At 73.7% G+C, this 50,623-nt stretch carries 46 protein-coding genes and 1 pseudogene; 27 read left to right on the top strand and 20 right to left on the bottom strand.

Features of this window, described 5'->3' with window-relative positions:
* Positions 1 to 144: 144 nt before the first annotated feature.
* Positions 145 to 684, bottom strand: a complete 540-nt coding sequence (locus ACGF4C_RS35835) for an ATP-binding protein (RefSeq protein ID WP_393572300.1) — start codon at positions 682 to 684, stop codon at positions 145 to 147.
* Positions 685 to 1,003: 319 nt separating this feature from the next.
* The gene (locus tag ACGF4C_RS35840) at positions 1,004 to 1,957 is read right to left on the bottom strand and encodes a heavy metal transporter (protein WP_393572302.1); all 954 of its coding nucleotides are present in this window, start codon (positions 1,955 to 1,957) and stop codon (positions 1,004 to 1,006) included.
* Between the two features lie 40 nt (positions 1,958 to 1,997).
* Here ACGF4C_RS35840 and dapE point away from each other — a divergent pair, with 40 nt between their 5' ends.
* Both dapE and ACGF4C_RS35850 read left to right on the top strand, forming a co-directional pair.
* Positions 1,998 to 3,098, top strand: a complete 1,101-nt coding sequence (dapE, locus tag ACGF4C_RS35845) for a succinyl-diaminopimelate desuccinylase (RefSeq protein ID WP_393572304.1) — start codon at positions 1,998 to 2,000, stop codon at positions 3,096 to 3,098.
* 123 nt (positions 3,099 to 3,221) lie between these two features.
* Complete coding sequence (locus ACGF4C_RS35850; protein WP_030413937.1) at positions 3,222 to 3,977, top strand: TIGR00730 family Rossman fold protein; 756 nt, start codon at positions 3,222 to 3,224, stop codon at positions 3,975 to 3,977.
* A gap of 36 nt (positions 3,978 to 4,013) precedes the next feature.
* Here ACGF4C_RS35850 and folP read toward each other — a convergent pair whose 3' ends face one another.
* Positions 4,014 to 4,913: a dihydropteroate synthase gene (gene folP / locus ACGF4C_RS35855; RefSeq protein WP_393572306.1), complete on the bottom strand. Its 900-nt coding sequence runs from the start codon at positions 4,911 to 4,913 to the stop codon at positions 4,014 to 4,016.
* 91 nt (positions 4,914 to 5,004) lie between these two features.
* On the opposite strand from folP, the gene ACGF4C_RS35860 reads away from it, so the two are divergent.
* Together ACGF4C_RS35860 and ACGF4C_RS35865 are read left to right on the top strand one after the other, a co-directional pair.
* Positions 5,005 to 5,448 carry a DivIVA domain-containing protein gene (locus ACGF4C_RS35860; RefSeq protein ID WP_393572307.1) on the top strand — a complete coding sequence of 148 codons (444 nt, stop codon included), beginning with the start codon at positions 5,005 to 5,007 and terminating at the stop codon, positions 5,446 to 5,448.
* Entirely contained in the window at positions 5,445 to 6,050 is a 606-nt protein-coding gene (locus tag ACGF4C_RS35865) for a DNA-3-methyladenine glycosylase I (protein WP_393572309.1), read from the top strand. The genes ACGF4C_RS35860 and ACGF4C_RS35865 overlap by 4 nt, the downstream gene beginning before the upstream one ends.
* Positions 6,051 to 6,136: 86 nt before the next feature.
* On the opposite strand, the gene ACGF4C_RS35870 is transcribed toward ACGF4C_RS35865, so the two are convergent.
* On the bottom strand, positions 6,137 to 6,937 hold the full coding sequence (locus ACGF4C_RS35870; protein ID WP_393572311.1) for an enoyl-CoA hydratase/isomerase family protein: 801 nt from the start codon (positions 6,935 to 6,937) through the stop codon (positions 6,137 to 6,139).
* A gap of 325 nt (positions 6,938 to 7,262) precedes the next feature.
* Between ACGF4C_RS35870 and ACGF4C_RS35875 the strand changes: the two genes are divergently transcribed.
* Positions 7,263 to 7,430, top strand: a complete 168-nt coding sequence (locus tag ACGF4C_RS35875; RefSeq protein WP_003985072.1) for a DUF3117 domain-containing protein — start codon at positions 7,263 to 7,265, stop codon at positions 7,428 to 7,430.
* Positions 7,431 to 7,670: 240 nt separating this feature from the next.
* Here ACGF4C_RS35875 and ACGF4C_RS35880 read toward each other — a convergent pair whose 3' ends face one another.
* Positions 7,671 to 8,354 (bottom strand): O-methyltransferase, encoded by a 684-nt coding sequence (locus ACGF4C_RS35880; protein ID WP_393572313.1) that lies wholly within the window; start codon positions 8,352 to 8,354, stop codon positions 7,671 to 7,673.
* A gap of 175 nt (positions 8,355 to 8,529) precedes the next feature.
* Between ACGF4C_RS35880 and sigE the strand changes: the two genes are divergently transcribed.
* The 5 genes from sigE to ACGF4C_RS35905 all read left to right on the top strand — a co-directional run bounded on the left by sigE (position 8,530) and on the right by ACGF4C_RS35905 (position 13,991).
* Complete coding sequence (sigE, locus tag ACGF4C_RS35885) at positions 8,530 to 9,297, top strand: RNA polymerase sigma factor SigE (protein WP_107052760.1); 768 nt, start codon at positions 8,530 to 8,532, stop codon at positions 9,295 to 9,297.
* Positions 9,294 to 10,235, top strand: a complete 942-nt coding sequence (locus tag ACGF4C_RS35890; RefSeq protein ID WP_393572316.1) for a zf-HC2 domain-containing protein — start codon at positions 9,294 to 9,296, stop codon at positions 10,233 to 10,235. The genes sigE and ACGF4C_RS35890 overlap by 4 nt, the downstream gene beginning before the upstream one ends.
* 121 nt (positions 10,236 to 10,356) lie before the next feature.
* Positions 10,357 to 12,627, top strand: coding sequence for a trypsin-like peptidase domain-containing protein (locus ACGF4C_RS35895; RefSeq protein ID WP_393572318.1), 2,271 nt, complete (start codon positions 10,357 to 10,359; stop codon positions 12,625 to 12,627).
* Positions 12,628 to 12,743: 116 nt separating this feature from the next.
* On the top strand, positions 12,744 to 13,226 hold the full coding sequence (locus ACGF4C_RS35900; protein WP_030413928.1) for a sec-independent translocase: 483 nt from the start codon (positions 12,744 to 12,746) through the stop codon (positions 13,224 to 13,226).
* A 120-nt stretch (positions 13,227 to 13,346) separates the two neighbouring features.
* Entirely contained in the window at positions 13,347 to 13,991 is a 645-nt protein-coding gene (locus ACGF4C_RS35905; protein ID WP_030804944.1) for a hypothetical protein, read from the top strand.
* A gap of 104 nt (positions 13,992 to 14,095) precedes the next feature.
* Here ACGF4C_RS35905 and ACGF4C_RS35910 read toward each other — a convergent pair whose 3' ends face one another.
* The 3 genes and pseudogenes from ACGF4C_RS35910 to ACGF4C_RS35920 all read right to left on the bottom strand — a co-directional run bounded on the left by ACGF4C_RS35910 (position 14,096) and on the right by ACGF4C_RS35920 (position 17,181).
* The gene (locus ACGF4C_RS35910) at positions 14,096 to 15,253 is read right to left on the bottom strand and encodes an Mrp/NBP35 family ATP-binding protein (RefSeq protein WP_393572366.1); all 1,158 of its coding nucleotides are present in this window, start codon (positions 15,251 to 15,253) and stop codon (positions 14,096 to 14,098) included.
* A 45-nt stretch (positions 15,254 to 15,298) separates the two neighbouring features.
* Positions 15,299 to 15,878 (bottom strand): annotated as a pseudogene (locus ACGF4C_RS35915) (DUF1003 domain-containing protein); the annotation flags it as partial.
* Complete coding sequence (locus tag ACGF4C_RS35920) at positions 15,868 to 17,181, bottom strand: magnesium transporter MgtE N-terminal domain-containing protein (RefSeq protein ID WP_393572321.1); 1,314 nt, start codon at positions 17,179 to 17,181, stop codon at positions 15,868 to 15,870. The gene ACGF4C_RS35920 and the pseudogene ACGF4C_RS35915, both read right to left, overlap by 11 nt.
* Positions 17,182 to 17,380: 199 nt before the next feature.
* Here ACGF4C_RS35920 and ACGF4C_RS35925 point away from each other — a divergent pair, with 199 nt between their 5' ends.
* Positions 17,381 to 18,151: a hypothetical protein gene (locus ACGF4C_RS35925; protein ID WP_393572323.1), complete on the top strand. Its 771-nt coding sequence runs from the start codon at positions 17,381 to 17,383 to the stop codon at positions 18,149 to 18,151.
* A gap of 36 nt (positions 18,152 to 18,187) precedes the next feature.
* On the opposite strand, the gene ACGF4C_RS35930 is transcribed toward ACGF4C_RS35925, so the two are convergent.
* Together ACGF4C_RS35930 and ACGF4C_RS35935 are read right to left on the bottom strand one after the other, a co-directional pair.
* Positions 18,188 to 18,730: a hypothetical protein gene (locus ACGF4C_RS35930; RefSeq protein WP_362140952.1), complete on the bottom strand. Its 543-nt coding sequence runs from the start codon at positions 18,728 to 18,730 to the stop codon at positions 18,188 to 18,190.
* 129 nt (positions 18,731 to 18,859) lie between these two features.
* The gene (locus ACGF4C_RS35935) at positions 18,860 to 19,987 is read right to left on the bottom strand and encodes a magnesium and cobalt transport protein CorA (RefSeq protein ID WP_393572326.1); all 1,128 of its coding nucleotides are present in this window, start codon (positions 19,985 to 19,987) and stop codon (positions 18,860 to 18,862) included.
* A 536-nt stretch (positions 19,988 to 20,523) separates the two neighbouring features.
* Here ACGF4C_RS35935 and ACGF4C_RS35940 point away from each other — a divergent pair.
* Positions 20,524 to 21,120, top strand: coding sequence for a suppressor of fused domain protein (locus ACGF4C_RS35940; protein WP_393572328.1), 597 nt, complete (start codon positions 20,524 to 20,526; stop codon positions 21,118 to 21,120).
* Between the two features lie 57 nt (positions 21,121 to 21,177).
* Here ACGF4C_RS35940 and ACGF4C_RS35945 read toward each other — a convergent pair whose 3' ends face one another.
* The gene (locus ACGF4C_RS35945; RefSeq protein WP_393572330.1) at positions 21,178 to 22,494 is read right to left on the bottom strand and encodes an MFS transporter; all 1,317 of its coding nucleotides are present in this window, start codon (positions 22,492 to 22,494) and stop codon (positions 21,178 to 21,180) included.
* A 212-nt stretch (positions 22,495 to 22,706) separates the two neighbouring features.
* Here ACGF4C_RS35945 and ACGF4C_RS35950 point away from each other — a divergent pair, with 212 nt between their 5' ends.
* From ACGF4C_RS35950 to ACGF4C_RS35960, 3 genes are all read left to right on the top strand, one after another.
* A complete protein-coding gene (locus tag ACGF4C_RS35950) occupies positions 22,707 to 23,345 on the top strand; it encodes a DUF6758 family protein (RefSeq protein WP_030413919.1) in 639 nt (212 codons plus the stop codon).
* Between the two features lie 115 nt (positions 23,346 to 23,460).
* Complete coding sequence (locus ACGF4C_RS35955) at positions 23,461 to 24,312, top strand: PHP domain-containing protein (protein ID WP_393572333.1); 852 nt, start codon at positions 23,461 to 23,463, stop codon at positions 24,310 to 24,312.
* A gap of 228 nt (positions 24,313 to 24,540) precedes the next feature.
* Positions 24,541 to 25,146, top strand: coding sequence for a MarC family protein (locus ACGF4C_RS35960; RefSeq protein WP_030413917.1), 606 nt, complete (start codon positions 24,541 to 24,543; stop codon positions 25,144 to 25,146).
* A gap of 88 nt (positions 25,147 to 25,234) precedes the next feature.
* On the opposite strand, the gene ACGF4C_RS35965 is transcribed toward ACGF4C_RS35960, so the two are convergent.
* Positions 25,235 to 25,387 carry a hypothetical protein gene (locus ACGF4C_RS35965; protein WP_199816409.1) on the bottom strand — a complete coding sequence of 51 codons (153 nt, stop codon included), beginning with the start codon at positions 25,385 to 25,387 and terminating at the stop codon, positions 25,235 to 25,237.
* 202 nt (positions 25,388 to 25,589) lie between these two features.
* On the opposite strand from ACGF4C_RS35965, the gene ACGF4C_RS35970 reads away from it, so the two are divergent.
* On the top strand, positions 25,590 to 26,516 hold the full coding sequence (locus ACGF4C_RS35970) for an NYN domain-containing protein (protein WP_393572336.1): 927 nt from the start codon (positions 25,590 to 25,592) through the stop codon (positions 26,514 to 26,516).
* Positions 26,517 to 26,541: 25 nt separating this feature from the next.
* On the opposite strand, the gene ACGF4C_RS35975 is transcribed toward ACGF4C_RS35970, so the two are convergent.
* The 3 genes from ACGF4C_RS35975 to ACGF4C_RS35985 all read right to left on the bottom strand — a co-directional run bounded on the left by ACGF4C_RS35975 (position 26,542) and on the right by ACGF4C_RS35985 (position 30,149).
* The gene (locus tag ACGF4C_RS35975) at positions 26,542 to 27,003 is read right to left on the bottom strand and encodes an SRPBCC domain-containing protein (RefSeq protein WP_030804974.1); all 462 of its coding nucleotides are present in this window, start codon (positions 27,001 to 27,003) and stop codon (positions 26,542 to 26,544) included.
* 123 nt (positions 27,004 to 27,126) lie between these two features.
* Positions 27,127 to 27,993, bottom strand: coding sequence for an alpha/beta fold hydrolase (locus ACGF4C_RS35980; protein WP_393572339.1), 867 nt, complete (start codon positions 27,991 to 27,993; stop codon positions 27,127 to 27,129).
* A 107-nt stretch (positions 27,994 to 28,100) separates the two neighbouring features.
* Complete coding sequence (locus ACGF4C_RS35985) at positions 28,101 to 30,149, bottom strand: DEAD/DEAH box helicase (RefSeq protein WP_393572341.1); 2,049 nt, start codon at positions 30,147 to 30,149, stop codon at positions 28,101 to 28,103.
* Positions 30,150 to 30,675: 526 nt separating this feature from the next.
* Here ACGF4C_RS35985 and ACGF4C_RS35990 point away from each other — a divergent pair.
* On the top strand, positions 30,676 to 31,413 hold the full coding sequence (locus ACGF4C_RS35990) for a ferritin-like fold-containing protein (RefSeq protein WP_030804981.1): 738 nt from the start codon (positions 30,676 to 30,678) through the stop codon (positions 31,411 to 31,413).
* A 43-nt stretch (positions 31,414 to 31,456) separates the two neighbouring features.
* Here ACGF4C_RS35990 and ACGF4C_RS35995 read toward each other — a convergent pair whose 3' ends face one another.
* From ACGF4C_RS35995 to ACGF4C_RS36010, 4 genes are all read right to left on the bottom strand, one after another.
* A complete protein-coding gene (locus tag ACGF4C_RS35995) occupies positions 31,457 to 31,747 on the bottom strand; it encodes a hypothetical protein (protein ID WP_030413911.1) in 291 nt (96 codons plus the stop codon).
* A 282-nt stretch (positions 31,748 to 32,029) separates the two neighbouring features.
* Complete coding sequence (locus tag ACGF4C_RS36000; RefSeq protein WP_362140972.1) at positions 32,030 to 32,257, bottom strand: DUF3107 domain-containing protein; 228 nt, start codon at positions 32,255 to 32,257, stop codon at positions 32,030 to 32,032.
* 141 nt (positions 32,258 to 32,398) lie between these two features.
* A complete protein-coding gene (locus ACGF4C_RS36005; RefSeq protein WP_360946957.1) occupies positions 32,399 to 33,040 on the bottom strand; it encodes a TetR/AcrR family transcriptional regulator in 642 nt (213 codons plus the stop codon).
* Between the two features lie 148 nt (positions 33,041 to 33,188).
* Complete coding sequence (locus tag ACGF4C_RS36010) at positions 33,189 to 33,407, bottom strand: hypothetical protein (RefSeq protein ID WP_393572344.1); 219 nt, start codon at positions 33,405 to 33,407, stop codon at positions 33,189 to 33,191.
* Between the two features lie 181 nt (positions 33,408 to 33,588).
* Here ACGF4C_RS36010 and ACGF4C_RS36015 point away from each other — a divergent pair, with 181 nt between their 5' ends.
* From ACGF4C_RS36015 to moeZ, 8 genes are all read left to right on the top strand, one after another.
* Positions 33,589 to 34,608 carry an alpha/beta fold hydrolase gene (locus ACGF4C_RS36015; RefSeq protein ID WP_393572346.1) on the top strand — a complete coding sequence of 340 codons (1,020 nt, stop codon included), beginning with the start codon at positions 33,589 to 33,591 and terminating at the stop codon, positions 34,606 to 34,608.
* A 218-nt stretch (positions 34,609 to 34,826) separates the two neighbouring features.
* Positions 34,827 to 36,080, top strand: a complete 1,254-nt coding sequence (locus tag ACGF4C_RS36020) for a DUF3152 domain-containing protein (protein ID WP_393572368.1) — start codon at positions 34,827 to 34,829, stop codon at positions 36,078 to 36,080.
* A 205-nt stretch (positions 36,081 to 36,285) separates the two neighbouring features.
* A complete protein-coding gene (locus ACGF4C_RS36025) occupies positions 36,286 to 38,004 on the top strand; it encodes a DUF3492 domain-containing protein (RefSeq protein WP_393572348.1) in 1,719 nt (572 codons plus the stop codon).
* 91 nt (positions 38,005 to 38,095) lie between these two features.
* Entirely contained in the window at positions 38,096 to 38,287 is a 192-nt protein-coding gene (locus ACGF4C_RS36030) for a hypothetical protein (protein WP_393572350.1), read from the top strand.
* A complete protein-coding gene (locus tag ACGF4C_RS36035) occupies positions 38,284 to 39,726 on the top strand; it encodes a hypothetical protein (RefSeq protein ID WP_393572352.1) in 1,443 nt (480 codons plus the stop codon). The genes ACGF4C_RS36030 and ACGF4C_RS36035 overlap by 4 nt, the downstream gene beginning before the upstream one ends.
* 274 nt (positions 39,727 to 40,000) lie before the next feature.
* On the top strand, positions 40,001 to 40,957 hold the full coding sequence (locus ACGF4C_RS36040) for an NAD-dependent epimerase/dehydratase family protein (RefSeq protein WP_393572354.1): 957 nt from the start codon (positions 40,001 to 40,003) through the stop codon (positions 40,955 to 40,957).
* A complete protein-coding gene (locus tag ACGF4C_RS36045; RefSeq protein ID WP_393572356.1) occupies positions 40,945 to 41,709 on the top strand; it encodes a spherulation-specific family 4 protein in 765 nt (254 codons plus the stop codon). Before ACGF4C_RS36040 ends, ACGF4C_RS36045 begins: the two co-directional genes overlap by 13 nt.
* Positions 41,710 to 41,782: 73 nt before the next feature.
* Positions 41,783 to 42,961 carry an adenylyltransferase/sulfurtransferase MoeZ gene (gene moeZ / locus ACGF4C_RS36050; RefSeq protein ID WP_393572358.1) on the top strand — a complete coding sequence of 393 codons (1,179 nt, stop codon included), beginning with the start codon at positions 41,783 to 41,785 and terminating at the stop codon, positions 42,959 to 42,961.
* Positions 42,962 to 43,089: 128 nt separating this feature from the next.
* On the opposite strand, the gene ACGF4C_RS36055 is transcribed toward moeZ, so the two are convergent.
* Complete coding sequence (locus ACGF4C_RS36055) at positions 43,090 to 46,107, bottom strand: flippase-like domain-containing protein (protein ID WP_393572360.1); 3,018 nt, start codon at positions 46,105 to 46,107, stop codon at positions 43,090 to 43,092.
* 188 nt (positions 46,108 to 46,295) lie between these two features.
* On the opposite strand from ACGF4C_RS36055, the gene ACGF4C_RS36060 reads away from it, so the two are divergent.
* Positions 46,296 to 46,727, top strand: a complete 432-nt coding sequence (locus ACGF4C_RS36060; protein ID WP_393572362.1) for an MGMT family protein — start codon at positions 46,296 to 46,298, stop codon at positions 46,725 to 46,727.
* 224 nt (positions 46,728 to 46,951) lie between these two features.
* A complete protein-coding gene (locus ACGF4C_RS36065; RefSeq protein WP_393572364.1) occupies positions 46,952 to 50,434 on the top strand; it encodes an ATP-dependent helicase in 3,483 nt (1,160 codons plus the stop codon).
* Positions 50,435 to 50,623: the final 189 nt, after the last annotated feature.

The following is a 50,623-nucleotide window of genomic DNA, read 5'->3' on the forward strand; positions in this document are numbered from 1 at the left end:
CGAGCCCGCACCCGAACCTCCCACCTGGCAGCACTTCGCCCCACTGGACTACCAGCGGGGCGAAGCAGGCAGGGCCCGAATTAACCAACAGCGTCAGACACTCTCCCCGGGCCCCTGCGCGTCCGCGCGTCGCCGGCGCGTCCTTTACGCCTTGCCGCCGACCGGCAGCCCGCCGAGCAGCCCGCCCGGCGCCTGCTTGCCGACCAGCCCGGTGGCCTTGCCGGCCAGCGCGTCCGGCGCGCCCAGCAGCCCGGCGGCCTTGCCGGCCAGCGCGTCCGGCGCGCCGAGCAGACCGCCGGCCGCCTTGAGCGGCAGCGAGTCGGTCGAGAGCCCGTCCTTGGCGACCGGGCGCACCACCTTCTCGGCCTTGTCCGTCGCGCCCTGGGTGAGCGGCATGGCCTTCTTGACGACCGGGCCGGCGGTCTCGACCAGCGCCGGGGCGAGCTTGGTCGCCGCCTTGTTGCCGGCCTCGTTCAGCACGCCGACGCCGTGGTGCGCGGCGCGGTCGAGGGTGTCGCCCGTCTTGTGGGAGTCCAGGGGCGCCGTGAGTCCGCCGACCAGGTCGGGTGCCTTGACAGGCAGGTTCGCTGCGCTCGCGGTACCGGCCGCAGCGACCACGGGAGCGGCGCCTGCTGCGACGAGCAGGGCGGCTCGGGCGATCCGACGCGTAACGGGGAGGGACATGGTGCTCCTTTTACGGAGAAGGACTCGGACTTCTGACAGATGTGCTGTGCCATGTCCGCCGGGCGGACGCCTTGACTACCGCGCCAGACCCCCGAAGGTTGCGGTGAACTCCGGTAAAGAGTTGGTAACGCATCGCATAATCGGGCGTGCCGAAAGAAGGGCGATATGGACACGCATCCGCGGGTGCGGAAACGTCACGGCCCTTGTCCGGCAAGGGAATTGACGGGAAAGGCATTCCCTCGGACGTCAACTCGCGCCAATTCCAAGGGAATTGCCGCCGCCGGTGCTCCCGGGGAACCCTTACGGGCGATGCCGCAAACTATTGCGCGGTGATGATACGAACGTCGCGCCCGTCCGCCGCGGAACCACCCGGCCGGTTCTGCCAGCCCTTCCCCGAATCGGCCGCCGTCCACGTCCGGCCGGCGTAAGAGATCTGTTCGATGCGCAGCTCCGCGGAGTGCGCCATCGCCCAGGTCGCCAGCTCCCAGCCGCGCCGGGCACCCCCGGAACCCGGGACTGCGCCCTGGCCGCCTTGACCGCCTTGACCGCCTTGCCCCACCGGCACCGTCAGCCCGCGGCCCCCGCCCGCACCGCGGCCCCCGGCGGCGTCCGTCCGCGGCAGCACCCCGGCCCCGAACTCCCGCACCAGCTTCTCCCGCACCGTCGCGGCGCCGCCCGCCCGGCTGTCCTCCGGCCGGCTCTCCGTGCAGGTCATCGCGCCCGGGTCGCGCCCGGTCAGCGCGCCGGTCAGCCGCGCGGCGTTCGCCTCGTGCTTCGCGTACGCCTGCGGATAGCCGCTGCGCTGCACCCTCTGCGCGGCGACGGTCAGCGGCAGCCGGGAGTAGCCGGGAACCTTCGCCAGATGCCGGTAGAACTCCCCGGCCGAATAGACCGGGTCCATGATCTGCCGCACCGTGCCCCAGTCCTGGGACGGACGTTGCTGGAAGAGCCCGACCGAGTCCCGGTCGCCGAATTCGATGTTGCGCAGCCCGGACTCCTGCATCGCGGTCGCCAGCGCGATGGTCACCGCGCGCTCCGGCAGGCCCCGCGAGGACGCCACCGCCGAGATCGTCGCGGCGTTCGCGGCCTGCTCCGGCGACAGCTCGTACGCCTCCTCGTCCCCTTCGGCGCGCACCGTGCAGTGCGGCGCCCCGGGGCCGCCGGTGATGTACTGCACCAGGAGGTAGCCGGCCAGCCCGAGCAGTACGGCGAAGGCTGCGGCGAAACGCCACAGACGCGTGCGGCGGACGGCAAAGGCGGGGCGGGCGGACACGAGCCCACCGTACTGGAGTGCTGCCGATAGGGTCGGAACCATGGAGCGCACCACACATCCCCCGGTCCTCGACCTGTCGCTCGACGCCGCCGCGCTCACCGCGCAGCTGGTCGACATCCCCTCCGAGAGCGGCAACGAGAAGGACCTCGCCGACGCGGTCGAGAACGCCCTGCGCGCCCTGCCGCACCTGACCGTCGACCGGTACGGCAACAACGTGGTGGCCCGTACGCAGCTCGGCCGCGACGAGCGGGTGGTGCTCGCCGGACACCTCGACACCGTGCCGATCGCGGACAACCCCCCCAATGTCCCGTCCCGGCTCGACGAGGACGGCGTCCTGTGGGGCTGCGGCACCAGCGACATGAAGTCCGGCGTCGCCCTCCAGCTGCGGATGGCCGCCACGGTCCCCGCGCCCAACCGGGACCTCACCTTCGTCTTCTACGACAACGAAGAGGTCGCCGCGCACCTCAACGGCCTCGGCCATGTCGCCGACGCCCACCCCGAGTGGCTCGCCGGTGACTTCGCCGTCCTCCTGGAGCCCTCCTACGGCCAGGTGGAGGGCGGCTGCCAGGGCACCCTCCGGGTCCTGCTGCGCACCACCGGGGAGCGCGCGCACTCCGCCCGCAGCTGGATGGGCGCCAACGCCCTCCACGCCGCCGCCCCGATCCTCGCGAAGCTCGCAGCCTACGAGCCGCGCCGGCCGGTGATCGACGGCCTCGAATACCGCGAGGGCCTCAACGCCGTCCGTATCGAGGGCGGCGTCGCCGGCAACGTCATCCCCGACGCCTGCACGGTCACCGTCAACTTCCGCTACGCCCCCGACCGGACCCCGGACGAGGCGATCGCCCACGTCCGCGAGGTGTTCGCGGACTGCCCGGTCGACGAGTTCGTGGTCGACGACCACTCCCCGGGCGCGCTGCCCGGGCTGTCGCACCCCGCGGCCAAGGCGTTCATGGCGGCCGTCGGCGGCACGGCGATGCCCAAGTTCGGCTGGACCGACGTCTCCCGTTTCAGCGCCCTCGGCGTCCCGGCCGTCAACTACGGCCCGGGGGACGCGCTGCTCGCGCACAAGAAGGACGAACGGGTCGAGACCGGGCGCATCGCGCACTGCGAGGAGCGGCTGCGCGCCTGGCTCACCGCCTGAGGAGCCGGCAAACGCCCCCGGGACCTATCGCCGACCCCGGGCGGACCAGCCGAATTCCCCTGCGCTTCAGGCCGTCGGATCTACGCTGAAACGGCAAACGATCGTCAGCGGAGGGAGCATGTCATGGCCAGTCCCGAGGGAGCACCGGCCCCCGGTGAGCAGCGGCTGGGTCGCGTTCTGCGCCGCCACGACCAGGTGCAGGCCGGCACCACCGACCAGCGGCTGCTGGACTCCGCAGGCCCCTCCGAGTGGGTGCACACCGACCCCTGGCGCGTGATGCGCATCCAGTCGGAGTTCGTCGAGGGCTTCGGCGCGCTGGCCGAGCTGGGCCCGGCCGTCAGCGTCTTCGGTTCGGCCCGTACGCCGCGCGACTCCAAGGAGTACGAGATCGGCGTGCGGATCGGACGGGCCCTGGTGGAGGCGGGCTTCGCGGTGATCACCGGGGGCGGTCCGGGCGCCATGGAAGCCGCCAACAAGGGCGCCCACGAGGCCGGTGGCACCTCCGTCGGACTGGGCATCGAGCTGCCCTTCGAGCAGGGCATGAACCCGTACGTGAACCTCGGTGTCGACTTCCGGTACTTCTTCGTCCGCAAGACGTGTTTTGTGAAGTACGCCCGGGGATTCGTGGTGCTGCCCGGTGGGCTGGGCACCCTCGACGAGCTCTTCGAGGCGCTCACCCTCGTCCAGACCCGCAAGGTCACCCGCTTCCCGATCGTGCTGTTCGGCACCGACTACTGGTCCGGCCTGGTCGACTGGGTGCGCGACACCCTCATCGCCCAGGGCAAGGCGTCGATGCACGACCTGGAGCTGTTCCACCTCAGCGACGACGTGGACGAGGCGATCACGTTGGTGACCAAGGAGGTCGGCATCCAGCCCTGATCCGGCCCTGAGCAGGCCCGGTCGGTCGGGCGTCCCTCAGGCCAGGCCCCGGCGGGCGACCGCCGGGGGCCGGTGGCCGGCGATCGAGGAGACCATGTCGAGGATCTGTCGGGTCTCGGCGACCTCGTGGACGCGGTAGACCTGGGCGCCCAGCCAGGCCGAGACGGCCGTGGTCGCGAGGGTGCCCAGCAGCCGCTCCTTGACCGGCCGGTCGAGCGTCTCGCCGACGAAGTCCTTGTTGGACAGCGAGACCAGCACCGGCAATGGGGTATCCCCTGCTCGAGCGAAGCCGAGAGCTTGGGGAACGGTGGCGGTCATCTCGTCCAGCCGGCGGGTCGCCTCCAGGCTGTGCCGGGTGTTCTTGCCGAAGTCGTGCCCCGGGTCGATCAGGATCGCGTCCCGCCGTACGCCCAACTCCACGGCCCGCTCCGCCAGTCCGAGGGTGACCCGCAGGATGTCGGCCATCACGTCGTCGTAGCCGACCCGGTGCGGTCGGGTGCGCGGCTCGACCCCGCCGGCGTGGGTGCACACCAGGCCGACGCCGTACCGCGCGGCCACCTCGGCCAGCAGCGGATCGACCCCGCCCCAGGCGTCGTTGAGCAGGTCCGCCCCGGCCTCGCAGACCGCCTCGCCGACCTCGTGCCGCCAGGTGTCGACGCTGATCACCACATCGGGGAACCGCTTGCGCACCTCGGCCACGAAACCGACCGTGCGGCGGGCCTCCTCCTCGGCGCTGACCTCCTCGCCGGGCCCCGCCTTGACGCCGCCGATGTCGATGATCGCGGCGCCCTCGGCCACCGCCTGTTCCACCCGGGCCAGCGCCGGCTCGTCACGGAAGGTGGCGCCCCGGTCGTAGAACGAGTCCGGAGTCCGGTTGACGATCGCCATGATCACCCGCTCGTCCGGTCCGAACTCGCGATTACCCAGCCGCAGCATTCCCTGACTTCCTCTCCGTGGTCCGGGAGCGACCCTAACTGTCACACCCGCATGGCACGATCGGAGCAGGCACAAGTCCGGGGAGTTGGTCGTGTTCTGGTTCTTGCTGATCGCGATGGTCGTGGTGGTCGCCGCGGTCACGCTCGTGGTCGTCGGCGGTGACGGCGGTGGCCTGCGGGACGCGGAGCCGGACCGGCTGTCCGACCCGCTGCCCGTGGACCGCCCGCTGGGCCGTGCCGACGTGGACGCCGTCCGGCTGCCGGTGACCGTGCGGGGCTACCGCATGGACGACGTCGACGGGGTCCTGGACCGGCTGGGTGCCGAGCTGGCCGAGCGGGACTCCCGGATCGCCGAGCTGGAGGCCGCACTGGCCGGGGCGCACGCCGCGGCGATGGGCGGCCCGGGGCTCATACAGGACGGCCCGGCCGCGCCCGGGCCGGTGCCGGAGACCCGACCGGGGGCCGGCGGCGGCCGCTCGGGGGACGCGGACGGGACCGGGGCGCCGCGCGGCCCGGAAGAGGGGGAGGGCCGATGAGCGGTGTGGTGACGGAGCCGGACGGCATCCCGCGCTGCCCGTGGGGCATGGAGTCCGCGCAGATGGCGGACTACCGCGCCTACCACGACACGGAATGGGGCCTGCCGGTCCACGGCGACGACGCGCTCTTCGAGCGGATGAGCCTGGAGGCGTTCCAGTCCGGCCTCTCGTGGATCACGATCCTGCGGCGCCGCCCCGGGTTCCGCGCCGCGTTCGCCGGGTTCCGGATAGCGGCGGTGGCGCGGTTCACCGAGGCGGACGCCGAGCGGCTGCTCGCCGACCCCGGCATCATCCGCAACCGCGCCAAGATCGCCGCGACGATCAACAACGCCAAGGTCGCCGCCGCGCTGGCCCCCGGCGAGCTCGACGAGCTGATCTGGTCCTACGCCCCCGACCGGGCCGGCCGCCCGGTGCCGCACACGGTGGGCGAGGTGCAGCCGGTGACCCCGGAGTCCACGGCGCTCGCCAAGGACCTCAAGAAGCGCGGCTTCCGCTTCGTCGGCCCGACCACGGCGTACGCGATGATGCAGGCCTGCGGCCTGGTCAACGACCATCTGGCGGACTGCCATGTCCGGGCCGCGGTGGAGGCGGCGGCCGGCTGATCCGGTCCGGCCGGCTGACCCGGTCCGGCCGGTGGGCGGGACCGGCCCGCGGGGCGGCCCGTCCGGCCCGGCCGGCCGGCTGGAGGTCAGCGGCCCAGGAAGACCGGCTTCTCCTTCTTCACGAACGCCTCGACCGCGATGTGGTGGTCCTCCGAGGCCCCGGCGCGGCCCTGCAGCTCGTCCTCCTTGCCGAGGGTCTCGGTGAGCGAGTGCCCCGCCCCGTAGGCCAGCGACTCCTTGATCGCGGCGTACGCGGCGGTCGGCCCCTGGGCCAGCCGGCGGGCGACCGCAGCGGCCTCCTCGGCCAGCTCGGCGGCCGGTACGACCTTGTTCGCGATGCCCAGCTCGAACGCCTCCTGGGCGCTGATCGACCGCGGGAAGAGCAGCAGGTCGGCGGCGCGGCTGTGGCCGATCAGCCGGGGCAGGGTCCAGGACACCCCGGAGTCGGCGGTCAGCGCGACGCCGGCGAAGGAGGTGTTGAAGGAGGCGGTGTCGGCGACGACGCGGTAGTCCGCGGCCAGTGCGAAGCCCGCCCCGGCGCCCGCGGCGACCCCGTTGACCCCGGCGACCACCGGCTTGGCCATCCCGGCCAGCGCGGTCACGATCGGGTTGTAGTGCTCACGCACGGTGTTCATGGTGCCGCCGGAGCCGGTGGCCCGGTCCTCGGCCAGCAGCCCGATGTGCTCCTTGAGGTCCTGGCCGACGCAGAACGCCCGCCCGGTGGCGGTCAGCAGCACCGCGCGGACGGCGGGATCGGCCGCGGCCTCCTGGAGCGTGTCCCGCAGGAGCACCTTCGTCTCGACGTTCAGCGCGTTCATCGCGTCGGGGCGGTTGAGCGTGATCGTCGCGAGTCCGTCGGTCACGTCGTAGAGCACGGTGTCGGCCATAGTTGGGAATCCCCTCCGTCGCGGCTCGGCACTGCCCGTGGCGGGCAGTCAGCGCTCAGGATGCCGGAGATCATCGGCCGTTCGCATGTGACGTACATCAAAGATTGCGGGCGCGTCGGGAGTCGGCGGGCGGAGAAGTATCGCAGCCCGCTCCCCGAATTGGGTGGGTTTGCGGGTGCGAGTTGCCGAAGGGATGCTGCCCGATGTTGGTCATCGGGTCGTTCGATGCGGGATAATGGCCTGGAAGCAATGTGTTCGATGCCGGTGACACGTGCCTATTCGGGCCGTCGGCTGAGATGAGCTGGTTTCAGGAAGGGGAACGAGCATGGCGGCCATGAAGCCGCGGACGGGTGACGGCCCGCTCGAGGTGACCAAGGAGGGGCGGGGCATCGTCATGCGCGTTCCGCTCGAAGGCGGCGGGCGGCTCGTCGTCGAGCTGACCCCCGACGAAGCCAAGGCCCTCGGCGAGGCGCTGGAGAAGGTCACCGTCTGACAAGGGCGAGACACCGGCGGATGCCCGGGCCCGAGTGAGCCCGGAACCCCAGCCGAGACCCCGGCCCCGGCAGGCGGCGCGCAGTGACGGCGCGCCGCCTGCCGGGGCCGTTCGCATGCCCCGGCACCGCATACCCGCAGATCGCGTGCCCTAAGACCGCATGCTCGAAGATTGTGTGCCCGAAGATCGCGTGCCCGAGGGCCGCGGCCCGGGGTTACGTGATGCGGGGGCCGGGGGCGCTCAGCCGCGCTTGACCGCGCAGAGCAGGCCGTCGCCGACCGGCAGCAGGGACGGCACCAGCGTGGTGCTCTCCCGCACCGCCCGCAGCAGCTCGCGCAGCCGCAGCACCTCCGCGGGCTGCACCGCCGAGTCCACCGTCCGGCCGTCGGCGAAGACGCCCTCGAAGCACACCAGACCGCCGGGGCGCAGCAGCCGCAACGATTCAGCGAGGTATTCCAGGCACTCCATCAGATCGCCGTCGCAGAAGACGAGGTCGTACCCGCCGTCCGCCAGCCGCGGCAGGACGTCGAGGGCGCGGCCCGGGATGAAGCGGGCGCGGTTGCCGGCGAAACCCGCGGCGCGGAACGCCTGCTTGGCGAAGGCCTGCCGCTCGGGCTCGCAGTCGACGGTGGTCAGCACGCCGTCCGGCCGCATGCCGTGCAGGAGGTAGATGCCCGACACGCCCGTGCCGGTGCCGATCTCGGCGACGGCCTTGGCGTCGACGGTGGCGGCGAGCAGCCGCAGGGCCGCGCCGGTGCCGGTGGTCACCGTGCGGATGCCGGCCTCGCGTGCGCGGTCACGGGACCAGCGCAGGGCGGCCTCGGTGGTGCCGTCGATGGTCCCGGCGCCGTACGCCTCGGCGAATGCCAAGCTCGTCTGCCGGTTGCCGGTAATGGCCCTCTCCTGTCCCCGTAGTTGACGCAACCGTGACTGTATCCGCTGCGTGCGGGAACCCGCAGATGGGACCGGGCGTTAAAGAGGGGGAGGAGGAAGACGGGGGGACGCAGTGGTGAAGACCGCGCGAGACACGAATCAAGGCCAGAAGCAGGACCAAATGCAGGTCAAATCTGCTTATCCGGAGCTAACGGGCGAGGTGGATATGGTAGGGGCCCTACTGGACACCACCAGAGCCACCAGGGGAGGTGCGGCCACGACGGGTGACCGAGGGGTGCTGAGGCGCTTCAAGAGGTCGTCCGCCGAGCCGAAATCCGTGACAAACACTGCTGACCGTTTCCGCGCTGACTCCGCACGTACCGCGACCTTCGCCGCAGACGCGGATGCGGAGGCGTGGACTCCGCCCACCTGGGAGGAGATCGTCAGCACGCACAGCGCACGGGTCTACCGCCTCGCCTACCGCCTCTCCGGCAATCAGCACGACGCCGAGGACCTCACCCAGGAGGTGTTCGTCCGCGTCTTCCGCTCGCTGTCGACGTACACCCCGGGCACCTTCGAGGGCTGGCTGCACCGCATCACGACCAACCTCTTCCTGGACATGGTCCGGCGCCGGCAGCGTATCCGCTTCGACGCGCTCGGTGACGACGCGGCCGAGAAGCTCCCCAGCAAGGAGCCCGCGCCGCAGGAGCACTTCGACGACACCCACTTCGACGCCGACGTCCAGCAGGCGCTGGACACCCTCGCGCCCGAGTTCCGCGCCGCCGTCGTGCTGTGCGACATCGAGGGGCTCTCCTACGAGGAGATCGCCGCGACCCTCGGGGTCAAGCTCGGCACGGTCCGCAGCCGGATCCACCGCGGTCGCTCGCACCTGCGCAAGGCCCTCAAGCACCGCGCGCCCGCGCTGCGTGGTGCGGAGCGCGAGCAGCGGCGGGCGCTGGCCGTGGTTCCCACGGGGGAGGTCGGGATCGCGTGAGCCTCAGTGGCGGTCCGTCCCCCGCCGAGCAGCATCTCGGCGACCGCCTCGCGGCCCTGGTCGACGGGGAGTTGGGGCATGACGCGCGCGAGCGGGTGCTCGCGCATCTCGCGACCTGCGCGAAGTGCAAGGCGGAGGCCGACGCCCAGCGTCGGCTGAAAAGCGTGTTCGCCGAGACGGCGCCGCCCGGTCCCTCCGAGGGACTGCTGGCCCGGCTCGTACAGCTGCCCGGCGGCGACCCCGGTGCTCCCGGCAGCCGGCTGGGCAACGGCGCCCTCGGACGCGCCGAATTCGCCCGCGGCGGCGGCGCGTTCGGCTATGTCCCCGCCGATCACCACTCCCGCCGTGCCATGGCCGCGCTCCCCCCGCAGCCCCGGCCGCGCGGCTTCCGGGTCCAAGAGGACGGGCGGCCCGCGCAGCGCCGCCGGTTCGCCTTCGCGGCGGCCGGTGCGGTGTCGCTCGCGGCGTTCGCGCTCGGCGGTGCCCTCCCGCTGGAGGCGGCCGTCGACCCGGCCGGCGGACGGACCGACGGCGGCGGTACGGCCGTCACCCCGCTCACCGGCAGCCCCGCGGCGGACGGCGCGGCCCTGCTGCGCGGCGCGGAGTTCGTCCCCACCGCCCGGTCCCGGCCGGCCACCTGGCCACCGTCCGGTGCGCCGACCCTGGCCCCGGCGCCCAGCGCGATGAGCCTGGACGGTGTCGGTGGCGCGCCCGCCTCCCCGTCGGTGTCGTGGACGCCGGACCAGCCCGCCGGCCACTTCGGCCTGTCGCCGCTGATCGCCGCGACCGGCCCGGCCCCGGCGTACCGCCTCTCGCCGCTGGCCGCCGCGGCCGGCAGCGGCCCGGTGCGCAAGAACCCGCCGCCGCTTCCCCCGCTGGAGCCGATGCGGCCGCTGCACGGCTCCGCCGCGAACGGCCCCGCCGCCGACCGCCGCTGACCGCCCGCTGCACGGCCCCGGGCGGAACTGGTTGAATCCCCCTGGGGCGGCGCACCCCTGACCGGGCGCGTGCCGCGAGGTGGTGGTGGCCCGCGGGGTCGCGGGCGAAGTAGGGGAGAGCATGGACGACGGTAAGGCCGCCGGGCCGAAGCTGAAGTGGTGGAGCCGCCCGGGAAACCCCCCGAACCCGGAGCGATCCGCCGAGGCCGGCCACCCGGCGGGTCCGTCGGGGGCCGGGGAGCAGTCCGGACGTTCCGGGCTGCCCGGAACGTCCGGCGGCTCCGGTGACACTGCGGTGCAGGAGCCGGAGGACTGGATCGTGCGGCCCCCGGAGCGGCCCGCGGGTGCGCAGGCGACGGGTGCGGGCGCGGGAGGGACCCTTGCCGCCCCGCCGGCCGAACACCCCGACAGCGCCGACGAGTTGACGTCTGCCGCTTCGGCTGCTTCGGCGGCGACCGGCCAGGCTCAGGCCCAGGACCGTACCGGCGCCGAAGCCGCCGGGCCCGCCGGGCTCGCTGTGCCTGCCGAGGCCACCGAAGTCACCGCGCCCGCACCGCCCGCTGGAGCGCCGTCCGGCGCCGCCACCGTGACGCTCGGTCAGGTTCCCCCGGCTGCGGCGCCCGAGCGTGCCCAAGCGCCTGGGGCGCCCGAGAGTGCCCAGGCGCCGACGGGCGCGGCGTCCCACGCGTCCGCACCCGCCCCCGCCGTGCCGTCCGTCTCCGCCGAAACGCCCAGCACACCGCCGCAGCGCCGGCCGCTGCATGCCGAGGACCCGTACGGCACCCCGCCGTACGGCGGTCCGGGGCCCTGGGCGCCCGCGCCGCCCGTGCAGCGCCCGGTGACGACCCCCGCGCACGGCACCGTGCTTCCGCCGTCCGCCGGGCCGATGCCCCCGTACGGCGCCCCGGCTGCCCCGGCCGCCCAAGCCGCCCCCGGTGCGGGCTACCCGGGTACGCCCCCGTCCCCGCACCCCGCCGCACCCCCTGCCGCCGCCCTCGGCGACCAGCCGCACCCCGCCGCACCGGACGGGACCGGACCCGCGCAGCCGGCCCCGTCCGCCGCCCCGTCCGCCGCCCCGTCCGTCGGTCCGGCCGCCGGTCAGGCCGCCCCTCCTGGCGCCGAGACCGGCGCGCCCGTGCAGCCGGATGCCGCCGCCATGCCGCCGGGCCCGGCCCCCGCGCACGAACACCCCGGTGCCCCGCACGGGGCCTGGCAGCAGTACGACCCGTGGCGCGCGCCCCTGCAGGGCGGCGGCCCCCTGCCGCCGCCCGCCGCCCGGCGGACCCCGCGCGGTGTGCTGGTGGCCGGCGCGGTGGCACTGGCGCTGCTCGCGGGCGGCGTCGGCGGGGGGATCGGCGCGTACGTCGAGCGTTACGGCGGGATCAACGACATCAAGCTGCCGCAGGCCGCCGGGGATTCCGGCGGCCGCAAGCCGGACAGCGTCGCCGGGATCGCCCGGGCCGCGCTGCCCGGCGTCGTCACGATCCACGTCCGCGGCAACGCCGAGCAGGGCACCGGCACCGGCTTCGTGCTCGACCGCGAGGGCCACATCCTCACCAACAACCACGTCGTCGAACCGGCCGGGACCGGCGGCGAGATATCGGTCACCTTCAGCGGCGGGCAGACCGCCAAGGCCAAGATCGTCGGCCAGGACGGCGGCTACGACCTCGCGGTGGTGCAGGTCGAGGGCGTCACCGGGCTGCGGCCGCTGCCGCTCGGCAACTCGGACTCGGTGCAGGTCGGCGACCCGGTCGTGGCCATCGGCGCACCGTTCGACCTGGCCAACACGGTCACCGCCGGGATCATCAGCGCCAAGCAGCGCCCGATCACCGCGGGCGGCCAGAAGGGCGACGGCAGCGACATCTCGTACGTCGACGCGCTGCAGACCGACGCCCCCATCAACCCCGGCAACTCCGGTGGTCCGCTGGTGGACGCCCGGGCCCGGGTGATCGGCATCAACAGCGCCATCCGCGCGGCCGACAGCGGCGGCGGATCGGACGGCGGCGGCCAGGGCGGCAGCATAGGGCTGGGCTTCGCCATACCGATCAACCAGGCCAAACGGGTGGCCGAGGAGCTGATCAACACCGGCCGGGCGACCCATCCGGTCATCGGCGTCACCCTGGAGATGGAGTACGCCGGCGACGGGGCGCGGGTCAGTGCGCACAGCAAGGGCGGCAAACCGCCGGTCGTCCCGGGCGGGCCCGGCGCCAAGGCCGGCATCCGGGCCGGTGACGTGATCACCGCGGTGGACGGCGCCCCGGTGCACAGCGGTGAGGAGCTGATCGTCAAGATCCGCAGCCACCGGCCGGGCGACACCCTGGCGCTCACCCTCCAAAGGGACGGCAAGGAGCGGTCCGTTCGGCTCAGGCTCGGTTCCTCCACCGCGGGTTGATCGTTTGCACGGTGTTGGCACGGTCGACTCCCGTCCGACGTGCGGGGCCAGGTACGGTGAGAGGCGGCCTGGCCCATAGGCCGACGAAGGCCGCGGATGACCCAAGGAGCTGCAAGGTGTTCTTCGACATAGGACCCCTAGAGCTGGTAGCGATCGTCGTCCTGGCGGTGCTCGTCTTCGGTCCGGACAAGCTCCCCAAGGTCATCCAGGACGTGATGGGGGTCATCCGCAAGATCCGGGAGTTCTCCGACAGCGCCAAGCAGGACATCCGCAACGAGCTCGGCCCGGACTTCAAGGACTTCGAGTTCGACGACCTCAAGCCCAAGAACTTCGTCCGCAAGCACGTCCTGGAGAAGGACGAGTACGGCCTCAAGGACCTCCAGGAGATCCGTAACGGCTTCGACTTCCGCACGGAGATGGCCGAGGTCACCGACGCCGTGCACAGCCGCGAGAGCGGCTCAGCGGCCGCGCACCCGAACGGCTCAGGGATCTCCCTCGCCAAGGAGTCGCCGGCCTCCGCAGGCGGTCCGGACCTGCTCAAGAAGCCCGTGAACGGGCCGCCGGACGAGCGTCCGCCGTTCGACGCCGACGCCACCTGACACACTCCGGTATGCCCGGGCTGTATTGACCCCTATGGCTATGCTCCGGGTGTCCGGGGTTTGGTCGCCTGAGGGGGGCGGGCCGCCCACGACGCAGGGCAACAAGGAGGCTCCGCTCAGATGGAGACGACGAGTCGGACAGCGGAACAAGAGGCGCCCGCCACGGTCGGCCGGAAGGCCGACGGCTATCTGCTGGCCGCGTTCCCGTGGTACGGCCTCGACGAGGCGTTCACCGGTCCGCGCTGGCTGATGCAGGTCGGCGCGGCCGCGGACGGCACCGTCGAGCACGGCGCGACCGGGCACGGTGAGCAGCCCACGATCAAGGTGGAGTCCCCGCAGGACGAGCGGTTCGCGGTGGTGGTGACCGTCGCCAGCCGCCCCGTCCGGCGCAGCGCCGACGGCACCGGCGTACTGGAGGCCACTTCCGTCTCCACCGCCGCCTGGCTCGCCGGGTCCGGCCTGCTCAACCACACCTGGCCGACCCAGATGGACCGCACGCTGCGCCAGGCCTGGCTGGACCAGCAGACGATGCTGGCCTGGGAGCTGGCCGACGACCTCGGGGGCGGGGCCTGGAGCGAGCTGATGCTCCCGGTCGACGGCGTCCCGACCTCGTTCGCCTACCGCGAGTCCGAGTACGGCTGGGTCCTGGCCGGCTCAGCGGGCGACGGCCCGGAGCCGGTGCACCTGGGCGCCTACGGGCGGGGGATGAGCGCCTACGGCCTCGGGTTCTCTGTCGTCGAGGACATCCGCTCGTACGCCGGCTGAGCGGCGCTGACGGCCGGCACGGGCGACCGGGTCGGCTGAGCGCGCGGGGCAAGGGAAAGGGGGCGGGCCCGCCGGGGCCCGCCCCCTTCCTCGTGAGAACTCGTTCAGAACTTGTTGCGCGGGGTGATCCCCAGGGACATGCCGGACAGGCCGCGCTGGCGGCCGCCGAGCTTGCCGGCGATTGCGCGGATGGCCGCGCCGGCGGGGGAGTCCGGGTCGGTCAGCACGACCGGCTTGCCCTCGTCGCCGCCCTCGCGGAGGCGGACGTCGATCGGGATGGCGCCGAGCACCGGCACCTGCGTACCGGTGGTCTTCGTCAGGCCCTCGGCGACCCGCTCGCCGCCGCCGGTGCCGAAGACGTCGACCATCTCGTCGCAGTGCGGGCAGGGCAGCCCGGACATGTTCTCGACCACGCCGACGATCTTCTGGTGGGTCTGGACGGCGATGGAGCCCGCGCGCTCGGCGACCTCGGCCGCCGCCTGCTGCGGGGTCGTGACGACCAGGATCTCGGCGTTCGGGACGAGCTGGGCGACGGAGATCGCGATGTCACCGGTGCCGGGCGGGAGGTCCAGCAGCAGCACGTCCAGGTCGCCCCAGTACACGTCGGCGAGGAACTGCTGGAGGGCGCGGTGCAGCATCGGGCCGCGCCAGACGACCGGGGCGTTGCCGGGCGTGAACATGCCGATCGAGATGACCTTCACGCCGTTGGCCGACGGGGGCATGATCATGTTCTCGACCTGGGTGGGCCGGCCGTCGGCGCCCAGCATGCGGGGCACGGAGTGGCCGTAGATGTCGGCGTCCACGACGCCGACCTTCAGCCCGTCGGCCGCCATCGCCGCGGCGAGGTTCACCGTCACCGACGACTTGCCGACGCCGCCCTTGCCGGAGGCGACCGCGTAGACCCGGGTGAGGCTGCCGGGCTTGGCGAACGGGACCTCGCGCTCGGCGGTGCCGCCGCGCAGCGACGTCGCCAGCTCCTTGCGCTGCTCGTCGCTCATCACTTCGAGGTCCACCCGGACGCCGGTGACGCCCTCGACCCCGGCGACCGCGTCGCTCACGTTGCGGGTGATGGTCTCGCGCATCGGGCAGCCGGAGACGGTGAGGTAGACCACGACCGCCACCGCGCCGTCCGCCGCGATGTCCACCGATTTGACCATCCCCAGTTCGGTGATGGGGCGGTGGATCTCGGGGTCGTTCACCGTCGCGAGCGCGGCGCGGATCGCGTCCTCGCTCGGGGTGCTGGGGGCAGTTTCGTGAGCCATGACCCGATGGTACGGCGCATGAGGCGGCCTCCGGAAAGGTCGTCGGCGGTCGCGTTCGTCACTCTCCGCGGCGGCCCTCCGGCACCGCCTCCAGATCCCGCAGCAGGTCCTGCAGTTCGGAGCGGATCCAGTCCCGGGTGGCGACCTCGCCCAGCCCCAGCCGTAGCGCCGCGATCTCCCGGGTCAGGTACTCCGTGTCGGCGATCGACCGCTCGTTGCGCTGCCGGTCCTGCTCGTGGGTGACCCGGTCCCGGTCGGCCTGGCGGTTCTGCGCCAGCAGGATCAGCGGCGCCGCGTACGAGGCCTGCAGCGACAGCGCCAGGGTCAGGAAGATGAACGGGTAGCCGTCGAACCGCAGGTGGTCCGGTGCGGTCACGTTCCAGGTGATCCACACGATGATGGCGACGGTCATCCAGACGATGAAGCGGCCGGTCCCCAGGAAGCGGGCGATCTTCTCCGACAGCCGCCCGAACGCCTCCGGGTCGTACTCCGGCAGGAACGTCCGGCGCGGGGTGCGCGGCACGTCCAGCCGCACCCGGGACCGTTCGGCGGCGCCGCGCCGCACCGCCGAGGCGCCGTTCGCCCGGGCGCGTTCGCGTGCGCTGTCCCGCTCCTCAGCGCCCATCCGGTGCCTCCGCCCGGCTCCCGGCGCCGGTCAGCCCGGCCGCCCCGCCGGCGTACAGCTCGGACTCCCGCCAGTCGTCCGGCAGCAGGTGGTCCAGTACGTCGTCGACGGTCACCGCGCCGAGCAGGGCGCCGCTCTCGTCGACGACCGGCGCGGCGACCATGTTGTACGCCGCCAGATAGCCGGTCACCACCGGCAGCGGGGTGTCCGGCGGCAGGGGCGGCAGATCGGTGTCGACGATCGAGCTGACGAGGGTGAACGGCGGATCGCGCAGCAGCCGTTGGAAGTGCACCAGGCCCAGGTACTTGCCGGTCGGGGTCTCGTCGGGCGGCCGGCAGACGTAGACCTGGGCGGCGAGCGCGGGGGAGAGGTCCGGATCGCGGACCCGGGCCAGCGCGTCGGCGACCGTGGCGTCCGGGCGCAGCACGATCGGCTCGGTGGTCATCAGCCCGCCCGCGGTGCGCTCCTCGTACGACATCAGCCGCCGCACGTCGGCGGCCTCCTCCGGCCGCATCAGGTCCAGCAGCCGCTCCTTGTCCTCGTCCGGCAGCTCGGAGAGCAGGTCGGCGGCGTCGTCCGGGTCCATCGCCTCCAGGACGTCGGCGACCCGTTCGTCCTTCAGCTTGCCGATGATCTCCAGCTGGTCGTCCTCCGGCAGCTCCTCCAGGACGTCGGCGAGCCGGGCGTCGTCCAGCGCCGCGGCGACCTCACCGCGCCGTTTGGCGGACAGGTGGTGCAGCACGCCGGCGAGGTCGGCCGGCCGCAGCTGCTCGAAGGTGGCCAGCAGGCTCTCCGCACCCTGGCCGTGCTCCTCCAGCGAGAAGCCGGTCACCGCCGACCACTCCACCGTCAGCGTCTCCCCCTTGCGGCGCAGCGCCCCGCCCCTGGCCTTGCCCTTGCGGACGAAGACCTTCTCGATCTCCCAGTCGCGGCGGGCCGGCAGCCGGGTGATGCCGATGTCGAGGACGGTGGCCTCCTCGTCGGTCTCCACCAGCCGCACCCGCCGGTCCAGCAGCTCGCCGAGCACCAGCGTCTCCGACGTCCGCTGCTCGAACCGCCGCATGTTGATCACTCCGGTGATCACGATCTGCCCGGACTCGATACCGGTCACCCGGGTCATCGGCACGAAGATCCGGCGCCGGCTGATCACCTCGACGACCAGCCCGAGCAGCCGCGGCGGGCGGGCACCGACCCGCAGCAGCGCGACGAGGTCCCGCAGCCGGCCGACCGGGTCGCCGTTGGGGTCGAAGACGGCACTGCCGGAGAGATGGGAGACGAAGACCCGGGGAGTCACCACTGCCATGCAGAGCGCCGCCCTTTCTCTCCCGTTTTCGCCGGAAACGAGGCATCAATTCGGGTTCAGGCTAACGCGCCCGGGCCCGCGCCGCCCCGGTGGAGGACGCCGTAGGGTGACCGCCACACATCCCCCCGACGCACCCGTACGTCCCAGGTACGCTGCCGTACTGCTGTCGAGGTCACCCGCATCAGGAGGCACAGCAGACGTGAGCGCAATCCCCCCGGGGGCCCGCCCCCGACGCCTGCCCGGAGCCCGCCGTACGGGGCGTGCCGCGCTCGCGGGGGCGGTCTGCGCGGCACTGGCCGCGGGGCTGGCCGGCTGCGGCGCCGACGAGGACCCGGACGCCGGCACCAACGGCGTGGCGAAGCTGGCCCCGGCGAAGATCCAGGCCAGGGCCCGGGCGGCCGCCGAGCACGCCGGCACGGTGCACCTCACCGGCAACGTCGTCAGCAAGGGCCGTACGTACAAGCTCGACATGAGCCTGGCCGAGAACGGCGCCAAGGGCGAACTGACCACCAAGGCGGCCGCCTTCCAGCTGCTGCGGGTCGGCAACGCGCTCTACCTCAAGGCGGACCCGTCCTTCTGGGCGGGCGAGAAGAGCGGCGCGTCCGGTGCGGCGCAGAAACTCGGCGGCAAGTACGTCAAGGTGCCCGCCTCCGACCCGGTCTACCGGAAATTCAGCGGCTTCACCGACAAGGACACCCTGCTCGCCAGCCTGCTCGGGCTGCACGGCAAGCTGACGGCCAAGGACCGCTCCACCGTCGGCGGCGTCCGCACCGTCCGGCTGGCCGCCGGGGCCGGCGCCGGCGGCGTCCTGGACGTCTCCCTGGAGGGCACGGCGTACCCGCTGCGGCTGCAGCGCGCGGGGGACGCGGGCGTGGTCCGGTTCGGCGACTGGGACCGGCGGGTGGACCTCGAGGCGCCGGCGAAGGACCAGGTCGTCGACTACGGGTCGCAGATCTCCGGCGCGCACTGAGCGGCCGGGCCCGGGCCGCGGCCCGGTGGCGTCCGGTCAACCCTTGCGGCCGCGGCGCAGCAGCTTCGGCAGCGCCGCCGGGATCGGCCGGCGGGTGATCGCGGGGCTCGCCAGCGGCGGCGCGGCGTGCGAGTCCTCGGGCATCCGGCCGGGCCGCTGCTCGGCCTCGGCGCCCGCCGGCTCCAGCCGCAGCACCCGGCACTCGCGCGCCCAGCGCTCGGTGAGGGTGTCCGCGTCCGGTGCGTTGAGCCGTTTGCCCTTCAGCTCCTCGACGGCGGAGTGCCAGGCATCGCTCTCCGGCGCCGCCTCGACGACCCTGGCCTGCCAGGCGACCAGCCGGCCGCCCTTGTCCTTGCTGCGTACGGTGACCGTCGCCGGGCCGCCGTCGGTCAGCCCGAGGTCCGCCAGCGGCTGCTCGCCGCTGCCGTCGCCCACGAGGCAGGCCGCGCCGTCGTGCCAGACGTGCCACAGCGCCCGGGCCGGGCCCGTCGTACCCCGCACCCAGATGAGGCCGGACTTCTTCGTGGCCTCCTCGATGAGCGCCCGATCCTGCAGGGCCTGCGACACGGTCTCCGTCATACGGCTCAGCCTAATGGGCCGGGCGGAACCCGCCGGGGCCCGCCCAGCTGGTGGAACGCGGCCGCGTCACAGCCACCCGTTCCTCTTGCTGTGTCCTCCGGGGGACGACCCCCGGACCCCCGGCCGCCGTCACAGCCACCCGTTCCTCTTGAAGCCGCGGTGGATGCCGACGCAGATGGCGACGGTGACGACCAGGACCGCCGGATAGCCGTACTTCCACTTCAGCTCCGGCATGTAGGTGAAGTTCATGCCGTAGATGCCGGCGATCATCGTGGGCACCGCGAAGATCGCCGCCCAGGCCGTGATCTTGCGCATGTCCTCGTTCTGCGCCACCGCGGCCTGCGCGAGGTTGGCCTGCAGGATCGAGTTGAGCAGGTCGTCGAAGGACAGCACCTGCTCGTTGACCCGCGCGAGGTGGTCGGCGACGTCCCGGAAGTACTTCTGGATGTCGGAGTCGACCACCCGCATCGGCCGCTCGCTGAGCAGCTGCATCGGCCGCAGCAGCGGCGACACCGCGCGCTTGAACTCCAGTACCTCACGCTTGAGTTGGTAGATCCGCCCGGCGTCGCCGCCCTTCGCGGAGCTCTTGGTGCCGGTGCCCTTGCCGTTGGTGCCCGAGCTGAAGACGTCGATCTCCACCTCGTCGATGTCGTCCTGGACCGCGCCGGCCACCGCCATGTAGCCGTCGACCACCTGGTCGGCGATGGCGTGCAGGACCGCGGACGGCCCCTTGGCCAGCAGCTCCGGGTCGTCCTGCAGCCGGTGCCGCAGCGCCCGCAGCGAGCCCTGGCCGCCGTGCCGCACGGTCACGATGAAGTCCCGGCCGGTGAAGCACATCACCTCGCCGGTCTCCACGACCTCGCTGGTGGCGGTCAGCTCGGCGTGCTCGACGTAGTGGACGGTCTTGAAGACCGTGAACAGCGTGTCGTCGTAGCGCTCCAGCTTGGGCCGCTGGTGGGCGTGCACGGCGTCCTCGACGGCGAGCGGGTGCAGCCCGAACTCCTTGGCGATACCGGCGAATTCGGCCTCGGTGGGCTCGTGCAGCCCGACCCAGATGAAGCCGCCGTCGGCGCGTACGGAGGCCATCGCCTCGGCCGGGGTGACGTGGTCGCTCACCCGGCGGCCCTCGCGGTACACCCCGCAGTCGACGATGGCGCTGTTGGCGCAGGCCGGGGCGTTGCTCTCGGAACGGTACGGGGCGTCGTCGCGGCGCCGGGACGGGCGGACGGCGGCGCGCAGGTCACGGATCATCGACATGGGCGGGCTCCTTCACGGGCCGGCCGTCAGCGCGGGCGCGGGGCGCAACGCTGCCCGGAAGGTGGACGTAGCCCGGGTCACCGGCGGTACGTCCGCAAAGCGGGCGGCGCTCCGTGCGGATGCTGACGGCGATTCGCAGAACACGGAACAAAGAGGCGAAGGCGCTCTTCCGTCATCTACATCCGGCGCAAAGGCGCTTCCCCGGTTTCGCCGCTCGGCGGCGGGGTACGGAAGCTCTCGATCAGGCGAGTGACTGCGCGAGGGGGATGACAGGAGAACTATCGGTACTGCACGGTCGACTCGGATCCACCGCAGCCCCACCTCCTCCGGCCGGTCCCCGCTGGGGGACGAACGTCATTCCCTGACCAGACGGCAAGGCTATCAGCCGCCTGGCGCTGAACGGTGCCGCTTTGCCTGTTCCATACGAACAACGAAGCTGCCGCGCAGCGCAGTCACCACGGGACCAGGGTCCCTTGCTCGAACGGAGCGGCGAGCTCGGCGAGAGCCGGGCGGCGGGGCGGCCATATGCTCGCGGCATGTCTGATGTTCTTGAGCTGGTCGAAGCCCGCCTGCGGACGAGCCTGGGCGAGCCGGACGCGCGCGCCGCCGTCACCTTCCTCGGCACCGACCGTATCGAGGTGCTCCGCTTCACGGACGACCAGGTGGTGCGCTACGCCACGCTCGGGATGTCCGACCGGCCGATGGCCGATCCCACGGCGGTGGTCGCGGATCCGCTGAAGGGGCCGCGCGCCGAGCTCGTGCTCTCGGTGAAGGCGGGCCGCGCCGACACCGACAAGGTGCTCCGTCCGCTCGCCGTGCTCGCCGCGTCCCCGCAGGTGGAGGGCGTGGTGGTGGCCCCCGGCGCCTCTCTCGACGTGGGTGAGCCGCTGTGGCCGGGCGCGCCCTTCACCTCGGTCCTGGTGGGCGAGCCGGGCGGGCTGGTCGAGGATCTGGAGCTGGACGCCCCGATGGATCCCGTGCGGTTCCTGCCGCTGCTGCCGATGACCCCGAACGAGGCCGCCTGGAAGCGGGTGCACGGCGCCCAGGCCCTCCAGGAGCTTTGGCTGGCGAACGGGACGGACCTGAGGGACCCGGCCCGCAAGTCCGTCCCGCTGGACGTCACACCGGAGTGAGCCGGGTGAGCCGGGTGAGCCGAGTGGGCAAGCTCACCAACCCCCGTTCCGCTGCGGTCAGTTGGCGAAGGCCGTGACGCCGTCCTCGGTCGCGTGCTGCGGCTGGTGCTCCGCCGCCTCGTGGGTGAGCGCGCTGCGCCGTACGACGACCACCAGCGCGCCCAGCACCGCGGTGACCGCGGCGACCACGAACGGGATGTGGAGGTTGCTCCACTCCTCGATCTTCGGCGCGAAGTAGGGCGCTGCCGCGGCCGCGAACCAGCGGACGAAGTTGTAGCCGGCGCTCGCCACCGGGCGCGGGGCATCGGACACGCCGAGGGCCAGTTCGGTGTAGACGGTGTTGTTCACGCCGATGAAGGCGCCGGACAGGATCGTGCAGACGACGGCCGCGGTGTGGCTGCCGTAGCCGAGCACGAGCACGTTCACGGCGAGCAGCACCAGCGAGCCACCGAGCACCTTCAGCGAGCCGAACCGCGCCTGCATGCGCGGGGCCACGATCACCGAGAACACCGCGAGCAGCACGCCCCAGGCGAAGAACACCGCGCCCGAGCGGTACGGCGTCATGTTCAGCACGAACGGCGTGAAGGCCAGCACGGTGAAAAATGTGTAGTTGTAGAAGAAGGCGGAGATCGCGGTGGAGGCGAGGCCGCCGTGGCCCAGTGCCTTGACCGGGTCCAGCAGCGAGGTCTTGCGGGCGGGCTTCGGCTGCTCCTTGAGGAACGCCGTGATGCACAGGAAGCCGACCGCCATCAGCGTGGCCGTGCCGAAGAAGGGGTAGCGCCAGCTGGCGTTGCCGAGGGCCGCGCCGAGCAGCGGGCCGCAGGCCATGCCGAGGCCGAGCGCGGACTCGTAGAGCAGGATCGCCGCCGCGCTTCCCGCCCGTCGCCCACCACCACCCTCGCCCGACGCGCTTCGCGCGGCCCCTATGGGATTCGCCGCTCCGACGATGACCGCGAGGGCGGTGGAGACGAAGAGCGCGTTGCCCAGGCCCCAGCCCGCCCGGAAGCCGACCAGTTGGCCGACCGAGTCCGACGTGCCGGCCAGGCCCGCGAAGACGACCACGAAGGCGAGGCCGAGCAGCAGGGTCCTGCGGCCGCCGATCCGGCTGGAGACGAAGCCGGTCAGCAGCATCGCGACGGCGGTGATCAGGAAGTACGAGGTGAACAGCAGGGAGACCTGGCTGTTGGTGGCGTGCAGGCCCTGGGCGATCGAGGGGAGGATCGGGTCGACCAGGCCGATGCCCATGAAGGCCACGACCGAGGCGCCGGCGGTGGCCCAGACGGCCTTCGGCTGGCGCAGCAGGGAGGTGCCGCCCTCGTCGAACGGATCGGCCGCCGTGCCGCCGCCGTGGCCGCTGCTCGTGGTGCCGCTCATGCCGCGGTTCCCCTTCCCGTTGCCGGAGATCGTTGACGTTTACATATATTAAGTTAGAAGCCCTAAAGAGTGCAAGCTGCAACTAGTTCTCCCCGGGTGGGTGGCGCGGGATGCCGGAGCGGTCAAGTGCGGGGCGGGGCAAGTGATTCCGCCCACATCGGTCGGGTGATCGTCCTTGACGCGGCGGCGGCCCTGGAGGACCGTTGGTCCTTATGAGGGGCGAACCCAGTTGTCCGAAGTGCGGAGGCCGGGTGCGGGCGCCCGGTCTCTTCTCCGACACCTGGCAGTGCGCCCTGCACGGCACCGTGCATCCGCTCCAGCCGGTCGTCCCGCCGAGCGTCGAGGCGCTCGGCGTCGTCGTGCACCGCGCACAGGTCCCCGTCTGGATGCCCTGGCCGCTGCCGGTCGGCTGGCTGTTCACCGGCGTGGCCTGCGCGGGCGACGACCGCAGCGGCGGCCGGGCGACCGCGGTGGCCTGCTCGGGCCCCGGACCGCTCGGCGGACCCGGTGAACTCCTCCTGGTCGCAGAGGAACTGGGCGTCGGACTCGGCGCGCGCTACGCCGGCATCGACGGCCCCGACCCCGGCCCCCACATGTCCGACGGCAAACCCGCGCACGGCAAGGTGCTGGCCGCCGGCCGCCCCACCCCGCTCTGGCACGTCGACGGTGCGCCGCCGGACCGCGCGGTCTTCGCCGGCGAGGCGCGCGGGCTGTGGCTGTGGGCGATCGCCTGGCCCGAGCAGTCCGGGCTGCTGATGTACGACGAACTGGTGCTGACGGACCTGCGCGAGGCGGGCGCCGAGGTGGACCTGCTGCCCTGCGGGGCACTCTCCCCGCGCATCCTGAGCTGACCGGGCCGGCCGTCCGGGCAGGGGTGCCGCCCGGCGGCCCGGGCCGTACCGTCCGGCGGCCCGGTTATCCTTCTGAGGTCCCCCGTCCGTCCCGCAGCAGTCTGGAGTCCGCGTCGTGCGCATCGATCTGCACACCCACTCCACGGCTTCCGACGGTACGGACACCCCGGCCGAGCTGGTGCGCGGCGCCGCGGCCGCCGGGCTGGACGTCGTCGCGCTGACCGACCACGACACCGTCGCCGGCCACGCCGAGGCACGGGCCGCGCTGCCCGAGGGGCTGACGCTGGTCACCGGCGCCGAACTCTCCTGCCGGCTCGACGGGGTGAGCCTCCATATGCTCGCCTACCTCTTCGACCCCGAGGAGCCCGAACTCGCCCGCGAGCGGGAGCTGGTCCGCGACGACCGGGTGCCGCGGGCCCGGGCCATCATCGGCAAGCTGCGCGAGCACGACATCCCGGTCACCTGGGAGCAGGTCGCACGGATCGCCGGCGACGGCGCCGTGGGCCGCCCGCACATCGCCACCGCCCTCATGGAGCTGGGCGTCGTCGACTCCGTCAACGACGCCTTCGCGTCCTGGCTCGCCAGCGACGGCCCGGCGTACGTGGAGAAGCACGAGCTCGACCCGTTCGACGCGATCCGGCTGGTCAAGGCCGCGGGCGGGGTCACCGTCTTCGCGCACCCGCTGGCCGTCAAGCGCGGCCGGTGCGTACCGGAGAGCGCGATCGCCGAGCTCGCCGCGGCCGGCCTGGACGGCATCGAGGTCGACCACATGGACCACGACGCGCCGACCCGCGCCCGGCTGCGCGGGCTCGCCGCCGACCTCGGTCTGCTGACCACCGGCTCCAGCGACTACCACGGCAGCCGCAAGACCTGCAGCCTCGGTGACTGCACCACCGACCCCGAGATCTACGGGGAGATCGTGCGCCGCGCCACCGGCGCCTTCCCCGTCCCCGGCGCGGGCGGCTGAGCCCCGCCGCGGGCCGCCGGCCGCCGCGCCGCACCGACCGCGCGTGACGCCGGTCCGCCGGTCCGCCGGTCCGCGGGCCCGCGCCCGCCGCGCGGCCCACCGGCCCCTCCCTCTTCCTCCCCCTCTTTCCGTTTCCACTCCCGGTCGCACTCCCGGGCCCGCGCGCCCCGCGCCGGCCCGTGACCGTCCCGATCCGCTCGTCCGTACCCCTCTCGCAAGGCCAGCACCATGTTCGACGTCGCCGTCTTCAGCACCCTTTTCGTCACGCTTTTCGTGATCATGGACCCGCCGGGGATCACCCCGATCTTCCTCGCCCTCACCTCCGGCCGGCCGGCCAAGGTCCAGCGCCGGATGGCCTGGCAGGCCGCCGCCGTCGCCTTCTGCGTGATCGCCGTCTTCGGGCTCTTCGGCCGGCAGATCCTGGGCCGGCTGCACATCTCGACGCCCGCGCTGATGATCGCGGGCGGGCTGCTGCTCCTGCTGGTGGCGCTGGACCTGCTGACCGGGAAGTCGGAGGAGCCGACCCAGACCAAGGACGTGAATGTGGCGCTGGTGCCGCTGGGCATGCCGCTGCTCGCCGGGCCCGGCGCGATCGTGTCGGTGATCCTCGCCGTGCAGCACGCCCACGGGTTCGCGGCCCAGCTCTCCGTGTGGGCGGCGATCGCGGCGATCCATGTGGTGCTGTATCTGGTGATGCGGTTCTCGCTGGTGATCATCCGGGTCATCAAGGACGGCGGGGTGGTCCTGGTGACCCGGCTGGCGGGCATGATGCTGTCCGCGCTGGCCGTGCAGCAGATCATCAACGGCGTGCTGCAGGTCATCCAGGCGGCCTGAGCGGCAGCCCTCACCTACGGCAGCGCCCCCGTACGGCATGTTCCGTACGGGGGCGGTGCGGCATCGGTGGCCTTGCGGCGGCCAGGGATTAACGGGCGACGGTGTCGGCCGGGCGGATGTAGATGCGCTGGCCGGTTGCGGCGGCCTGCTGCACGATCCGGTTGACGGAGGCGGCGTCCACGACGGTGCTGTCCACGGCCGTGCCGTCGACGTCGTCCAGGCGCATGATCTCGAAGCGCATCAGGCTTCTCCCTTCGTCGGAATCCTCCTGCGGAGAACGTGAGTGGTGCGGATCACCGGGCCTCGTCGCCCGCCGTCCGTACAGGTACAACGACCCGCACCCTGCAATCATTCCCTACGCTAAAGAAATTTTTCGACGGTCTAAATACTCGCAGGTAGAGCGGTTGTGCCCGCCGAGCCGACGCCCGGACAATGGGTCCGGTATGAACGACCTCCAGCCCCCGGGCCCCACCGACCTCGCCGCGCTCGCCGCCGGGATGGCGCGCACCAACGAGCTGCTCGCCCGGGTCCTCACCAAGGTCGGCACGACCCCCTCGGTGCACGCCGCCTTCGTCGACGCCGGCTACGTCTACGCCGCCGCCGGGAAGCTCGTCGCCGGCACCGAGGACCGCAAGGGCTTTGAGCTCGACGCCGAAGGGATCATCGAGTCCTTCATCGAGCGGTCCCGGACGATCTTCCCGGACAGCCGGCTGCTGCGGGTCTACTGGTACGACGGCGCCCGCCGCCGCCTCCACACCCCCGAGCAGCAGCGGATCGCCGAGCTGCCGGACGTGAAGGTCAGGCTCGGCAACCTCAACGCCAACAACCAGCAGAAGGGCGTCGATTCCCTGATCCGCTCGGACCTGGAGTCGCTGGCCCGGCACCGGGCGATCACCGACGCGGTGCTCATCGGCGGCGACGAGGACCTGGTCTCCGCGGTCGAGGCGGCCCAGGGCTACGGCGCCCGGGTCCACCTGTGGGGCATCGAGGCGCCGGTCGGCCGCAACCAGGCCGAACCCCTGCTGTGGGAGGCCGACAGCACCCGCGTCTTCGACCTGGACTTCTGCAAGCCCTACGTCACCCGGCGGACCGGCATCGACGCCGCAGACCAGGCCGGCGGCGAGAGCCCGGCGCCCGGCCGGGAGGAGGTCCGCTTCGTCGGGGCCCGGGTCGCCGCCCAGTGGCTTTCGGAGCGCGGCCGGGAATGGGCGGCCGGACTGCTGCCCGGACATCCCTACCTCCCCGGCCCCGTCGACCAGGAGCTGCTGACCGCCGCCGAGGCGCTGCTGCACCACTCCCTGCGCGGCCACGCCGACCTGCGCCGGGTGCTGCGGGACGGCTTCTGGGAGCACGTACAGGGACAGCTGTAGAGAGCCCCGGGGCGGCCGAGGCGGTTCAGGCCCGGGCGAGGAGTCCCGCCAGCCGGTCGAAGAAGCTCGTCCAGCCCGCCTCCGCCTGCTGGTACTGCTCCGGAGTGAGGTTGCCGCCGAGCTGCCGGAAGGCCATCTCCGTCCGGTCCCCGAGATCGCTCAGCGTCACCCTGATCAGCTCGCCCTCCGAACTGCTCGGCGCATAGGCGTCGTTGAGCGTGAACTCCAGCGCCTCCGGCGGCACGACCTGGCGGTACACCCCGGAGAACGGCAGCTCACTGCCGTCCGGGGAGTGCATGACCAGACTCCACGACCCGCCCGGCCGGACGTCCATCGTCATCCGCTCGACCGGCACCGTCAGCTCCCCGCCGAACCAGTACGCGAAGTGCGCGGGCGTGGTCCAGGCCTCGAAGACCAGGTCGCGGCGGGCGTCGAAGGTGCGGGTCAGCGCGATGCCGTGCGGGTCGTCCTGGGGGTTCTCGGTCATGTCGGGCCCTTCGTCGGCAGCCGGTGCCGGACGGGCCGCAGCGGCCCGCCCGCTTCCTTTCGATGCTCGCCGAACCGTCCGGCGCTGTCCCGACGACACCCCGCCGGATGCCACTGCCGGGCGCTACCCCACCCCGCTCCAGAAACCCGTCAGCGCCTCGGCGGTCTTCTCCGGGCGTTCGACGTTGGGGGAGTGCTCGGCGCCCTCGATGACGGTGCGCCGGGCCGACAGCCGGCGCGCCATGTCGTCCATCGACGGCACCGGCCAGGCGTAGTCCAGCGACCCGGAGACGACGTGCACGGGGAGCCCGGTACGGGCCAGCTGCGCCACCCGGTCGGGCTCCGCCAGCATCTGCCGGCCGGTCGCGATCAGCTGCTCGGGGACGGTGTTCAGCCAACGGCGGTGCAGGAACGCGCCGATCTCCGGCGGGGTCTGCGCGTCCGCCGCCTCCGGCGGGTCCAGCTCGCGCATCGCCCGCCAGACGTCCTCCATGCCCAGCGAGCCGAGCGCGTCGATCAGCATCCGCACCCGGGCCTGCTGGGACGTCTCGATGGCCCCCGGACCCGAGCTGAGCGCGGTCAGGGAACGGAACGGGGCGGCGTCGAGGAGCACCGCGGCCCGGGTGATCAGGCCGCCCAGCGAATGCCCGAGCAGATGCAGCGGGCCGTTCCCGGCCTGCTGCACGGCCCGCGCCTGGGCCAGTACGTCGAGCGCCAACTCCCGCTGGCCGTAAGCCCGTTCGTCCCGCGGACCGGAGGACTCGTGCTGCCCGCGGCCGTCCAGCGCGACCGCTCGGAACCCGGCCGCGGCGAGCGGCGCCAGCAAGGCGATGAAGTCCTCCTTGCTGCCGGTGAAGCCGGGCACCAGCAGCGCGGTCCCGATCGGCGCACCGTCGGGCCGGGCGTCGTGCACGGCGAACTCGCCGCGGTCGGTGTCGAGTCGGTACGCGCGGGCGCACGGGGGCAGCGTGAGGGTGGGCGGCCTACTCATGGGGTGAGGTTAACCGGACCGGTCGGGAAAACCGGGCCGGGACGCCGAACGACCCGGCACCCGCGGGGAGCGGGGCCGGGTCGTCCGGTCGATCGGGCCGTACGGCGTCAGTCGGCCGGCTGGGCGGCCGCGGTCTTCCGGGTCCGGGCGCGCTTCGGCTTGGCCGGAGCCTCCTCGCCGTCCACGGCGGCGGGGGCCGCGGCCGCGGTCTTCTTGGCCGCAGCGGCCTTCTTGGGCGCAGCGGTCTTCGCCGCCGTCTTGCGCGTCCGCTTCGGCTTGGCCGGGGCCTCCTCGGCGGCCTCGGCGGTCACCGCCGCGGCCTCGGGGGCCTCGGGGGCCTCGGTCGCGGCCGGCTTGGCGGCGGCCTTGCGGGTGCGGGTGCGCTTCGGCTTGGCGGGGGCCTCGTCGGCGCCCTCGACGGTGTCCACCACGGCCTCCGCGACCTCCGCGGTGGTGGCCTTGGCAGCGGCGGTCTTCCGGGTCCGGGTGCGCTTCGGCTTGGCCGGAGCCTCCTCGGCGCCCTCGACGGTGTCCACCACGGCCTGGGCGGCCTCGGTGGCTTCCTGCGCGGCCGGCTCGGCCTCGGCGGCCTTGCGGGTCCGGGTGCGGGTCCGCTTCGGCTTGGCCGGGGCCTCGGTCACCTCGGGCGCCGGGGTGACCGGGGCGGCCTCGGCCACCACATCGGCGGCCTCCGTGTCCTTGGCCGGGTCGGCACCCGCCACCGGGATCGTCGCCGCGGCCTGCCCGCTACGGGTCCGCCGGCGCCGGCGCGGCTGGCGCGGACCTGCGGACTCCTCGGCGGCCTCCGCGGCGTCGAGCGACCCGGTCGCCTTTGCCTCGGAAGCAGCCGGGCCGTCCAGCGGCGCACCGCTGCGGGTACGGCGGCGCTGCCGCGGTGCACGGGTGCGCTGGGGACGCTCCTCCTCGACGGCCGCGCCCCGGCGGGGCCCGCGGCCGCGGCCGCCGGTCTCGCCCAGGTCCTCGACCTCTTCCGCGGCGAGCCCGGCCCGGGTGCGCTCGGCGCGCGGCAGCACGCCCTTGGTACCCGCGGGGATGTGGAGCTGCTCGTAGAGGTGCGGCGAGGTGGAGTAGGTCTCCTCCGGCTCGTCGAACGGCAGGTCCAGCGCCTTGTTGATCAGCTTCCAGCGCGGGATGTCGTCCCAGTCGACGAGGGTGATCGCGGTGCCCTTGGCGCCCGCCCGGCCGGTGCGGCCGATGCGGTGCAGGTAGGTCTTCTCGTCCTCGGGCGACTGGTAGTTGACGACGTGGGTCACACCCTCGACGTCGATACCGCGGGCGGCGACGTCGGTGCAGACCAGGACGTCGACCTTGCCGTTGCGGAAGGCGCGCAGCGCCTGCTCGCGGGCGCCCTGGCCGAGGTCGCCGTGGACCGCGCCGGACGCGAAGCCGCGCCGGGAGAGCTGGTCGGCGATGTCGGCGGCGGTCCGCTTCGTCCGGCAGAACAGCATCGCCAGACCGCGGCCCTCGGCCTGCAGTATCCGCGCGACCATCTCCGGCTTGTCCATGGAGTGCGCGCGGTAGACGTGCTGGGTGATGTTGGCGACCGTCGCACCCTCGTCGTCCGGCGCGGTGGCGCGGATGTGGGTCGGCTGCGACATGTAGCGGCGGGCCAGCGAGATGACCTGGCCGGGCATGGTCGCGGAGAACAGCATGGTCTGCCGCTTGGCCGGCAGCAGCTGGATGATCTTCTCGACGTCCGGCAGGAAGCCCAGGTCGAGCATCTCGTCGGCCTCGTCCAGGACGAGGGCGCGCACCTGCGAGAGGTTCAGCTTCTTCTGGCCCGCGAGGTCCAGCAGCCGGCCGGGCGTGCCGACGACCACGTCGACGCCCTTCTTCAGCGCCTCGACCTGGGGCTCGTAGGCCCGGCCGCCGTAGATCGCCAGCACCCGCACATTGCGGACCTTGCCGGCGGTGAGCAGATCGTTGGTGACCTGCTGGCACAGCTCACGGGTGGGGACGACGACGAGGGCCTGCGGCGCCTCGGTCAGCTGCTCGGGCTGCGCCCGGCCCGCCTCGACGTCCGCCGGGACGGTGACCCGCTCGATGAGGGGAAGCCCGAAGCCCAGGGTCTTGCCGGTGCCGGTCTTGGCCTGGCCGATGACGTCGTTGCCGGAGAGGGCGACGGGGAGCGTCATTTCCTGGATGGGAAAGGGGGAAACGATGCCGACGGCTTCCAGGGCCTCGGCGGTCTCGGGAAAAATCCCGAGGTCTCGGAACGTAGACAGAATCTTGCCTCTTCTGTGAGACGCGGCGTGAGGCGGCGAAGGGGGTCGTACCGCACCGTCGCACGGTTTCGTACGGGGCCGGCCAGATGGGGCCGGTGGCGCGGGACCACTGCCAACGCTCAGGCGCTCCTGCCGCGAGCGGTGTGCCTCCTGCTGTGCGTACGTCTCGTACGCGCCGCGGGGGAGGGCGGTCGGTTTGGAGCCGATCGGGCCACCGACCGGGCATCCGCTTCGTGGAACGACCCACCGATACTCGGCAGGTCCAATACCACTGTACCCCGGATACGGCGCCCCCATCCGAAGGCTTGTATGAGTGAGGAATACGTCACGTCCCCGCGCACCGCCCGGACCCCGCTCCGGCGGGCCGATCGTACGGGTGAACGGAACTGGCTGACCAGGACCTTCCCCGGACCGCCGAGCGGGCTATTGTGCCGCCATGGGAACGCCTGACAACGCCGCGGCTGACGCGCAAGAACACACCGGGATCGCCGCCCAGGACTGGGCGCAGGCATCCGCCGACCCGCACTACCGGGCCGCCGTGATCGATCTGCTCGGCGCGCTCGCGTACGGCGAGCTGTCCGCCTTCGAGCGCCTGGCGGAGGACGCCAAGCTCGCGCCGACGATGGACGACAAGGCCGAACTGGCCAAGATGGCCTCGGCCGAGTTCCACCACTTCGAGCGGCTGCGGGAGCGGCTGGCACAGATCGAGGCCGAGCCGAACGAGGCGATGGAGCCGTTCGCCGCCGCGCTGGACGAGTTCCACCGCCAGACCGCACCGTCGGACTGGCTGGAGGGCCTGGTCAAGGCCTACGTGGGCGACTCGATCGCCAGTGACTTCTACCGCGAGGTCGCGGCACGGCTGGACGCCGACACCCGCGATCTGGTGCTGGCGGTGCTGGACGACACCGGGCACGCGACCTTCGCCGTGGAGAAGGTGCGGGCGGCCATCGAGGCCGAGCCGCGGGTCGGCGGCCGGCTCGCCCTGTGGGCCCGCCGGCTGATGGGCGAGGCGCTCTCGCAGGCCCAGCGGGTCGTCGCGGACCGCGACGCGCTCTCCACGATGCTGGTGGGCGGGGTCGCCGACGGCTTCGACCTGGCCGAGGTGGGCCGGATGTTCTCCCGGATCACCGAGGCACACACCAAGCGGATGGCGGCGCTGGGCCTGGCGGCCTGACCGGCGGCGTACGAAGGATACGAAGGAGGGGCCGCCGGGCGCTTCAGGCCGTCCGGTGCCCCTTCAGCGTCGCGGCCGGCCGCCGAAGACGGCTGCGCGGCGGGCGCACCAGCACCGACAGCAGCGCCGCGCCCAGGGCGGCCGCGGCGAGCATCACCTGGACGGGGTGCCCGGGGCCGAGGATCGAGCGGGTCAGCAACGCGCCGAGCAGGGCCGCGACCGGGCCGGTCGCCAGGGTGAGACCGCGCGCGGGGAAGCGGTCGGGCAGCCGGCGCATGGCGAAGACCGCGATGGCGAGGCCGATGGCCACGGCTCCGAGCGCTTCGAAGATCATGCTCTTCCCTTCCACGTTCCGTGCGGGCTTCGGGCACCACGCCACTGGCGCGGTGCGCCGATCCGTCGGGCGAACAAATCGGTCGTAGGCGGTCGTACCCAGGGGGCGGCGGCAGCAACCCTCGGCGCGCCACCCCGCTGCCCGATCAGCGCAGCGGGCCGGAGACCGGGCCGGAGAACGGCTGCCCACCAGGACGAACGGAAAAAGGCGGCGGCCCGGGGGAACGCGTCCCCCGGGCCGCCGCCCTCATGCTCCGCGGGCGCCGCGCACGGCGCCCCTCGATCAGAGCGCGCCGAACCCGACCTTGCGGCCGGCCGGCTCGCCGATCTCGACATAGGCCAGCCGGTCCGCCGGGATCAGGACCTTGCGGCCGTGTTCGTCCGCCAGCTTCAGCAGCTCCGACTTGCCGGCCAGCGCCTCGGCCACCGCCCGCTCGACCTCTTCGGCAGACTGCCCGCTCTCCAGAACGATCTCGCGGGGCGCGTGCTGCACGCCGATCTTGACCTCCACGGCTTTTGTCCCTCCGACGGTCTGCAGGTCCCCCAGCACCGCTGGGGGGAGGATGCGCGGCCATCCGCGCCGTACGCAGCACACATTAGCCCGGTACGGGGACGCACAGGACGCCGTGGACCACGCCCGCAGCGAACAGGGTCAGTGCGTGTCGCTGCCGTGCAGCGGGAAGCCGGCGATGCCCTTCCAGGCGAGCGACGTCAGCAGGGCCACCGCGGTGTCCCGCGGAACCGCGCTCCCGGAGGAGAGCCAGTACCGCGCCACGACTTGGGAAACCCCGCCCAGGCCCACCGCCAGCAGCATCGACTCGTCCTGCGACAGGCCGGTGTCCTCGGCGATCACCGCGCTTATGGCCTCGGCACACTCCAGCGACACCTTGTCCACCCGCTCGCGGACCGCCGGCTCGTTGGTCAGGTCCGACTCGAAGACCAGCCGGAAGGCGCCGCCCGGGTCCTCGACGTACGCGAAGTAGGCGTCCATCGTGGCCGCGACCCGCTGCTTGTTGTCGGTGGTCGACGCGAGCGCGGAACGCACCGAGTGCAGCAGCGCCTCGCAGTGCTGGTCCAGCAGCGCGAGGTAGAGCTCCAGCTTCCCCGGGAAGTGCTGGTAGAGCACCGGCTTGCTGACGCCGGCCCGCTCGGCGATGTCGTCCATGGCCGCGGCGTGGTAGCCCTGTGCGACGAAAACCTCCTGGGCCGCGCCCAGAAGCTGGTTCCGCCGGGCGCGGCGTGGCAGGCGTGTGCCCCGCGGGCGCGCCGCCTCGGTCTGCTCGATGGCGCTCACGCTGCCTCCCAGAAATCGTTCCCTACGCGGCCAGTACAAGGTGGTGCACCGCGCCCGCCATCGTACTTTTGGGTAACCCGGCTGTGCGCGGTCCGGGCCGAGAATTTCTCGCCGGCCCCGGCGCGCCAATGCGACATAACGCCCCAGGTCATCGGTATTCGTCTTCGTTGAGCTCGACGACCCGGGCCTGCTCGGCGAGGTCCGCCTCGTTCGCGACGGCCGGGTCGATGCCGTTCAGCGCCTCGTCGCGCTGCGGTGCGAGCTCGGCGTACTGCTCCTGGGCGTCCGCCTCCGGCGCCTCCACGTCGAATTCGGCGGTGTCGCTGTCTTCCACGAAAGTGTCCGGGTCTGTCGGGTCGACACGCATGATGACTGCCTTTCTCGGTGCTTCTCGCGTGCTCGCCGGTCGGCTGGTGCCTGGCAGGAAAGCAGGGGCAGCGGCGGCCCGCCCCTGCCTACGAGCGTAGGAGAGCGGCCGCGACGGCGCGATGCGGTGTGTGACCGCGAACACACGATCGGGGGTGTGATCGTCTCGTAACATCGACTCCATGTCTTCGACCGAGTCGCCGGACACCGCGACCACCGCCCTCCCGGTGCCCCCCGCCGGCCCAGGTCGGCCCGGCGCGGCGGAGACGGTGCGCACCGTGACCCTGCCGGGCCTGACGCTCACCGTACGGGCGCCGGAGGGGCAGCCCGCAGGACGGGGTGCCGACGGGCCGGGGGCGGCCCGGGACCGCGAGCCCGCGCTCTACGTCCACGGTCTCGGCGGCTCCTCGATGAACTGGTCGGGGCTGATGCCGCTGCTCACCGACCGGCTGGACGGCGAGGCGCTCGATCTGCCCGGCTTCGGGCACTCCCCGCCACCGGGTGACGGCAACTACTCCGTCTCCGCGCAGGCCCGCGCGGTGATCCGGTACCTCGACGCGGCCGGCCGCGGCCCGGTCCACCTCATCGGCAACTCCATGGGCGGTACGACCGCCACCCGCGTGGCCGCCGCCCGGCCGGACCTGGTCCGCACCCTGACGCTGATCTCCCCGGCCCTGCCCGAGCTGCGGCCGCAGCGCACGGCGGTGCCCACCGCACTGCTCGCCGTCCCCGGCATCGCCACCCTCTTCGCCCGGCTCACCCGCGACTGGACCGCCGAGCACCGCACCCGCGAGGTGCTGGCCCTCTGTTACGGCGACCCCGCAAGGGTGACCCCGGAGGGCTTCGACACCGCGGCCGCGGAGTACGCCCGGCGGCTCGAACTCCCTTATTTCTGGGAGGTGATGGAGCGTTCGGCGCGTGCGCTGGTGAACGCGTACACGCTCGGCGGGCAACACAATTTGTGGCGGCAGGCCGAACGCGTGCTCGCCCCCACCCTTCTCGTCTACGGTGGACGCGACCGCCTGGTCTCCCTCCGGATGGCCCGGCGGGCGGCCGCGGCGTTCCGCGGTTCGCGGCTGCTGACACTGCCGGAGGCGGGGCACGTGGCGATGATGGAGTACCCGGAGGCGGTGGCGCGCGCCGTCCGCGAGCTGCTCGATTCCGGGATGACCGAAGTGACCGCTGATCCGGGCAGGAGCTGACACGCCCCGTGGGACGTCATAGCCGCCGAGACCGGCCGGAGGCCGAAGACCCCTCGCAGTCCGCGGCGCCGCCCGGCCAGAGTCCGCCGGCCGGCCGGGCACCTGCCCCCGGTCCCGGCCCGGGGCGCCGCCGGCGCGAGCCGGCCGGAGGCGACACGGTCCGCGGCGGCCACCCCGAACAGCGTGAACCGGGCGGCGCCTGGGGCGCGTTCCCGGGCATGCCGGCGTCCCCGACGACGCCCGGGACGGCAGCCGGCCGGACCGCCCCCGGGACGCCCGGGCAGGCCGCGCCGCGCATTCCCCGCCCGCGCGCGGAGATGGCCCCCGGCGCGCCGCCGATGGCAGTACCGGGCACCGGGCGCGGCCCGCGGCGGGATTACGTGGCCGCCTTCGACGCGGGGCAGTTCCCCCGGCGGCCGGACGGCCCCGGCGGCGCTCTCGACGTGGACGGCGCCGACGACGATGTCTTCCGGGCCGGTGCGCCCGGCGCCGTCCGTACGCCTGCCGCATCCGTGGCGTACGGCCGGCCGAACGCCACAGACGCAGCGGGTGGCGCGGCGGGCGCACGGGTGCCCGAGCCCGCCGGGCCCGCGGACCGTGCCCCCGACGAGGACTTCGCGGCCGGCGCGGACGCCGCCTTCGACGAGCCGCGGCACGGCGCACGGAGGGGCGGCAAGGGCCGGACCTTCACCGGCGCGGCGGCCGCCGCGGTCACCACCGTGCTCGCCGTCGTCATCGCCGGCCAGGTCGCCGAGCAGCACAAGGACGGCGGCGACCCGCAGCCGCGCAGCGGCAACGACCGTACCGACGCGGCCGGTGACGAGGCCTCGCGGTCGCGGTCCCGGCCCACCCAGGACGCCAAGCCCGCCGGCTACGACGAGCAGATGGCGCAGGTCTTCCCGCTGGACGCGCACCTCACCGCGAGCGGACGCTTCAAGCCGGTCGGCGGGGACGCCGAGGCGCCCGGCCGCGGCAAGGTGCTGCGCTACCGCGTCGACATCGAGGAGGGACTGTCGCTGGACGGCACGCTCTTCGCCGAGGCGGTGCACAAGACCCTGAACGACGACCGGAGTTGGGCGCACGGCGGACAGCGGACGTTCCGGCGCGTGGCCTCCGGCCCGGCCGACTTCGTGATCACCCTGGCGAGCCCGGGGACCACCGCGAAGTGGTGCGCCAAGTCCGGTCTCGACACCTACGAGGAGAACGTCTCCTGCGACTCGGCGGCCACCGACCGGGTCATGATCAACGCCTACCGGTGGGCGCAGGGCGCGCAGACCTACGGGCGCGACAAGATGCACGCCTACCGCCAGATGCTGATCAACCACGAGGTCGGCCACCGGCTCGGGCACAACCACGAGAGCTGCACCCGGCAGGGCGCGCTCGCCCCGGTGATGATGCAGCAGACGAAGTTCCTGACCACGGACGGCGTGACCTGCCGGCCCAACTCCTGGCCGTATCCCACCGCGCACTGAGCGGGCGCGCGCGGGCGGCGTAGCGATCACATAGCGCGTCGAAACGCCCCAAGAGGCGGAAAGTTACGTGCTTTCACCCCTTCCGGTGGCGCGACGGACAACCGTCCATCGCGCCACCGGCCCTTTTGCATAGCGTCTTCCTGCAGTCGACGGTCGTGCCGCCGTCGCGTCAGGGAAGCCGACATGGGAGGACGGGGGTGCCGCCGTGCGCATTGGACTCCTCACCGAGGGTGGCTATCCGTATGCGCCGGGTGAGTCGCACGCGTGGTGCGACCGGCTCGTACGCGGGCTCACCGGCCACGACTTCGAGGTCTACGCCCTGCGCGCCGACCCCCGGCGCGAACGCGGCCGGCCCGTGCCGCCCGGGCACGTCCGGGTGCACGACGCCCCCCTCTGGGGCGACTTCCCCGCCGGGCACCACCGGGCCGCGGACGAGCGCCGCGGCCGGGCACCCGGCCGGGCACCCGGCCGGCGGGCCCGGCGCCGCTTCGCCGAGCACTTCGGCGACCTGCTGACCGCGATTGCCTCGGCACCCCCCGAAAACGCCCTGACCAGGAAGGCGGACCGTTTCGCCAGCGGCCTGTACGGACTCGCCGAACAGGCCCGCCACGACGGCGGGCTGCCCGCCCTGCTGCGCTCCGAGGACGCCGTGCGCCGGCTGGAATCGGTCTGCCACGGCCCCCGGGCCCTGCCCGCCGCGCACGGCGCCCAGGTCGGCGACCTACTGACGGTCGCCGACCGGCTCGAACGCGCCCTGCGCCCGCTCTCGTTGGACTGGTACGGCGACGGGGACACCCCCGGCCTCGACGGCGCCGATCTCTGCCACGCCACCTCCGGCGGCGCGGCCGCCCTCCCCGGCCTGCTGGCCAAGCGCTTCTTCGGCACCCCGCTCCTGGTCACCGAGTACGGCGTACGGCTGCGCGAGCACTACCTGGCACGCGCCGCGGCGCCCTTGAGTGCCCCGGTGCGCGCCCTGCTCGCCGCGTTCCAGGGCGCGTTGGCCGCCGAGACCTACGCCCAGGCCGCCCTGATCACCCCCGGCAACACGCACGCCCGGCGCTGGCAGGAGCGCTGCGGCGCGGACCGGGAACGGCTGCGCACGGTCCACCCGGGCATGGACGCCGCGCCGTTCGCGGCCGTCGCGGACGCCCCGGCCGACGACTCCAAGACCCTGGTGTGGGTCGGCGCGGTCGAGCCCGCCAAGGACCTCGTCGCGCTGCTGCACGCCTTCGCCGAGGTCCGCCGGGCCGAGCCGGAGGCCACCCTCCGGATCATCGGCGGCCTCGGCCGGGACCCCCGGGCGGCCGGCTACCTCGCCCACTGCCGGGCACTGGCCGCCCAGCTCTTCCCCGACGAGGCGGCCGATGCCGTCACCGTCGGCGAGAACCCGGTCAGCTTCGAGGAACTCGGCAGCCCCGACGCGCCCACCCTGGCGGACGCCTATGCCTCCGCCTCCGTAGTGGTGCTCTCCAGCGTCGTCGAGGGCTTCCCGCGCTCCCTGGTGGAGGCGATGTTCTGCGGCCGCGCCACGGTGTCGACCGACGCCGGCGCGGTCTGCGAAGTCATCGGCGGCACCGGGCTGGTGGTCCCGCCGCGCAACCCCCGCGCGCTCGCCGAGGCCTGCGGCGCGCTGCTCGGCGCCCCGGACCGCAGGGCCCGGCTGGGCGCGGCCGCCCGGGCCCGGGCACTCGAACTGTTCACCGTGGAGCAGAACACCGCGGCATTTCGTGGCATCTACCTGGAACTGATCTCGCACGCCCCGGCCCGCCCGGCCGGCGCCCGGGACCGGGACGCGCACGGCGTACCGCAGCCGTTCGCCCACCCCGCCGAATCCCATGTCCCCGGCCGCTGGGCCGCCACCGGCGCGGCCACCCGGCCCGCCCCCGCACCGGCCGGCCGGACGCCGAGCTGGGCGGTGCCATGAGGCGGCGCGGACTGAGTGCGGAGCGGCCTACGGACCAACCGGGCGACAAGCAGCTGTGGTTGGCGCGACGGAGAGGAAAGGGGTGGCGGCAGTGGTGACAGCTGTGCTGGACGTGATGTGCGCGATGGGAGTGGTGGGTGTGGCCCTGGTGACGGGCATGGCCGACGTGGCCCACGCCGGCAACCGGGACGGCCTCCGCCGCCGCCCACCCCGGGACCGCGCCGCGGGCCCCCACCCGGTACCGGTGCGCCCGGCGGCCCCGGAGAGGGGGCACGAACGATGACCACCCCGGAGCACCGCGCCATCGGCGCCCTCACCGACAGCGCGGCGGACGGCCCTACGACGCCCGCCCCCGCGCCCCGCAAGGCCGCCCCCGCCCGCCCCGCCCGCCGCGGCCCCGCCGACCCCGTACGCGCCCTGCTGCACCGTCACCACACGCTCTGCGCCCACGCCGTCGACCCGCTGGAGATCGCCGCCGGCCTGGAGGCCCACGGCGTCACCGACCGCACCGCCGCCCGCTTCCGGCACCGGGACGTCTTCTCCCTCGCCGAGGAGCTCTACGCCCGCGTACCGCGCGCGGAACCCGGCGCGGGGGGAACGGCGGGCCGCCCGGGCGTGAGCGCGGGAGAGCGGGCCCTGGACGGCACGGCGGGGGAGTGGGGGGCGGACGGCGGGACGGCGGGTGGCCTCCTGGATGACGCGGACGCATCGTCGTACGCCGCCGGCGGGGTGGCGGGGCCCGACTCCGAGGGCGCCGGCGGGCCGCGGATTTTCTCCCCCGCCCCCTCCCCCCTCTCCCCCTTCGGGGGAGGGGGCGGGGGGTGGGTCCGGGGGTGGGGGGGACGCTGCGGCGCCGCGCTGCACCTCCTCCCCGGCGCCCTCTGCGCCGCCACCCTCGCGGCCCTCGCCTCCCTCGGCGGGGCGGCAACCCCCTTGGCTCGTACGGCCGTTGGCGCCACCGGGCTGGTGCTGACCGCCCTCGCCGTCCGGCTGGCCGTACGCACCGGACCGCTGCGCGCCCGCCACCCCGGCACCGGCCCCCGCGCCACCACCCTGTGGACCTGTTGGACCGTCTGCTACGCGCTCGGTGGTGACCGGCTGCTCGGCCGGCTGCTGCCCGGAGGTCCCGGCCTGACGGCCGCCCACCCCCGCCCCGCCCTCGCCGCCGCCCTCGCGCTCGCCGTCGCCGTGCTCCCCGCGGCCGGCTGCGCCCGCTGGTTCGCCGTACGCGGCCGCCGGGCCCTGGTCGCCAGCCGTGGCCTGGGCGAGTTCGCGGCCCGCATCCGGCCGCTGCTGCTCGGCACCACCCTGCTCTTCCTGGCCACGCTGACCGCGCTGCTCCTCGGTGCCCGGGCGGCCGTCGGCGGGAGCGGCGGCGGCGCCCTCCCGGTGGTGGCCGTCCTCGCCCTAGGGCTGCTGCTCTTCCTCGCCCGGCTGCTCACCGTCCACGGCTTCCCCAAGCCCGCCGCGGCCGGCCTGGCCTCGGCCGCCGCCCTGGAGGCACTCGCCCCCGCCCTCGTCCTGATCGCCCGGCTCCCCGGCGCGCCCCCGCTTGACACCCCGGTCCGTGCGCTGGCCGCCGCCGTCGGACCGGCCGCGGTCCCCGCCCTGGCCTGCACCGCCGCCGCCCTCGGCCTCCTCGCGTACGGCCTGCGGGCGCTCACCGGCGCCTGCGCGCACTCACCCGCCCCCGCCGGCCCGGCGAAGGCGTCCCGGCCGTGACCCTCCCGACGGCCACCGGGCCGCACCCCCACGCCGCCCCACCAGGGCGCCCGCACCACGCACCACCGCCGCAGAGGCACCCGGCAACGGCCTCTCCGGCACCTCCGGCCGCGGCGGCCCGCCCGCCGCGGACCACGCCCCCCACGCGGCACCCGTCCCCACGACGGACGCCGACCCCCCGGCCGGAGCGCACGCACTTCCCACCATCCGCCTTAGGAGCACGACACATGAACGTCCAGCCGACCGAAGCCCGACGGCACCGGGGGGTCGCACGATGAGGGTGCTGCTCATCGGGGCCAACGGCTACCTCGGCCGTTACGTCGCCGACCGCCTGCTCGCCGACCCCGCCGTCCAGCTCACCGCCCTCGGGCGGGGCGACGACGCCGACGTCCGCTTCGACCTGGCCACCGGCAGCCCAGGGGCGCTCACCCGCTTCCTCGACGCGGTCCACCCCGGTGTGGTCGTCAACTGCGCCGGCGCCACCCGCGGCGGAGCCCGCGAGCTGACCCGGCACAACACCGTCGCGGTCGCCACCATCTGCGAATCGCTGCGCCGCAGCGGCTGCGGCGCCCGCCTGGTCCACCTCGGCTGCGCCTCCGAGTACGGGCCCTCGCAGCCCGGTTCGTCGACCGCCGAGGACGCCGTGCCGCGCCCCGGCGGGCCGTACGGCGTCAGCAAACTGGCCGCCACCGAACTCGTCCTGGGCTCCGGCCTCGACGCGGTCGTGCTCCGGGTCTTCTCCCCGGTCGGCCCCGGCACCCCGGCCGGCTCCCCGCTCGGCCGGCTCGCCGAGGCCATGCGCCGCGCCATGCAGTCCGGCGACAACGAGCTCAAGCTCGGCGGGCTCGGCGTGCAGCGGGACTTCGTCGACGTCCGGGACGTCGCCCGCGCCGTGCACGCCGCCTCACTGTCCGCCGCGCAGGGCGTCGTCAACATCGGGACCGGCCGCGCGGTACGGCTGCGCGAGGCCGCCTCGGTGCTCGCCCGGGTGGCCGGCTTCGGCGGTGCGCTGCACGAACTCGACTCCCCGCCGGCCCGGCTCGTCATCCCCGCCCCGGCCGGCGAGCACCCGGTCGGTTCGCCGCCCGCCACCTACCCCTACCCGGACGGCTGCGGCACCTGGCAGCAGGCCGACGTCCGCACCGCCCGCGACCGGCTCGGCTGGCGCCCGCGGATCGTCCTGGAGGAATCCCTCGCCGACATCTGGATGGAGGCCGCATGTCGCATCTGACGACCCCCGCCGGCCCCACCCGCGCCCCGACCGGCGCCGCCCCGCTCGGCATGGGAGTGCCCGGTTTCGCCCATCCGCTGCTCGCGCCCGCCGAATGGGCCGGACTGCTCCACTGCGGGCCGGGCCTGGTGCACTGGGCGGTGCTCGACGTGTCCAACGGGCCCGGCGCCCGCCCCGACCCGCACTGCGTCCCGGCGGCCGCCCGCCTCCGTGAGACAGGTGTCCGAGTACTGGGACACCTCGACCTCGGCCGGGGCACCCGCCCCTTCGGCGAGCTGCTCTCCGACGCCCACCGCTATCTGGAGTGGTACCGCGTCGACGGCTTCTGGCTGGACCGCACCCCCACGGACCGGCCCCTGCTGCCCGCCACCCGGCGGATCGCCGCCGCCCTGCGCGGCCTGTGCCCGGACGGCCACCTCGTCTTCGGGCACGGCAGCCACCCGCACCCCGGCTACGCCGAATCCGCCGACCAGCTCGTCACCTTCGCCGGCCGGTGGGCCGATTACCGCTGGTCACAGGTGGCGGAGTGGACCGCCGATCACCCTCCGGAGCGGTTCTGCCACGTCGTGCACAGCGTGCCGCGCACGCACCTGGACGAGGCGCTGCGGATCGCCCGCTGGCAAGGGGCGGGCACCGTGTACCTCACCGACCGCCGGGCCGGGGCCGCGGACGCCGTCGGAAGGGCCTGGGAATCACTGCCCGGCTACTGGGACGAATTCGTCTCGCGCATCGGACCGGGTGTCTCGGAATGAAGAAGGGCGTGGCAGTGTTACGGGAAGACAACCAGTCCTCAGATACCGACCAACCCCCTTGTTGAGGTCATCCGTGTCGCTGCCACCCCTGGTCGAGCCCGCTTCGGAGCTCACCGTCGACGAGGTCCGCAGGTACTCCCGCCACCTGATCATTCCCGATGTCGGAATGGACGGGCAGAAGCGGCTGAAGAACGCCAAGGTGCTCTGTGTCGGCGCCGGCGGCCTGGGCTCGCCCGCGCTGATGTACCTGGCCGCGGCCGGCGTCGGCACCCTTGGCATCGTGGAGTTCGACGAGGTCGACGAGTCGAACCTGCAGCGCCAGATCATCCACAGCCAGGCGGACATCGGCCGCTCCAAGGCCGCGTCCGCCAAGGACACGGTGCTGGGCATCAACCCGTACGTCACGGTCAACCTCCACGAAGAGCGCCTCGACTCCACGAACGTCATGGAGCTCTTCGCCCAGTACGACCTGATCGTGGACGGCACCGACAACTTCGCCACCCGCTATCTCGTCAACGACGCCTGCGTGCTGCTGAACAAGCCGTACGTCTGGGGCTCCATCTACCGCTTCGACGGCCAGGCGTCGGTCTTCTGGTCCGAGCACGGCCCCTGCTACCGCTGCCTGTACCCGGAGCCCCCGCCGCCGGGCATGGTCCCCTCCTGCGCCGAGGGCGGCGTCCTCGGTGTGCTGTGCGCCTCCATCGGCTCCATCCAGGTCAACGAGGCCATCAAGCTGCTCGCCGGCATCGGTGACCCGCTCGTCGGCCGCCTGATGATCTACGACGCGCTGGAGATGACGTACCGTCAGGTCAAGGTCCGCAAGGACCCCGACTGCGCGGTCTGCGGCGAGAACCCGACCGTCACCGAGCTCATCGACTACGAGGCGTTCTGCGGCGTCGTCTCCGAGGAGGCCCAGGAGGCGGCGGCCGGCTCGACGATCACTCCGCAGCAGCTCAAGGAGTGGATCGACGCCGACGAGAAGATCGACATCATCGACGTCCGCGAGCCGAACGAGTTCGAGATCGTCTCCATCCCCGGCGCCCGGCTGATCCCCAAGAACGAATTCCTGATGGGCACCGCCCTCCAGGACCTTCCCCAGGACCGGAAGATCGTCCTGCACTGCAAGACGGGCGTCCGCTCGGCCGAGGTGCTGGCCGTCCTGAAGTCCGCGGGCTTCGCCGACGCGGTCCACGTGGGCGGCGGCGTCATCGGCTGGGTCAACACGGTCGAGCCGGAGAAGCCGGTCTACTGATCGATGGCGGTGGGCTGATCACCGCGTCCTGAACAGCGCCGAAGGCGCCGGTCCGTATGCCACGGACCGGCGCCTTCGTGCTGCCCGACCGCCAAGGCCGCCCCAGTGACGGGGGCCGCCCCTGCGCGTCAGATCTCGCCCTTGCGGGTCAGATACGTGAAGGCCAGCCAGCCCGGCAGGACCGGCAGCCAGAAGACCATCAGCCGGAACAGCAGCACCGCCGGGAACGCGGTGTCGCCGGGGAGCCCGGCGATGGTCAGCGCGGTGATCAGCGCACCCTCGACGGCGCCCACACCGCCCGGTGTCGGGGCGGCCGAACCCAGCGCGTTGCCGGCGAGGAAGGCCACCGCGATGCTCGCGTAACTGATCTTGTCGCCGCCGCCGAACGCCCGGATCGACGCGTCCAGGCACATCACGTTCGCCGCCGTCAGCAGCAGCATCCCGCCGATGCCGGTGACCAGCTTCCGCGGCCGCTGCAGGATGTCCAGCATCCGCGGCACCACACCGGCGAACAGCGACCGCACCCGCGTCGAGACGAACTTCCGCAGCACCGGCACGGCCGTGACGACCAGGACCAGCACGGCCACGGTCAGCAGCCCGGCGATGACCGTACGGGACGGTGAGATGTCCTGGGTCTGCTCGGTGCCGGTCAGATAGCCGAAGGCCAGCAGCAGCAGGATGTGGCTGCCCAGCCCGAACAGCTGGGAGGCGCCGACGCTGGCCACCGCCAGGCCGGGCCGGACCCCGGCGCGCTGCAGGAAGCGGGTGTTGAGCGCCACCCCGCCGATCGCGGCGGGCGCCACCAGCTTCACGAAGTTGCCCGCGATCTGCGCGATCATGGTCCGGACGAACGACACCTTCTCCGTGACGAACCCCAACAGGCTCATCGCCGCCGCGATGTACGTCGTCGCCGAGAAGAACATCGCCACCAGCACCCACACCCACTGCGCCTCGCTGACCACGTCACCGAGGTTGAAGTTGGTGAGCTGGGACAGCAGCAGATACACCGCGAACGCACCGGCGATCCAGCTGATGAGGATCCGCGGGCTGAGCCGCTCCAGCTTCGCCGGCTCGATCACCGCGGTGGGTCGGATCAGCAGCACCTGACGGCGGATCTGGGCCAGCAGGTCCTCCTCGCGGGCCTCCTCCGACGCCTCGTCCAGGGCCCGCTTCTCGGCGTTCTTCTCCGCGTGCCGCTCGGCCCGCAGCGTCCTGCGGTCCTTCGGGGCCGCCTCCCGGGCCTCCCGGGCCTCCTTGGCGGCCTGCGACGCCGCCAGCACCGCCTCCCGCTCCCGCTTGGCGCGCTCCCGGGCCAGCTGGCGCAGGGTGGCCCGGGTGGTGCGGCTCAGCGCGATCGGCTGGAGCAGCGGCAGGCTGTCCGCGACCGCGTCCGGGCCGAGCACCTCGACGGCCGCCGCCACCGCCCGCTCGGCGCCGACCCGCAGGCCCAACGTGACCAGCAGCTGGGCGATGTCCATCCGCAGCACGAGATCACCGGCCGCGATCTCACCGCCGCGCAGCTCGGTCAGCACGATGTTGCCGGAACGATCCACCAGCAGCGCGTCGCCGACCAGCCGGCGGTGCGCGATCCGCCGCGACTGCAGCGCCTCGACCTGCCGCCAGGCACTGTGCATCAGCGCGTCGGTGATCTCCTCGTCGGCCAGCGAGTCGAAGCTGCGGCCACCGATGTGCTCGTAGACCAGCATCACCGCGTCCGGGCCGAGCTCGGAGGTGGCGATCAGCTTGGGGGCGTTGGCGCCGGCCGCGATGGCCGCGTACGCCAGCAGCGCCTCCTGCTCCAGGGCCTGGCGCAGCGACTGCAGGCTGCGGCGCTGGTTGATGCCGCCGCGCAACGACAGCCGGCGCCAGACCCGGTAGAAGAAGCCCTGGGCCTGCTGCTCGCGGTCGACCACGGTGACGTCGATCGGCGGGCCGTCCTCCAGGGTGACCAGGTAGCGGCGGCCGCGGTCGGCGTGCTCGTTCTGCTCGGGGCCCGCGGTCTGCTCGGGGCCCGCGGTCTGCTCGGAGTTGGCGGTGTGCTCGGGGTTGGCGGTGTCCTCCGCGCGCATCGCGCTGACCGGGCGGAAGCCGACCCGGCGCAGCCCGGCCAGGAGGTTCTGCCCGGTGGGCCGGACGTTGGGGGAGCCGACGGCGTAGAGGGTGCCGAACGCCACGGTCCAGCCGATCAGCACCGTCGTGATGATCGCGAACGGTGTGGTGTAGCGGCCGACCAGCACCGCGAACGCGTCGAGCAGCAGCACGCCCCACATCGCGACCCGCCAGCGCGGCCGCCGGGACATGCCCACCGCCGTCATGTAGGCGATCACCGGCGCCAGATAGCTGTGCACCGGCGCGGAGAGCGAGCCGTTCGCCAGCGGCTGGGTCAGTGCCACCCTGATGGAGGCCGGGGCGGCCTCGGCGACCCACAGGTCGGTGGCGAGCGACACCCCGTGCGCCAGGACGGCGGCGAGCACGCCGTCCGCGATCCGCAGCCCGTCCCGCTTGATCAGCCGCTCGACGGCGAACGCCACCGGCACGATCAGCACCGCGACGCTGGCGCTCAGCCCCGCCAGGTTGATCAGCAGCGGGGGAGTGGCCCGCGCGCCGGTGCCGATGTCCCGGGCCAGGCCCGCGGTGGTGCCGTGCGCGAACGTGGCCAGACCGAGGACCAGGGCGATGCCGGCCATGCCGAGCAGCAGCCGCAGCAGGTCGGAGGGCCGGTGCACCCGGGCGGGGAGCAGCGGCTCGTCACCGGAGACCCGGTCGACGTGGAACTCGCCACACGCGTCGGCGGCCGCCCCTTCGCGGTGCGAACCCGTCCGGGACGTGCCGAGGGCCGCGGCCGGGCCCGGCTCGGCGCCCTTGCCGTGCTCCACGTGGGCGTCGTCCGGTGCCTGCCGGTGTTGCCGGTCGCTCTTCGGCTCCTCCTCGTGTCCCGTGGGTGGTGCGGGCTCCTTGGGCCCTTCCGGCCTCTGGGACGCCCCCGGTCGTTCGGCCTTCTTGATCGTGCTCGCCTTTTCGGTAGCGGAAGCCGGGGCCGGCCTCCGTTGGTGCTTCCCCTCGACGGGCAGCGCTTCAGGGGCGCCCGCCTCCCGCGGAGGCGCCGCGCCCTGCTGCTCGGCCGTCTCTTCTTGATCTCGTATCACCAGTCACCGTCCGGAAGATGGTGGCACGGCCGACCGGTGGAGGGGGGCATCAGGGTGCATTTCGGGGTGACGGGAAGCGGAACCTCCGCCACCGCGCCGGGTCCGGTGGCGGCCGCCGCCGGTGTTCCGAAGGGTGGTGGACCATGTGTCCGCTCCCATTGTCGGTGCCGTGCGGCAGGATGGACCGAATGAGTGGTACCGGAGACACGGCGCCCGGCGCCGACGCCGGGGAGCTGCCCGCCTATGCCGAGCGGGTGCTCTCCGTCGCCGAGCTGATCCCGGCCGGCCGGGTCATGACGTACGGCGATGTCGCGGAGTATGTGGACGAGGGCGGCCCCCGGCAGGTCGGGCGGGTGATGGCGCTCTACGGCGGCGCGGTGCCCTGGTGGCGGGTCGTGCGCGCCGACGGGCGGCTGCTGCCCGGCAGCGAACTGCGCGCCCTGGGCCACTACCGCGACGAGGGCACCCCCTTGCGGGCCGCGTCGCAGGGGAGCGACGACCACATACCCAAGATCGATATGCGGCGGGCCCGTTGGGACGGCCGGCCGGACGACCCGGACGATCCGGACGGTCGGCCGAACGACCGGGACGACGCATGGGACGGCGCATGGGACGACTGAGCCGCCCGGCCCCGGCACCGGCCGCGGCCCGCCCCGGCGGCGGCCCGTGGACCGGTCCCCGGCCCGGGCACCCACTGGCGTAGCGTCGGGCACTGCCGTCCCGGCGCCGGCCGCCATCACGGCCCCGCCGCCCGGCCACCGGCCACCCCGGCACCCGGCACCGCGGCGCGCCCCGCACCGCATCCGCACCACGACCAGCACCCTCCTCAGGACCGGCGATCCACGTGAGCTCCTCCTTCTCGGCCGTCCCGCCGACGCAGCCCCGCCGGGCGGCGCGGCAGGACGCCTCCGGCGCGTACCGACTGGTCCGCACCCCGCCGGAACGGGTGGACCCTCCCACCTTGGACGCAGCCCAGCGCGCCGTGGTTGACCACCGCGACGGCCCGCTGCTGGTCCTCGCCGGCCCCGGCACCGGCAAGACCACGACCCTCGTCGAAGCCGTCGCCCGCCGGGTCCGGGACGGCGGCGACCCCGAGCGGATCCTCGTCCTCACCTTCAGCCGCAAGGCCGCCGTCGACCTCCGCGACCGCCTCGCCATCCGCCTGCGCGCCCTGGAGAAGCCGCGCCGGCGCCCCGGCAAACACGGCGAGGGGCGGGAGACAGCGCCCGTACCGGCCGGCATCCCGCAGGCCACCACCTTCCACTCCTTCTGCTACGCCCTGGTCCGCGCCCACCAGGACGCCGACCTCTTCGCCGACCCCCTGCGACTGCTGTCCGGCCCCGAGCAGGACCTCGTCGTCCGCGAACTCCTCCAGGGCCAGGCCGACCTCGCCGGCGCGGGCCGGGCTGCGATCAGCTGGCCCGACGACCTCCGCGCCTGCCTGACCACCCGCGGCTTCGCCGACGAGGTCCGCGCCGTGCTCGCCCGCAGCCGCGAACTCGGCCTCGGCCCGGACGCCCTCGGCGCCTTCGCCCGCCGCACCGGCCGCCCCGACTGGCACGCCGCCGCCGGCTTCCTCGCCGAATACCTCGACGTCCTCGACGGCCAGGGCGTCCTCGACTACGCCGAACTCGTCCACCGCGCCGTGCTCCTGGCCGAACGCCCCGACGTCGCCGCCGAACTCGCCACCACCTACGACGCCGTCTACGTCGACGAGTACCAGGACACCGACGCCGCCCAGGTACGGCTGCTGCGCGCGCTCGCCGGCAACCACACCGCGGCCGCCGCCCCCGGTACCCCCGGCCGCACCCTCGTCGCCTTCGGAGACCCCGACCAGTCGATCTACGCCTTCCGCGGCTCGGACGTCAACGGCATCCTCGACTTCCCCGAAACCTTCCGCCGCGGCGACGGCACCCCCGCCCCCGTCGCCGTCCTCGACACCTCCCGCCGCTCCGGCGCCGACCTCCTGGCCGCCACCCGGCAGCTCACCCACCGGATGCCGCTCACCCGCCTCTCGGCCGCCAAGGTCCGCGCCCACCGCGAACCCACGCCCGTACGGGACGGCGGCCGCGTCGAGGCGTACACGTACCCCACGCCCGGCGCCGAACTGGACAACGTCGCCGACATCCTGCGCCGCGCCCACCTGGAGGACGGCGTGCCCTGGCGCGACATGGCCGTCCTCGTCCGCGCCGGCGGCCGCTCCATCCCCGCCGTCCGCCGGGCCCTCACCTCCGCCGGCGTCCCCCTCGACATCGACGGCGACGAACTCCCGCTGCGCCACGAACCCGCCGTCGCCCCCCTGCTCACCGCCCTCCGAGCCGCCGCCCGCGCCGCCCTCGACCCGGAACCGGACACCGCCGACCCGGAACCGGACACCGCCGACCCGGAACCGGACACCGTCGAAGCGGACACCGCCGAACCGACCGCCCCGGTCGCCACCACCCCGGGCTGGCTCGACGCCGAGACCGCCCTCGACCTGCTCGCCTCCCCCCTGGGCGGCATGGACTCCGCCGACCTGCGCCGCCTGGGCCGCGCCCTGCGCGAGGAGGAACGCACCGCCGGCGCCCCCCTGCCGCCCCCCTCCGACACACTGATCGCCCGGGCCCTCGCCCAACCCCAGCGCCTGGTCGCCCACGACCCCGGCTACGCCCGCGGCGCCCAGCGGCTCGGCCTGCTGCTGCGCAAGGCCCGCGAACTCCTCGCCGGCGGCGGCACCGCCGAACAGGCCCTGTGGGAACTGTGGGACGGCACCCCCTGGCCGCAGCGCCTGGAACGCGCCGCCCGGCGCGGCGGCGCCGCCGGCCGCAACGCCGACCGCGACCTCGACGCCGTCGTCGCCCTCTTCGAGACCGCCGCCCGCGCCGAGGAACGCACCGGCGGCCGCGGCGCCCTCAACTTCCTGGAGGAACTCGACGCCCAGGACATCGCCGCCGACACCCTCACCCGCCGCACCGTCCGCCCCGACGCCGTCCGGCTGATGACCGCCCACCGCGCCAAGGGCCTGGAATGGCGGCTGGTCGTCGTCGCCGGCGTCCAGGAAGGACTCTGGCCCGACCTGCGCCGCCGCGGCTCCCTCCTCGAAGCCGACCGGATCGGCCGCGACGGCCTGGCCGAACCCCTCACCCCCGGCGCCCTGCTCGCCGAGGAACGCCGGCTGTTCTACGTGGCCGCGACCCGCGCCCGCGACCGCCTCGTCGTCACCGCCGTCAAGGCCGCCGCCGACGACGGCGACCAGCCCTCCCGGTTCCTCACCGAACTGGGCATCACCCCCCAGGACGTCACCGGCCGCCCCCGCCGCCCGCTCTCCGTCGCCGCACTGGTCGCCGAACTCCGCGCCACCACCGTCGACCCCGCGGCGAGCCCCGCCCTGCGCGACGCCGCCGCCCAGCGCCTCGCCCGGCTCGCCGCCCTGCACGACGACGACCACCGCCCCCTGGTACCCGCCGCCCACCCCGACACCTGGTGGGGCATGAACGACCCCACCCACAGCCGGGTCCCGCTGCGCGACCGCGACCTGCCCGTCGTCCTCTCCGGCAGCGCCCTCGACCAGCTCGCCAACACCTGCGCCCTCCAGTGGTTCCTCGGCCGCGAGGTCAAGGCGGACAGCCCCGCCACCGCCGCCCAGGGCTTCGGCAACGTCGTCCACGTCCTCGCCGACGAGGTCGCCTCCGGACGCACCCCCGCCGACCTCACCGTCCTCATGGAACGCCTGGACTCCGTATGGGACGCGCTCGCCTTCGACGCCCCCTGGAAGTCCCGCCAGGAAAAGGACCACGCCCGCGCCGCCCTCGAACGCTTCCTGCGCTGGCACGTCATGGAACGCGACACCCTCGGCCGCGACCCCGTCGCCACCGAGCACCCCTTCGACGTCACCCTCCGCGCCGGCACCTACGAGGTCCGCATCCGCGGCAGCATGGACCATGTCGCCAAGGACGAAGAGGGCAGGGCCTACGTCGTCGACTTCAAGACCGGCAAACAGAAACCGACCGGTCCCGAAGTCGCCCGCCACCCCCAGCTCGCCGTCTACCAGCTCGCCGTCCGCGAAGGCGCGGTCGACGACGTCTTCGACGGCCGCACCCCCGAACCCGGCGGCGCCGAACTCGTCCACCTGCGCATCGGCGCCCCCCAGAAGGAGGGCGGCGACGCGCTCCCCGCCGTACAGGCCCAGCCGCCGCCGGACGGCGACTGGGTGGGCGACCTCCTCGCCACCGCCGCCGGCCGCGTCCTGGAAGAACGCTTCACACCGGCCGCGGGCACGCACTGCACGCATTGCGCGTTCCGCGCTTCTTGCAGTGCGGTGGCGGAGGGGCGCCACGTTGTGGAATGACTCCCACGTACTTGGCTTTCCCGCCGTGGGGGGTGCTCGCCGTTGCGCTTTGCGGCGCCGCGTACGTACCTGTCTGTCCCGCCGCGGTGGTTTCTCGCCGTTGCGCCTGCGGCGGGCTGGGTTTGTGGTGGGTGCGGTGACGGGCCTCCGGGGCCGGTGTTTGGGACTGCTGACGCTTTACGTCCCAAA

The organism is Streptomyces sp. NPDC048197 (genome assembly GCF_043202395.1).
GTDB classification, from domain to species: Bacteria; Actinomycetota; Actinomycetes; order Streptomycetales; family Streptomycetaceae; genus Streptomyces; species Streptomyces siderophoricus.

What these genes read in the sequence shown, in the direction of transcription:
- dapE (WP_393572304.1), top strand. Translation starts at nt 1,998, where the DNA reads ATGGAGCGCACCACACATCCCCCGGTCCTCGACCTGTCGCTCGACGCC.
- ACGF4C_RS35835 (WP_393572300.1), bottom strand. Translation starts at nt 684, where the DNA reads ATGTCCCTCCCCGTTACGCGTCGGATCGCCCGAGCCGCCCTGCTCGTC.
- ACGF4C_RS35935 (WP_393572326.1), bottom strand. Translation starts at nt 19,987, where the DNA reads ATGTCGATGATCCGTGACCTGCGCGCCGCCGTCCGCCCGTCCCGGCGC.
- ACGF4C_RS35850 (WP_030413937.1), top strand. Translation starts at nt 3,222, where the DNA reads ATGGCCAGTCCCGAGGGAGCACCGGCCCCCGGTGAGCAGCGGCTGGGT.
- ACGF4C_RS35870 (WP_393572311.1), bottom strand. Translation starts at nt 6,937, where the DNA reads ATGGCCGACACCGTGCTCTACGACGTGACCGACGGACTCGCGACGATC.
- ACGF4C_RS35985 (WP_393572341.1), bottom strand. Translation starts at nt 30,149, where the DNA reads ATGACGCTCCCCGTCGCCCTCTCCGGCAACGACGTCATCGGCCAGGCC.
- ACGF4C_RS35945 (WP_393572330.1), bottom strand. Translation starts at nt 22,494, where the DNA reads ATGAGCGGCACCACGAGCAGCGGCCACGGCGGCGGCACGGCGGCCGAT.
- ACGF4C_RS35975 (WP_030804974.1), bottom strand. Translation starts at nt 27,003, where the DNA reads ATGACCGAGAACCCCCAGGACGACCCGCACGGCATCGCGCTGACCCGC.
- ACGF4C_RS36015 (WP_393572346.1), top strand. Translation starts at nt 33,589, where the DNA reads ATGTCTTCGACCGAGTCGCCGGACACCGCGACCACCGCCCTCCCGGTG.
- ACGF4C_RS35950 (WP_030413919.1), top strand. Translation starts at nt 22,707, where the DNA reads ATGAGGGGCGAACCCAGTTGTCCGAAGTGCGGAGGCCGGGTGCGGGCG.
- ACGF4C_RS35940 (WP_393572328.1), top strand. Translation starts at nt 20,524, where the DNA reads ATGTCTGATGTTCTTGAGCTGGTCGAAGCCCGCCTGCGGACGAGCCTG.
- ACGF4C_RS35930 (WP_362140952.1), bottom strand. Translation starts at nt 18,730, where the DNA reads ATGACGGAGACCGTGTCGCAGGCCCTGCAGGATCGGGCGCTCATCGAG.
- sigE (WP_107052760.1), top strand. Translation starts at nt 8,530, where the DNA reads ATGGTAGGGGCCCTACTGGACACCACCAGAGCCACCAGGGGAGGTGCG.
- ACGF4C_RS36010 (WP_393572344.1), bottom strand. Translation starts at nt 33,407, where the DNA reads ATGCGTGTCGACCCGACAGACCCGGACACTTTCGTGGAAGACAGCGAC.
- ACGF4C_RS36020 (WP_393572368.1), top strand. Translation starts at nt 34,827, where the DNA reads ATGCCGGCGTCCCCGACGACGCCCGGGACGGCAGCCGGCCGGACCGCC.
- ACGF4C_RS35875 (WP_003985072.1), top strand. Translation starts at nt 7,263, where the DNA reads ATGGCGGCCATGAAGCCGCGGACGGGTGACGGCCCGCTCGAGGTGACC.
- ACGF4C_RS35990 (WP_030804981.1), top strand. Translation starts at nt 30,676, where the DNA reads ATGGGAACGCCTGACAACGCCGCGGCTGACGCGCAAGAACACACCGGG.
- ACGF4C_RS35920 (WP_393572321.1), bottom strand. Translation starts at nt 17,181, where the DNA reads ATGGCAGTGGTGACTCCCCGGGTCTTCGTCTCCCATCTCTCCGGCAGT.
- ACGF4C_RS35910 (WP_393572366.1), bottom strand. Translation starts at nt 15,253, where the DNA reads ATGGCTCACGAAACTGCCCCCAGCACCCCGAGCGAGGACGCGATCCGC.
- ACGF4C_RS36040 (WP_393572354.1), top strand. Translation starts at nt 40,001, where the DNA reads ATGAGGGTGCTGCTCATCGGGGCCAACGGCTACCTCGGCCGTTACGTC.
- ACGF4C_RS35980 (WP_393572339.1), bottom strand. Translation starts at nt 27,993, where the DNA reads ATGAGTAGGCCGCCCACCCTCACGCTGCCCCCGTGCGCCCGCGCGTAC.
- ACGF4C_RS36060 (WP_393572362.1), top strand. Translation starts at nt 46,296, where the DNA reads ATGAGTGGTACCGGAGACACGGCGCCCGGCGCCGACGCCGGGGAGCTG.
- ACGF4C_RS36045 (WP_393572356.1), top strand. Translation starts at nt 40,945, where the DNA reads ATGTCGCATCTGACGACCCCCGCCGGCCCCACCCGCGCCCCGACCGGC.
- ACGF4C_RS35965 (WP_199816409.1), bottom strand. Translation starts at nt 25,387, where the DNA reads ATGCGCTTCGAGATCATGCGCCTGGACGACGTCGACGGCACGGCCGTG.
- ACGF4C_RS35895 (WP_393572318.1), top strand. Translation starts at nt 10,357, where the DNA reads ATGGACGACGGTAAGGCCGCCGGGCCGAAGCTGAAGTGGTGGAGCCGC.
- ACGF4C_RS35865 (WP_393572309.1), top strand. Translation starts at nt 5,445, where the DNA reads ATGAGCGGTGTGGTGACGGAGCCGGACGGCATCCCGCGCTGCCCGTGG.
- folP (WP_393572306.1), bottom strand. Translation starts at nt 4,913, where the DNA reads ATGCTGCGGCTGGGTAATCGCGAGTTCGGACCGGACGAGCGGGTGATC.
- ACGF4C_RS35960 (WP_030413917.1), top strand. Translation starts at nt 24,541, where the DNA reads ATGTTCGACGTCGCCGTCTTCAGCACCCTTTTCGTCACGCTTTTCGTG.
- ACGF4C_RS35995 (WP_030413911.1), bottom strand. Translation starts at nt 31,747, where the DNA reads ATGATCTTCGAAGCGCTCGGAGCCGTGGCCATCGGCCTCGCCATCGCG.
- ACGF4C_RS35970 (WP_393572336.1), top strand. Translation starts at nt 25,590, where the DNA reads ATGAACGACCTCCAGCCCCCGGGCCCCACCGACCTCGCCGCGCTCGCC.
- ACGF4C_RS36035 (WP_393572352.1), top strand. Translation starts at nt 38,284, where the DNA reads ATGACCACCCCGGAGCACCGCGCCATCGGCGCCCTCACCGACAGCGCG.
- ACGF4C_RS35905 (WP_030804944.1), top strand. Translation starts at nt 13,347, where the DNA reads ATGGAGACGACGAGTCGGACAGCGGAACAAGAGGCGCCCGCCACGGTC.